Raw genomic sequence first — 57,671 nt, forward strand, 5'->3', positions numbered from 1 at the left:
TCATCAAGCTGCTCCGTGAATTCGAAGCGTCCGGGTCCGGTGGTCTCTGGGAACTCGATGGAGATCTCAGCTTCGTTAAAATGTCCCCGGAACTGCTGGCGCCCAATGGGCTTCGTGAGGAGCAGATCGTAGGCCGCCATTACAGCTGGCTGTTGGACCCAGCAGGCCAGGTTGTCGCCTTCTCATCCGGCATGCGGGATCTGTTCAGTGACCTTGAAAGCGGAACGCCATTCCGTGACCGGGCAATCCCCTCGCCCGATCATCAACGCTGGTGGTCGATATCCGGCAAGCCAATCCTTGATGAAAAGTCCGAGCTTGTGGGGTGGCGCGGTGTTGCCTCCGACATCACCGAGGCCAGGCTTTACGGCAACGATTCCGTGCGGGCCGCCCGAACAGACCCGCTGACGGGCCTCGCCAACCGGCTGCTGGTTCGTGAGCTGCTTGAAGAAGCGGTGATGCGGCAATGGGACAATCAGAATGGCTGCGCGCTGCTCCTGGTCGATCTCGATCGGTTCAAGCTGGTCAACGATACCCTGGGTCATGCCATCGGCGATCAATTGCTGGTCGAAGTCGGACGGCGGCTTCAGGGCTCCGTCGGAGAGGGCGGCCGCGTAGGCCGCATCGGCGGTGACGAGTTCGCGGTAGTTTGGGGGGGTGGAAGCGATCGGCTGCAACTTGCTGCGGTCGCCGACCAGATCGTTGCCGACCTGTCGAAGAGCTTCAACGTCGGCGCTGCAACGCTTCATGTCGGGGCGACCATCGGGATCGCGGTGTGCCCCACGGACGGCACCTTCGAAGAACAGCTCATGCGCAATGCGGACCTTGCTCTCTATCGAGCCAAGGAAGCAGGGCGCGGCGGGCATGCCTTCTTCGAGCGGTACATGTTCGACGAGGCGGAAGATAACCGCCTGTTGGAGCAAGATGTCCGACAGGCGCTCGGCGGCGACGGCCTCGGGCTGGCCTATCAGCCCATCATTGATGCCGACAGCGGCGAGGTGGTGGCGCGCGAAGCATTGCTTCGCTGGCGGCATCCGAAGCGTGGGGAGATTCCGCCGGACCAGTTCATCCCGATCATCGAGGATGCCGGCCTTATCCACCAGATCGGCGACTGGGTGATCAGGGAAGCCTGCGCCGAAGCCGCGACCTGGGGCAGCGACATGAGGGTCGCGGTCAATATCTCCGCGGCGCAGCTGTCGGGAGCCGGGCTTGCCCGGACGGTGTTGGGCGCGCTTGCGGCAACGCGGCTTGAGCCTAGCCGCCTTGAACTCGAAGTGACCGAGAATGTGTTCCTGGGCGATGATGCGGCAACCCTGGCTTCGCTCGAGCGGCTCCGCGGATTGGGTGTTCGCCTGGTTCTCGACGATTTCGGCAAGGGATACAGCAGCTTCGGCTATCTAAGCCGTGCGCAGTTCGCCAAGATCAAGATCGACCAAAGCTTCGTTCGAGGCGCGGCTGAAGGGGCGAAGGATTGTGTCGCGATCGTCCATGCCATCCTGGCCTTGGCCCGTGGACTGGGTGTCGAAACGACCGCCGAAGGCGTCGAAACCGAGGCCCAGGCGGAGGTGATGCGGCTACTTGGATGCGATCAGCTTCAAGGCTTCCACTTTGGCCGTCCGGTTCGGGCCAACGAACTTCCGCGGACACAGCGGCAAGATAGCCGCCGAAGCGCCTGATTTCGGCTTTTCAAGCCGCGCTTGGCCGCTATAAGCCGCCCCGCGCGCATCGCTCCAATCCGGAGCAGCCCATGCTGGGGCGTCGCCAAGCGGTAAGGCACCGGTTTTTGGTACCGGCATTCGCAGGTTCGAATCCTGCCGCCCCAGCCATTTTCACGTCGTGTGGACAGCGCCTGCAATTTTACGCGTCAACAGGGCGCCGCAAGCCTGCCGGCCGCCAGTGTTGAACCTTCCAACCGCGTCTTGATAGCCAATCGATAATTGACGCCAGCCACTCAGCGCGGCGAATTGCGATCGGACGCCAGGATAGGGGATCCAAGCCGGTCCATGGGATATATGGAGTGCGCCGGGCGTAGGCCCAAAGCTCCACGCGCACCGTCACGCGGTTGGAATTGGCGCGAGCATGGAACCCGCAAGTGTCCGCTGCAATCAGGGTGTTCGCTGGAACGGCGAAATGCGTCGGATTCGGCAAGTTTAACTCGCCAAGCTCTTCCGGCGTAATTCGGAATGAGCCGCGCTGGGATAAACGATCGCCGTGCTCCGCGACGTCAATGCTCTTGCGATACTCCCATTCGGCGCGCTCGGGCGTAAGCCGATGAGATCCGGCGACATATGTCAGCGGCCGGTCGTCCGGCCCAACGTCCGTCAGGAACAGCCATGCCTTCATCGAGGGATGGAATGTATCGGCATGGAGCTGGATCTGTGGATCTGGCGGCGCCTCGACGCAGCCGCCAATGATCGTTTGAATATAATAGAGAGGTGCGGTCCGACTGCTCGCCACATACGCCATGATCCCCTTCCACAGCGGACTATCGAGCATTCGATCAAGATCGGGCATCGCCGCAAGGAACTCTGGCCCTACCGGCACGCGCCTAGTTACGGTGTCGCCTTGCTGATGTATCCGGCTTTCCAATTTACATTCCAGCAACTCAGCCTGCAGCCGACGAAAGACATCCTCGGGTAGGAAATTTGGGACCTCGACAAAGCCGTCTCGATCGAACTGTTGCCTGAAGTCAGCTGGAATCAGACGGGCGAGCTTCGCCCGGCGATAAGCGGCAAGCCGGTGAGCTGCTTTAATTCGCCAAAGGTGGAGTCCAACCCTGTTCAATCGCTTTGAGCCAATGATCGGATTGTCGACGAAACTCTTGGCGCCGCTAACGACTGCGAGCACCCAGAACGGCAGTCGCCACCACCGCAGCTTGTTTTGACGGCGCTGTACGCTCACTGGTGTCGCGGCAACGGCGGTATTCCCGCTTTCGCGAAAACTGCTTTGATCCAACTGCAATTTGCCTCGCGCTGACTTTTTCGAAGGCTGCTTCCCGCCCACCAGGATGCGATCCAAGAAGGGCTTCTGCCTTGCTACATAAAAAGGCCCCCCCGATTTGCACGTCATCAGATGGGAGCTAACCAAAATTAAGCGGCAATGATGTTGCCGCGAAGACACGTTCCACAATTACTTTCATGACCGAAACAATATTTTGCGGCTGAAAAGCGTCCTTAATGCATCTATGATATTGACCTCAATCGAAATTACATTAGGTGAACGTTTGTGGAGGGCATTTAATTCCAATTAAATGAACCACTTAACAGAAAAAGCGGTTTCGCGTTAGGCGATACCGGAATATGGTCTCCAAATCGCGCGGATGGGGCTCGGGTGTCGCGCTACGTGGTGTGGGGAAGCGTAAGAAATGTCTATTCAAAATGCTGTTCGGTTCGATTTCCCGAGCCATTCGGTTCTCAATCGTGGTGCGGAAGTCATACGAACGGAAGCGGCGGCTCTCCAGCTCCTTGCCTCCTCCCTTGATGAATCGTTCATCATGGCTTGCGAGGCGATTCTGCGCTCGCAAGGTCGTGTTGTTATCACCGGCATGGGTAAGTCGGGACATATCGGAAGAAAATGGGCCGCGACGATGTCCGCGACGGGCACGCCAGCGATCTATGTGCACCCGGCAGAGGCGGCTCATGGCGACCTTGGTATGCTCATTCGGGGCGATGTCCTGATCGTCATTTCCAATTCCGGAAATACCAGTGAGCTTCGCCCGTTTCTCAAATATGCCAAGGAAATTGGCGTGCCGGTGATTGGTGTCGCATCTCGACTGGACTCCATCGTTATGGAAAATGCCGACATCAAGCTCTGCTTGCCCGTGACGCGAGAGGCATGTCATGCCAACATCGCACCGACCACCTCTACCACCATGCAATTGGCGTTGGGCGATGCGCTAGCGATGACCTTGATGGATCTACGCGGCTTCTCGGTCGACGGAATGAAGGCACTGCATCCCGGCGGTTCGCTCGGTCTGAGGCTGACACCCGTGCGGGAGATGATGCATTCGGCTGACCACATTCCGCTGGTCGATCAATCGGCACCGCTGCGCGAAGTCATATTGACGATGACCTCTAAGGGATTCGGCATTGCGGGTGTGGTTGATCCGGCGGGCAGGCTTATCGGTGCAATCACTGACGGCGACCTTCGCCGTCACTTTGAGGATTTGGTCAACCCTGATGCGACGGCAGAAGAGGTAATGACACGGAATCCAATCACAATCAGTGCCAATATGCTGGCGGAAGATGCACTTCAGCTTTTGAACGAGAATGAGATTACGGGCGCTTTCGTGATGGAGCCAATTGCACTTGTGAACACCAACGTGCCGGTGGGTATCGTCCACATTCATGACTTCTTGCGCATCGGCCTTGGCTAATTTGGAATGGCTTCTCCAAGTTTTGCGATCGTCATTCCGGCACGCTACGCGTCCACACGATATCCCGGAAAGCCGCTGGTTCCTCTAAAGGGCGCTGGCGGCACCGCTAAAACCCTGATCCAGCGCAGTTGGGAATGCGCTTCAAGCGTTGCTGGATGCACCGGGGTATGGGTTGCAACGGATGACGCGCGCATTGCGGATGAGGTACATGGATTTGGGGGAAGCGTCGTAATGACGTCCCCAGAATGCGCCAATGGTACCGAGCGCTGCGCGGACGCGATCGCGCAGTTGGGCGACATTGCCGACGTGGTCGTCAATCTGCAAGGTGACGCACCCTTGTCGCCGACGTTCGCCGTTGAGCGGCTCGTTGCGCGCCTGTCGGCAGATCCAAGCGCTGTGATGGCGACGCCGGCCGTTCGCTGCTCGCCATCGGTGCTGAAGCATTTGCTGGATGATGTGGCCGAGGGCAGGGTAGGGGGCACAACCGCGGTGTTCGACCGATCCGACAGGGCATTATATTTCTCCAAGCGCATCCTGCCGTACCTGCCGAATGCCGAGCAGATCGAGGAGCCTGTCCCGGTCCACCTGCATTTAGGCATGTACGCTTATCGGCCGGAAGCATTGTACGCCTACCGCAGCTCTGAGCCTTCGAATCTCGAACTGTTGGAAGGGCTTGAACAGCTAAGGTTTCTGGACATGGGGATGCCTGTATCGGTCGTCCGGCTGGAACCCTTGGAGTGGGATTCCATTGAGCTTAATAATCCCAGCGATGTCGCGGTCATCCAGAGAGTATTGATTCAGCGTGGAATCGACTAATCAGCCTGGTTGGTTGCCGCGAAAGAGCGAGGCTGGTTTGAAGGTGGGCGCATCCGAAAGCCCTTCATTTTTGCGTGGGCAGGCTCAGCTTGCATTGCGGATTTGGCTGACCCTCAGAGTGCATGCGGATGGATTTCGGGCCAATCCCTATGCCTATATCCAGGCTGCGGGATGGCGCTTGCGCGGCCTCAAGGTAAGGTCGCGAAATCGGATTGCACCTCTGGCGGGCAGTTCGCCTCATGCATACGAGTTATGGAAGGCGCGCAAGCAATCGGCACCATCGCCGCAACCGGCGGCGCCTGCCGAGCGAGCGTTGCCTAAAATCCTGCCGATCGTCGATTGCAGGTCCGGCTCGGCAATTGAAGATACGCTTATCTCGATAGCCGGGGCGGGGAACGCCGCCCAGCCAATTCTGATCGGTGGCCCTCCGTTGCCCGGATCTTTCCAGGTGGCATGCCCTGATCAACTCCGCCAGCATCTGCTTCCGCAGGGATCGTGGATATGCCCAATGGCGTCGGGAGATCTTCTGGCTCCAGGAGCCTTCGACGCCTACTCAGCAGCTATCTTATCCTCCCCGGAGGCCGGCGTAATTTATGCCGATGACGATCTGATATTACAGTCCGGAGAGAGTGGGCGCCCCCATTTCAAGCCCCAATGGAACCGGGATCTCTTCGATCACCACGATTATATCACCGGCGCTTCCGTCCTTCGCGTACGTCCTGAGACCTTCGCATCTTGGCCCAGTGACGGCTGGGTGGACGCACTTTTGGGCGAAATCCTGAAATCCGGACCTGCGCCTGTCCATCTACCGTTGATGCTGCATCATCGCTGCTCGCGGCCAGCTCCGATAATTCCTTTGCTGCATGCCGAGCCGCTCGGAGAAGCGCCAGTAGTCAGCGCAATCATTCCGACGAGAAATCATTTCCGCTTGCTTCGTCATTGCATCGAGGGTGTCGAGCGAGCTGATTACCCAACCGTCGAGATTATCGTCATCGACAACGACAGCGACGATCCTGAAACCTTGGCCTACCTCAAGCAATTGGAGTTTGCTGGCTACAAAGTCCTTCGACGACCTGGCCGGTTCAATTTTTCAGTGCTCAACAATGACGCCGTCCGGCAGGCGTCGGGGTCGATGCTGTGCTTTCTTAACAACGACGTCGAAATGATCGATCGGAACTGGCTTACGCCATTGGTTCGGCAGGCTATCCGCCCGCAGATCGGGGCGGTCGGCGCGATGCTGCTCTATCCCGACCACACCATTCAGCACGCGGGCGTCTATCTTGGCATCGGCGGAGGTGCAGGCCATGCGCATCGGTTCCTTCCCGATGAAGATCCTGGCTATTTCAATCGGGCACGATTGCCTCAGTTGGTCAGTGCAGTCACGGCCGCATGCATGACGGTGGATCGCGAAAAATTCCTGCAGGTAGAAGGATTTGACGAGTCGCTTTTCCCGGTGGCGTTCAATGATGTAGACCTCTGCCTCAAGCTGAACCGTCGCGGATGGCAGTCGTTCTATGAGCCGCGGTCAAGACTGATACACCATGAGTCCAAATCTCGAGGAAGCGATAGTGCAAGGCCCAACCGCGCCCGATTTGCCGGGGAACTCCAAGCATTGAAGGCCAAGTGGCATACCGATCAACATCGTGACCCGTTTCACCATCCCGAGCTCAGTCCTTTCAGCGAACAGTTTGTCGTGGCCATTTAAGCAAGATGGCCAAAATCCAACTTCCAACCGTGACGCTATGTGCGGCCGCTTCAGTGAATATGCCGGCAACCGTCGCGGCCCTCCATGCAAGCATGGCACATCTGGAGTTTGCCGAGTGTCTCCTGTTCACAGATGGCGAGCGGGCAACTTGCGAGAGTATTCGCCAAGTGCGCATTCCAAGGTTGCGCAGCTCACTAGATTATTCGGAATTCATGATCCGGAGTTTGCCGGAGCATATCCGGACGGAGCACTGCCTCGTTGTGCAGTGGGACGGATTCGTCATAAATGCAGATCGCTGGGATCCGTCGTTTCTGAATTTTGATTATATTGGTGCGCCCTGGCCACAATTCGATGACGGTCACAACGTTGGCAACGGTGGATTTTCATTGCGCAGCCGCAGGCTTCTCAATGCTTGCCGGGACGATCATTTCCGCCCTGGCGGTGCGGAGGACTTAGCCATCTGCCGCGTTAATCGGCCGATGCTCGAATCGGAGTTCGCAATCCGGTTTGCGGATTTGCCAACCGCTGAACGCTTCTCTTTCGAACGAACCATGCCGGCCGCCCCAACCTTTGGGTTCCATGGCGTATTCAACATGATCGAGGCGATCGGCGAGGATGCATTCTGGAATCACTACCTTGGCCTCGACGACCGCACGAGCGCACATCTGGATTTCTGGCAAATCTTGCGGCAGCTGGGCCGCGGTCCGCACGCGTCCAGGAGGCGGAGGAAGTTCGTCGTGGATCGCCTTGCTGGCCTATTCCGCAGCTAGCTTGTCCGGTCCGCTATTGGCCGCGCTTTTCAGATAGAGGTTGCGTTCCTTCAGCCACAGGTCCGCATAATCGCAATCCTGCCATTCATCGAACCATGGGCCGCCATTGGTGTAATGGATCACCCGAGGCGTCTTGTCCGGCTTGGGATATTCGCCTTCCAGGAAGTTCCAATCGAGCTCCAGAGCGCCAATGGCAGCGTCATCCTTCACCCATTCGAACCGGTGCAGAAACGCAGGCGTTGCATTATTAACGACTTCAGGCGTTAGGCCCTTAACGTCAGGATGGCTGCAGTTGAAGATCATGAACGACGACCAATTCTTCCGAGGATAGGTGGTCTGCAGCTTGCCATCCATCTTAACGGCATGAGTCGGAACATAGTCGTGCTGAACGCAATAAACGGCCTTTTCGGGATCGAGTCCGTCAAATATCTTTCGGATATCCGACGTATAAAGAAAATCGCAGTCCGAAAAGACAACCCACCCATCATTAGCTGCAAGAAACGGTGTTAAGAAGCGGGTGAGTGAAAATTCTGTTGAAGAATTAACATCGAAGGGGCGAGTATATAGTCCGAGCTCACGGAGCACATCTTGCCGAAGAGGGATAACGATCAAGTCATTGTCAGCATGGCGCAGCAAAGAGTGACGGGCAACCTGCCAGGCAATATCCTCGCGGCTATCGTACCCAATAAATATTTTGGTGACCGGGTGGACGCTGTTCATTACTATTGGAGCTCGGTATGAAATGGCCTGTCGGCTGTGGCACATGCCTTTTGAATGAGGCTAGCGCAAGTGTGAAGCTCAATTGGACGGCCGGGGCGCTAAACCTCGAAGAAGATTGAAATTTGGCTTCAGCCGCCGGTATAGGCGGTCGCCTCACATCTCCCGAACTGACACGGAGCAAAGCGCATCTTCGATGAAGTCCCGACCGTTTGACTGCGCTGTCCTCGTGCTTGGGATGCATCGGTCGGGAACGTCCGCGCTCGCCGGGCTTCTCGCACAGTGCGGCTTTGGCGCGCCAGAACATCTCATTCCGGCGAGCAATGCTAATGAGCGCGGATTTTTCGAATCAGAGCAGATCAATGCCTTTAACGATGCGATACTTGCCGACTGCGGCCAGAACTGGCTCAGTTTGGCGCCAATCGCCGAGGATTGGTGGAGCGGCGATGATGCCGCCCGCCGCCAGGCCCAATTGGATGCATTGGTGGCTGGAGAGTTTGCCTCCACCAGGATGCCTGTCATCAAGGATCCCCGGATATGCCGCCTTTTGCCCCTGTGGGAACAAGCCCTGGACCGGCAGGCAAAGGAGACGCGGGTCGCGCTGATCATCCGGTCGCCGGCCGAAGTCGCTCAATCGCTGCACCGGCGCAACCAGCTCGATATCGAGCTCGGGATGCTTTTGTGGGCGCGCTACAATCTTGATGCGGAATACCATTCCCGAAATCTGAGGCGTCGGATTCTCAGCTTCGAGGCGCTTCTGGGTGATTGGAGGCGCTCAGTTGAAAAGCTCGACTTGCCGATTTCGCCGGATTCAATCCGCAGCGAACAAATCGATCAATTCCTGAGCGTCCCGCTTCGTCATAATCATGGCGATCTCGCGTCGACGAGCAGAATCGGCCTCGTCCACGAGTTGCACGAGATACTCTCTCGATGGGCGGCCGATGGCGAACGCGCGGAAGACTATTCCGACCTAGCCCGAATTCGCTCCAACTTCGATGAAATGGGGTTGCTCCTCGGTGACCTGACCGAAAAGGGTCGCCTCGAACGAAAGCGACGGACTTCCCTTGCCGCCAAGGCGGCCGCAACCGAGGCGGAACTTGAAAGCCGCGAGCAACAATTTGCCGGTCTTGTCCAATCAATTGAGCGGTCATTCGACAATCTCGAGCAACGCAATCAGGCCCTGCAAACCCATATGCAGAGGCTTGAGGAGGAATTCGCCAACATCGCCTCGCTGGAAAAATCACTCGAGCAGGCGACAACCTTGGCGGCAACGCAGGCCAGGGAGCTTGAAGCCGCTGCTGAGGATCGTCGCCGGATAGAGCAGCAGCTGGCGGAAATGTCGGAGGGAGCCGTCCGCTCGGCCGCTGAGCTTGCGAAGGCTCGTTCCGGGATCGAACATTTTGAGCGCGAATATCAGTCGGCCAAGAAGAAGTATCGATCAACCCAAGGGCTGCTCGAGCGAGAGCAGAAAGCGCACCAGACGACGGCGCGCAGATTGAAATCCCAGGGCGCCCGATTGGCGGAAATTGAAATAAGTCCCGGTTGGCGAACAGAGCGGCGCATCCGGCACGTCTGCCTGCGGTTGCGGACCGTCTTTACCGCCCCCTTGAGCGGCAAAAGGAAGAATCGCGAGGCGATTGCGCTGTTGAAGTCCTCCGCGATGTTCGATCCGGAGTGGTATCTGCAAAGCTATCCCGACGTGGCTGTGACCGGCCTCGATCCTTACGACCACTTCTTGAGTCACGGCTGGAAGGAAAGCCGGAACCCCAGCGCGGCATTCAGCATCTCCCGCTACCTGCGCGCTAACCCCGACATTGCAGCAGCAGGGGTCAATCCGCTGCTCCACTATCTCGAGCATGGACAATTCGAGGGTCGCGAAGCCCTTGCGGGTGGTGCTCAGGCAAGGCCGAGCTTGCCGCTCACCGAAAAGCTGGACCCGGCCGCGCCGGTTTACAGCTCAGGCTCGGCGGAACCGGAGATAGCCTGGCGCCGGGCGGCGCACGAGGCGCTGGCCGGGACTGCACTGTTCGACGACTTCGGAGCTGCGATCGGTGTCAGCTCCGCCGAAGACGCATTCGCTGCAATACGGCAATCGCTATGCACTCATCCGAGGGACTACGGATCGATCTTCAAATCGGGAGAGGAAGCGCAAGATCAAGAAACCGACAGGTTCCTGGAAGACGCCTTTTTCGTGAACTGCAATCGCCTCAAGGTCCGGCTTCGTCCCGCCAGCGCCCCGGTGGTCGTCCGAATGATCCAGGCGGACTCTTCGCTGGAAAGGATCCGGTTGGTAGGTGAAGGAGTTATCGCTAACGCCGCCGACAGCGTCGACGCGGACCTGGCAAACCCCTATTTTCCGGTCGCCATCGTGCGTTGTAGCGCAGACGGCGAACTCATTGACTGGCGAGTGCTGAGATTCCCGTCACTTTGCCGTGGCGGCTGTCACTATTTCGAATTGGTAGATCTGGCGTCGGGGTCTGATGTCGACTTGCTCGCCGTGGCCAATGGCCTATGGCGCCAGCTTTGCGAAGCCCAGGAAGATCGCTCAGGCCCCTTGCTGCGCGAAATCGAAGTGGAAGTTGCAGGAAATGACGGTCAGGGCAGGCTCTTCCAATCCCACTTCCGGGACTGGCTCGACCGGCTGTTCGGCATCTCGATCAAGGCGTCTTCCCTGCCGGACCCGGACGCTGGAGAGAGCTTCCTGGCCCGCACCGCGACGCTTTCTCCGGCCAGCGCACGGCAGCATGGAGGAAGCCTGATCCTGACGGGTGACATGGCGCCGACCATTTCCATTCTGTGCGCGCCAGCGACCTCAAAAGGAATGTCAGAGTCTCCCTTACCGGTGGTAATGATTTCCCCTGAACCAGAGGAGCCGGCGTTCCGGTACGATCTGCCGACAGCAAAGATTGTCGCCGCGCGCATCGCCAAGCGGGGCGAGGTGTCGATATTTCCTCGATTGAAGAGCGGGACGCCGCCAACGGCAGTCGCTGGCGCAATTCGCTTCCTGACCCGCTCGCCTTCGGATGTTGAGCTGTTGATGCCGAATAGCTCGGGCGATGCGTTGCCAGATGGAGAGGCCCTATCCTGGCTCGTGGCATCACGGCACGATCGCGACCAAATGCTGTTCGACACATTGGCAAGCGTTGCCGTGCAGGCGGGATCGACGCCCCCCCGGCTTGCCTTGGTCGGCCCGGTTTCGACGCACTTGAGAGAAAGGTGCGACCTCCTGTTCTCCGATCGCTGGCGTGACTTTGAAACTGTCGACGAGGCGCTGCAGTCGGACATCGGCGACGTGGTTGCATCGATCGTTCCCGGCGTCGTCCTTCATAACGTGACGACCGGATCTTTGCTGCGACAGGTCCTGGCCCTTCGAGGAGTAGTGTCTGCAAGCTGTCCGCTGGTGGCGCAGGCCCCCGGCGGCAAGTCACGCCGGACTCTTATCGTCGACGGCGGCCAAATATTCATTGGCGAAGGTGCCGCTCAGCAGCTGGCCCCGTTCGCGCGCGCCAACCTGCTGTGGCGATCGACCTTCGCAGTTGCGGCACCTCCTTCGGGCCTGTTCGTCGCACGCCGCGATGCGCTCGCAACTTGGCACAAAGGGGAGCGGCACGAGAAGGGCATTCACCTCCTGACCTCCCTTACAACCGCCAGCCTGTCAGTCGAAGAAGATGTGGCCAACATACAGCCCATGGTTATCCCTACGCCATCCGCCTCCAGCCGGTCGGTCTGCGAAAGAATTCTGGTCGGATGAACGTCGCAGTTTTGATTCCGTCCGATTCCTATCGGCACAATGCCGGTGCTCGGATCCGCTACGGGCGAGTGGCGAAGCCGCTTCGGAAGCTCGGAATTTCGCTGGTCCTTGAGGATATTGCGACATTCGACGCGGCCACCAGCGAGTGCAATGTACTGCTGCTCAGCAAATGTTATGACGCTCGTGCACTGGTCGTCGCGGCGCAGGCGAGGGCACTCGGCAAGCTGGTCGGGGTCGACCTGTTCGACGATTATTTCAGCCAGCAGTCCGACGCGCGCTTGGCGCGTTTCCGCCAGTGGCTGACCAGCTTGGCGAGCCTCCTCGATTTCGCCCTATGTTCGACGCCCGCGATGGCCGACATTGCTCGGCGCTACCATCCTGACCTCCGGGTTCATGTTATGAACGACCCATCGGGATTAAAGCCCGACATAGGTCCCGTCCTAGATCGCAAGATGGATGCCCTTAAACAGACCGGCCTACTGACGGTCGGCTGGTTCGGGATGGGCGATAACCCGCATTTCGAAGTGGGCGTCAGCGATCTGTTGGCCTATTCAGATATGCTAACGGCATTGGCCCAGCGCAGCGGTCTGGCGGTCCAACTCCGGCTGTTGACCAACGCGCGGGCGCTGGACGCGGGCCGACTGAAACTCATTTCTCAATTGCCAGTCGAAACGACCGTTGGGGAATGGAGCCTTGAGGCGGAAGCCGCGCTGCTGCGCGAAAGTTTTGCAATATTTCTGCCGGTCAACGCCCAGCCGTTCAGCATTGCCAAGTCGCTCAACCGGGCCGTTACCGCCATTAGCGCGGGTTGCCAGATCCTTTCCGCCGGCTATCCGCTTTACGAGGCTTTCGAACCGCTCATCTATCGCGATGCATGTAGCTTCTCAGACGACGTGTCGACGCCTGGTGGCCGCATGCGCCTGAACACCCGAAACCTCACAAGGCTCGAAACGCTTTTTGAGGAATATGCCGACGCCGATACCGAGGCCTCGCGGCTAACTGGCTTCCTGGAAGCACTGCCGCAACAATCGGTCGGGCCGCAACGCTTGGCGGTGCTTCACGGCATCGGCGCTGCGCCAGCGGTCCACACGCTGGTCCAGGCGGGAGGAGGCTTGTCCGTCGCTTCGCCATTTACTCCGACTAGCTTGAACTTCGACATCATTCTCGGGGTCGGCGAGCAGGCTGGCGCGGTTGAGGTGTTGGTCGCCAACCGACATGATGCTCTAATGAATCCCGAAGTGGGTCCCTGGGTGGACTGCAGTCGCAATCCCGGTTTTCGGAAGGCCAGCATCGGAATTGACGGCGTCTTGGCTATTGGGCCCGATTGGTACCGAAGCGCCGAGACTCCGCTGCAACTGGCAACGTATGGTTCGACGATGGAGGCCGCGGAGCGTGCACTGTCCGCAATGCTGGGTCCGACCATCATTCTGAAAAGCGAGGCCTCCCGGCTGCCATTGCCGCTTCTCCCAGCGACTGCCCGATGAGCCAACGCCCAAGCGCCTATTTCATCATTAACCTGGTGCAGGACATAAACATCCTGCGCCCCCTGATTGTCATGGCTGCTCGAGATTTCGGGCTGCGGACTCATCTGCTGGTCAGTCCGCAATTTGCCGGCCGTGACCTGTTCGGCATTTGGGAGCGAGAACTGCGGCTGCTTGAGGAAGAGCACGGCATTGGTCGCACTGATTTCTCCGACGCGTGGCAGGCAAGTCAGGCGTTGATCGGACCGGGCGTCCTGTTCGCGGGGAGTGAATCCAACCTGGCGGGTCACCGAACCTCTCACGACATCCTGCGCATGTCGCCGGCGGATATAGTCTGCGTGACACTTCAGCACGGTTTCGAATGTGTCGGTTTCCGCCACAACGCAGCCCATGACCGTGCCCACGGTCGATCTGTTTCCTTTGCGGCCGATTTGGTCTGTGCCTGGCAGCCGCTCGACCTACTGACCTCAATGGCCCCATCTCAACGGGCCAAAGTGATCGTGACCGGTCCAACCTCCGTGCTGCAATCCTTTCCGGAAACCGGCGCCACGTCATCGGCCGCGCCCGGCATCGTTTGCGAGAATCTGCATTCGGTCCGGATGAGTTCCGGTAACCTCAAGGCCGATTTCGTCTCGTCTTTCGAGCAGTTCTGCGGGCTGATGAAGCAGGAGACTCGCCAGGTCGTCCTCCGTCCCCACCCAGGCGGGCAATATGCACTGAAGAACAGCTTGCCGCTCCCCGCGAACGCCACGATCAACAACCAGCCAATGTTCAGGGTCGACCTGGGCCGGTATGCCTATGGCATCTCGGCCCCGTCCTCGGTGATCATCGACATGGTCCTTGCCGGCATTCCCACGGCGGTATGGCGCGATGCGGGGCAACAAGTGTCCGCCGACAATTACGACGGGCTCGCAACCGTGACGACCGTTTCGGACTGGGCCGATTTCGCCAGGTCGGCCATGGAGGATCCCGAACCCATCCTTGAAAGGCAGCGCCGCTTTCTGGCGGAAACCCAGATGCCTACCGACCCGCAGCGGGTCTACGGCCGATATGCCGAGCTGTTCGCCGCCGCCCTCCGGCTGGAATCGCGGCCCTATCGCGTGTCGGTCGAGCGGGAGCGGATTCTGTTGGTGGCCAACGCCCACCTGCCGACTGTCCAGGTTTGCCTGGAAAGGCCGCTAGAGGGCTTAGTCCGAAACGGAGCTGTGGCAACGCAGCTGATCACCGAATTCGAGCTTGCTGCGGCCCATAAGCGGGGCGGGGCGGACGGAGCCCGGGAATGGCTGGACGATGAATTCAAGCGGTTCGGTCCGACCGCCCTCATGTTCAGCCGCTATAGTGGGCCGATGGCCGAAACCATCCTTGAACTGGCCGACGGAATCCCCGTCATCTATCACATCGACGACGATCTGCTGGGGGTCCCGGAGACCATCGGGGCGCGGAAATTCACCTATCACAACAATCCGGCGCGGCTGGAAACTGTGCGGCTGCTGCTAGAGAGGTCCGATCTCGTCTATACCTCCACCGAGCGGCTGAAGCGCCGGCTGCAGGAATATTATCCGCAAGCAAATATGGTGGCAGGTGCGATCAACAGTTCGTGCGAACCCCTGCGCGGAGCGAGGACCGGCAAGGCCCGAACTGTCGGCTATATGGCAAGTGCCGATCACCTGCCCAATCTGATGGAAGTCCTGCCCGCCATCGTCAGGCTGCTCGACCGCCACGGCGATCTTCGGTTCGAGTTGTTCGGTTCGATCCAGATTCCCGCCGAGCTGGAGCGCTTTGGTGATCGCATCAGGAAGGTCTCGCCGATCGCGAACTACGAGGAGTTCCTGAAGCGCTTCGGGGATGAGGAGTGGGACATCGGAATTTGCCCGCTTGTCAAATCCGAGTTCAACCTGACCAAATCAATCAACAAGTGGATAGAATATTCCGCGCTCGGCATTTCGGTCATTGCCACGCGCGGCATGATTTATGACGAATGCTGTGCCGACGGCGCTGGCATACTTGCCGACGGCGTGGACGAATGGTTCGACGCCCTCGATCGACTCGTAACGGACGACCGGGAACGAGCGAGGCAGGTCGAAAGGGCGCAGCAGAAGCTGCTTGACGATTATTCTCCCCGCCGCCATCGGGACCAGATCCTGGACATTATCTCGCAGGCGCGTGCGGTATCCCGCGCGACTCCTGGATTTCAGCCCATTGAAGGGACAGCATGAACAGCTCTGTGGTTTCGCTCGACGGAGGAATTCGCTTCTCGAACGACGACGCATTCGTCCTCATCGGAGGAATGAATGTCATCGAGGACGAGGCGACGTTGATGGAAGTTGCCGGAGAGTTCGTGCAGCTGACCGCGGATCTCGGCATCCCTTATGTTTTTAAGGCCAGCTTCGACAAGGCCAACCGCTCTTCCATCAATTCATTTCGCGGCCCAGGACTGGAAAAAGGCTTGGCAATGCTCGACGCAGTCAAGCGGCGCTTTGGCGTTCCGGTGCTGACGGACGTTCACGAACCCCACCAGGCCGCCCCGGCTGCCGAAGTTGCCGATATCATCCAGCTCCCCGCTTTCCTCGCCCGCCAGACGGACCTGGTGACCGCCATGGCTCGCACGGGAGCGGTGATCAACGTCAAGAAGCCGCAATTCCTGGCGCCCCAGGAAATGAAGCATATCATCAGCAAATGCCGCGAAGCGGGCAACGACCGGATCATCCTGTGCGAGCGCGGGACCAGCTTCGGTTACAACAACCTTGTCGTCGACATGCTTGGCATGGACCAGATGAAGTCGCTGGCGCCCGTGGTGTTCGACGCGACGCACGCCCTGCAAATGCCGGGCGGTCGAGCCGACAGCGCCGGCGGCCGGCGGCAGCAGGCGGCAGCCCTAGCCCGTTCAGGAATGGCCATTGGAATTGCCGGCCTCTTTCTCGAAGCTCACCCCGATCCTGAACAAGCTAAGTGCGACGGACCCTGCGCCTTGCCGCTTCATGCGCTGAAAAGCTATTTGCAACAAATACAAGCGGTTGACAGCATGGTTAAGTCGTTCAAACCGCTCGAAATAGCTTGAGATTGTTGCAGATGCAGCGTCTTGCGGGCCTGAATCTTATTGGGAAAAGGCAGTTTGTGGCGGATTACCAAATGTTACTTTACGGGGACAGCCATAGCGAAGCAGTCTTCCAGGCGGCCGAGCTGCGCGAGCGCAGGCGCTACCCCACCTCGATAGCTATCCACCGAGCTCGCAGGCAAAAGGGCGAGAAGGTGATCGGCGACACAAGCCTCGAAGAGTTCGTTGAGATTGCGCGCGGGCTCAGCAGCTCGGACATGGTCATATCCATGATCGGCGGAAACCAGCACGCGGTGCTGGCGACGATCCAGCATCCGATCCCGTTCGACGTCCTGGAGCCGGGCGCCGATTTCAGCTCGCTTCGACCCGGCACCGAACTCATCCCTTACCGCGCGATAGCGTCGATCATTCATGGCGGCATTCGCGGGCGGGACGGCCGCGCGCTCAGCAAGATCCGTGATGCGACCCCGGCAAGAATGTTCCATATTATTCCGCCGCCTCCCAAGAGGGACAGCGATTTCATTCGCAGCTATCACGAAAGCCGTTTCTCGGAAGATATTGCCAAGCTCGGAGTGTCTTCGCCGGAATTGCGTATGAAGATTTGGCGGATGCAGCGCAATCTGCTCCACGAATATTGCGATGAGCTGGGGATCGAGGCGTTTGATCCGCCACAGGCGGCGCTTGACCAGGACGGGTTTCTCCTTCCCGAATATTACGCGAAGGATGCCACCCACGCGAACCGCAACTACGGGCTGCTGCTGCTGCAAGAACTTGAGCAGCGGATTGTGCGCAGCAACGAAAGCGTCCAATGACCAGCAATCCATATAAGGCATTGCCTGACAAGGCTTTTTGGCGGCGGACCGTCGCATCACCGGCTCCTGGCGAAGTCGATCCGGTGGGCGAATTCGGTCTCACCATCAGGCCCGAAACAAAAGTTGCGACCGCGGGCAGCTGCTTTGCCCAGCATATCGCACGCTATCTCAAGAATAGCGGCTATAATTATTACATTGCCGAAACCGGCCATCCACATTTATCGGAACCGGCGCTTCAGGCGAACAATTACGGCCTGTACTCGGCTCGCTACGGTAACATCTATACGGCCCGGCAGCTAAGGCAGTTGATCGAACGGGCCTACGGCCGTTTTTCACCCAGCGAATCCTGCTGGCAGGAGGCCGAAGACAAATATCTCGATCCATTCCGGCCAACCGCGCAGCCCGGCGGATTTGTCTCCAGAGCCGAACTTGAGGCGGACCGCGCGCAACATCTTGCTGCCGTTCGGTCGATGTTCGAAACTCTAGACGTGTTCGTCTTCACGTTGGGCCTGACCGAGTGCTGGCGTTCCAAGGTCGACGGGGCCGTCTTTCCTTTGTGCCCGGGAGTCGAAGGAGGGAAGTTCGATCCGGAGACGCATGAATTCTACAATCAGGACGTCGATGATGTCCTCGAAGACTTGACCGTCGTCCGTGGGGCGATCTGCGAGGTCAATCCCGATGCCGAGATCATCTTGACGGTTTCCCCTGTGCCGCTGATGGCCACGGCGGAGCCGGGCGCCAATGTGCTGTCTGCCACGACCTATTCAAAGTCGGTTTTGCGCGTTGCCGCGGAAACGATGCGCAAGCGACACTCCAACGTCCATTATTTTCCCTCGTACGAGATCATTTCCGGAGCCTTCAACCGCGGCGGCTATTACGCCGATGATCTGCGCAATGTGGTCGAGACGGGCGTCAGCCATGTGATGGGACTGTTCATGAAGCATGTGACGGCCGGCGTCGCAGCGTCCCAGCCACCTGCTAAATGCTCAGATGCGAAGGCGGAACTTATGCGCAAGGCGCAGGAGATGGTCGAGGTCGAGTGCGACGAGGTCGCGCTGGATCGCGAATAGTTCGAGTGACGCGTTGGAGGGCCTCATTCCCGATGGTGGACGATTAATGAGTAGGGGCATGAGGAACTGGCTCGCTAACCTTTTTATGCCGCAACGGCCTTCGCGAGATCCGCGATCCGCAGACGAGGAATCCGCCGTCGAGCGGCATGTGCTTAGGACCAAATGGCTGGAGCAGACATTTGACGAGGTCGAGCATGGCGGCCGGACCATGCGCTTCGCCACAACCGGCTCCTCAAGCGTCAAGCGGCTTCGCTCCCTATTCTCGAAAGAGCCGATCACATTGGCGTGGATCGACAGCTTTGTAGAAGGCGAAACGCTGTTCGACATCGGCGCTAATGTCGGCATGTACACCATTTATGCAGCGATCATGCGGAAGGCCGGGGTCTACGCGTTTGAGCCCGAAGCGTTGAACTTCGCCGAGCTCAACAAGAATATTTTCCTCAATGGCCTGCATCACCAAGTGCTGGCCTACGGCCTGGCGCTGAGCGACGTCGACAAGACGGATCGCCTTCTGCTTAGCGATTTCGGGCTCGGTATATCCCATCACGATTTTGAGGAAAACAGCTGGACCGAGGACAAGCAGTTCGCGCCGGACTGGAAGGTCAGCAAGGACGACCGTCGGCCGCAAGGTTGCATCGGCCGGAAACTGGATACGCTGATCGCCGACGGCCTTCCGTTCCCCGATCATATCAAGATTGATGTCGACGGGCTTGAGCATAGGGTGGTTGCTGGGATGCTGGAGACCCTGGCCGACCCTCGGCTGCAAACGGTGCTGATCGAAATCAATTTCGACAATCCAAAGAATCTCGAAATCATCGATCGGATCGTGGAGCTAGGCTGGCGCTACTCATGGGACCAGCTGCGCACCCACCGGACCGTGAAGTTTAGCGTCGAACAGATTCGATCCTACCAGCAGCGGGGAGTTGGCGGGCTCAACTACATTTTCTTCCGCGACGACTGGTACGACGAATATTTTTCCGAGGTCTTCGCCAACTACACGCCCGGCGAGCGGATATTGAGCAGGTCGAGGCAGGCCGAAACCTTCGTCGAGACGCAGTCGTGAACTGGCCAGAATTAGCCGAGCTGCGTGATATCAGGGTCGGGCCCTTGACGGTCGGGAACAGCAAGACCCGGCTGTCGTTGGCCGCCGATCCTCCACATCCGGCCCTGGGCCACATGCGCAGCGGCGCGCCGGATAGCGTGGTCAAGATTCTCCCGCTTTCCGACCATGACGAGAATTCAATGCCGGTGATCGAGGAGCCGATCATTTATGGCGGGTTGCTGTTCCGGCATTTCGGCCACGCGATTTCGGAAAGCATCCATCGACTTTGGCCGCGGTTCGCGATGAAGGAGCTGGCATCGGCAAGGATCGCGTTCCACCTGGTGAACAACACCAAGGTGATGCCTTACGTCACTGAGGCGTTCAATCTCCACGGCATTCCAAGGCGCCACATATTGGGCATCGACCAGCCGATGCTATTCCGTCACCTGTTCGTCGGTCCCCAGGCCAGGCAGATGGCTGGGCCCACGATCATTCCCAATTATCGCTCCATGCTGGATCATTCGCTTGGCCGTCGGCTTCCGCCCCCCGGCGGGACGCGGCGGCTTTATGTTTCCCGCATGTATCACCACCACACGGGCTCCTTTTACGGCGAAAGTTTCGTCGAGAAGCAGCTCGCAGCTTGCGGTTTCGAGATCATCTATCCCGAGCAGCACCGGCTGACCGCACTGGTCGAAATTCTACGGGACAGCGAACTCGCCGTCTTTGCCGAGGGCAGTGCGATCCACGCGCTGGAACTTTGCGGCTCCGTGACTCCGGCGGCGTTCGTCATCGGCCGCCGGGGCATGTCGACCGAGCGATTCACGCCGCTCTTGTCCAATATTTGCCAGAAATGGAAGATTTCCGACCATTTGTTGGCCAACCTCGGAATGTCGGCGGACAAAAAGAAGCACTCCGGGCTTATTCGCCTATCCGCGGTCATGAGGGATTTGCAGGAATTTTCTGGGATCGCTGCTATTGGCAGCTTCACTCCAGACCAGCTGTCTGACGCGATCAGGATGGACCTGGAGCATCACATCGGCGACGAGCGAAACGAACGGGACGCCGATTATGCGCGACGGGCGTCCGAGATGGCCGACATCGCCCTGACTCGGGAACCCTTCTGAGGCCGGAAGCACAAAGATGGTCAAAGCGAGTGAAAACAGACCCTTCAACTATTGCCGCTGCTGCGCCTCACTTCTATCGCGTCAATAGATCCCAATAGATTGAACGAGGAGCGTCCCCGTGGGCCTGTGGCAAGATTTCCTGATTAATGACGACAAAGTGATCCATAAATGGGCGCACTATTTTCCGGTCTATGAGCGTCATTTCGGGCCTTGGCAGAACCGTTCGCTCGTCTTCTGGGAAGTCGGCGTCTACGGCGGCGGATCGCTGCAGATGTGGCAGCGATATTTCGGGCCTAATGCGGTCATCGTTGGCCTCGACATCAACAAGGACTGCATGGCTCACGAGGGCCCCGGCATCAACGTTAGGATTGGCGACCAGGCGGATCCCGTCTTTCTCCAGTCGGTGATTGACGAGTTCGGCGTCCCCGATGTCGTCCTTGACGACGCTAGCCATCACATGAAGCCGACCTGGGACATGTTCCAGTTCCTATATCCCAAGGTTCCCAAGAACGGGGTCTACATGGTCGAAGACATGCACACGAGCTATTGGCCGCATTGGGGCGGGGGCCTTAACGTGGAAGAATCCTTCATCAACCGCTCCAAAAAACTGATCGACGAACTCAACGCAGACCATGCCAAGGGCGAAATCGAACCTACCGAGTTCACCAGGACAACCGGCAGCATCTCCTTCTACGACAGCATCGTCGTGTTCGAGAAAGGCAACATCTGGTGGAAGAATGGTTTCCGAACCGGCGCCGGCCACGGATCGCATGCAGCAAAGCAGGATCTGGCGGATCAGTCCGCCGGGTGATGAACGTTTAGGTCAGGGCCGTCTGCATCTCCCGGTGGACCTCTTCGACCTGGGCGTTGAAGCGGTTGCCGGGATCGGACATGGAATTGACTTTGACGAACCACATGTAAACCAGCGCAGCTTCGCCATAATAGATCTGATGGGCCACCAGCCGGCTCTCGCCTAGCCACACCTCGCCTGGTTCGAACGCGATCCGGTGGCGCGGAAGTTGGTCGAGCCACATCCGATCGGTCCCGCCGAGCAAGTCGCGCGTGATGAAGTCGATCATTTCGTTGGGGTCCTGCCCGGCAAAACGGGCGAGGTTATGCTTCTCGTACAGCAGCCGCATCATGTCGGGAAAACGATGGCCCAAGTGCCAGATTCTGGGACGGATATCGAGGTTAGCGAATACGCGAGCCTGATGAAAATCGTCGTCGATCGAATGATTGTCCCAGTGGAGATTCTCAAACAGCGTCCGCGTTAGCCGAAGGCTGGCGATCAGCTGGAACGGATCATATTCGGGAAAGGCGGTATCGAAGATCCCCAACACCGTTTCGTGGGACGCTTTCAGCGCGGTCGAAGCCTGGGCGAACAGCTTCCGGTCGCCCTTGCATATCACGTCGAACATCGCCTGCCGCACAGCGCTTTTGAAGCGAAGCGATCGAAAGCCAACTTTAGCCGGCGGCTCGCCTTCGAAAAAATGAGTGGCTTCGAGTTTCTTAAGCTTGCGGCGGATCGGCACGGCCTGGATCGCGTCGATCGACTTTTCCAGCCTGGTCAGTACCTCGAAATCGAAGTCCAGCCTGAAGTCCTTGATGAGGACGATATTACCCTGCTCGACGAGGTCGGCGACCCCGCCGCGTTCGCGGATTTCAGGCAGGGACATTTCAAGGATGAAATCCTTAACGTCTGGGTGACGTTCGATTACCGCCATCGGCCGATCCCAGCCATCAGTTCATTTCCCTGACCATTTCTTCCTTGGACTGGAATCCTTCGCCGATCTGCTGCTTGTACTGGAAATAGACTTCCTCGAAGTCGCTATGCTCCTCGATAGTCCCATCCTTGAACAGCAAGAAGCGGTCGCAGTTGCCCTTCAGGTAGCGATGGCTGTGGGAAACGATCAGCATCGCCTTGTCTTTGCGCCTCTCGAACAATTCCACACGGCAACGGTCTCGGAAACGCTGGTCGCCGACCGCGAGTACCTCGTCGATCAAGTAACAGTCGAAATCCACCGTCATCGAAATTGCGAACGCAAGCCGGGCCCGCATGCCCGACGAATAGGTGGAAACTGGCTCGTGCAGATAGCTGCCCAGCTCCGAGAATTCTTCAACGAACTTGAATCGAGGATGATAGTCGACGCCGTAGATGCGACAGATAAAGCGGACGTTGTCGGCGCCGGTCAGCCCTCCCTGGAATCCGCCCGAGAATGCCAAGGGCCACGACACCGACATGTTGCGCTCGATGCTGCCCGAGGTCGGAGGCTCGGCACCGCTGATCAGACGTATCAGCGTTGATTTGCCGGCGCCGTTCTTCCCTAGGATGCCGATCCGCTCGCCAGGATAGATGGTAAGGTTGATACCCTTGAGGATGTGGCGCACCCCGTGATTGGATGGGTAATCCTTGGTTACATCGGTAAGACGGATCATTCTTCTCTCGCGTCCAGTCCGATCTGACGAATGAGGCTTAGGCCTGAAAAGGTCAGCAACAGGTTGCAGATGCACAGATATCCCAGATCGTAGTGGGCGCGCATCAAGGATCCGAACCAGCCTTCGCGCATGATCTCCAGCGCATTGAGCTGGGGCAGCCACAGCACAATTTCGCGAAAATTGGGGGGCAATGCGTCGGCAATAAACGCGACGCCAGATAGTGGGAACATGATGTAGGAGAAGGGGGGCCAGAGCCGGCCGAACACATCGAACTTTTCCGAAAGGCCGCCGACGGTCATCGCCAAGCCGGTGCCGAACCAAGCCAGCAGCGTCCAGCCGAATATCACTTCCAGCACGTCTTCGGGCGCCGGCATCCACCCCATCAGAGTGAAAACCATTGAAAGCACCACCAGGCTGGTGGTCGCACCGACCATTTCCAGGAAAATTCGCGCAATATAGACGTCGAGGATGCTGACCTGCCGGTGGAACAGCAGAGCGATGTTCGCCTTGAGCGCGCCGATGCAGCGGCTCGGGAGATTCCGCCATAGCAACAGCGAGGAATAGCCAGTGACTGCAAAGGCCACGATTGGAATATTCGATCCGTGGATCTGTCGCGTCGCGGTCCAGAACGCCGTGATGACTAGCGTGAACAGCATTGGCTCAACAAAGAGCCACAGGAAACCGATGTTGTTGCGGCCGTAGCGGGTCAGCAACTCACGCAATAGAAGCGCGCCAAGCACCCGGCGCTGAATCGTCCAGGACCTGCCATCGACGCGGACGCCGGGGTCTGCCGTCTGTTCGTTATTGGGCATGTTCGCGGATGCCCGCCAGCAACATGCGGAGGATCCCATATGCGATGAGGCCGATGATCAAAGTTGCAAAAATTCCGCGGAGGCGCCGCGGTTCAAGCGCTTCGTCAGGCAAGCTAGGATCGACGATGCGCTCGACATATGCCTGCTTGCGCCGTGCTTCATTCTGCGCCTCCTCGAAAGAGGCCAGCGCCCCAGCCAACTGCTTGCCTGCGAATTCATTTTCTAGCTCGAGCTGTTGGTAACGGACCGCGTTTCCAGCAAGTGACCGGGTGCTTCCGACGGCCTTCGCCTGTTCACGGCCCATCTCCCGCTGCAGCGTCGCAATCTGGCTTAGTACGGACGGGATCTGCGGGTTCTGCGGTGCAGCCTGGCGCAACTGGGCCAGCAGGGATCGCGCAGCGATCAATTCGTCCTGCAGCTTCGACACCATCTGTAGCTGGATTTCGCCTTCCTTTTCCGGGTTGAGCACGCCGGACCGATTGCGGAAGCTTGCCATAGCGCCGGCCGCACGCCGCGCCTCGCCCTGGGCCCGGATCACCTCGGCGCGGGCGTAGCCGACCAGGTCCTCCCGGCCGCGCTCGTTGAGACGGTTGACCATCTCTTCGGACATCTCAAGCAGCTGTTCGTTAAACTTATGCGCCGACTTCGGATCATAGGCGTGGACGGTCAGCGTCGTGATGGACGTAGTCGCATCGCTCGTCACCTTAACCTTGCCGGTGTAATATTGGTACAAATGCTCGAAAGAGCCGAACATGCCGGTTGGGTCGAACCGATCAATCAGGCTTATCCCAGGTTGAGTATAGGATTTGCGGAACGCCTCGCCCTTATTGATGGCGCGCAGCGCGTCGCGGGATGTTACGAACGACTGGACGGCAAACACCTCGTCGCTGGCATTGGCGAAGCCGGCGCTCTTCAGAAGGACTCCGATTCCGGAAGCGGCTGGCTTGTCCGGGCTTTTGACGACGAAACGGGACTCCGACACATAGACATCCGAAGCAAGGACCCCGAAGTAAATGACGGAAAGGGCAAATGGAATGACCACTGTGACGGCGAACAGCCAGTTCGGCGTTTTGATCTTTTTGGACAAATTGGCGAGCATCTCGGTTCAGGAATCCTGTAAACGTCCGAAGATTCGGGGGAATTTGCGGCAAGCCAATGGGCGAACGTCGGCTAATATGCAACTATGTCATCGACCGGCAACCCCTTCTGGGCCACATGCCGATGTTCATGGTTGAGTAATGGCCGCGTTGCTCCTAGGGCCGGGCAACGATTCTCAGGGATGTTGGCGAGAAAATGTACGAGTTTCATAGTGTTATTCAGGATAAAGTCCGCCAAAACCTAGCCAGATTGATGGTCTTAGCCTCGGCGGCGGCGCTAGCGGGTTGCACAAGTTTTGGCGCCTCCGGCCCATCCTCTCGAGATATCCACGCCGCGTCGGATAAGTCCGTCGAAGGCGCGGCCGTTCGCATTGTCGACCTGGACCAGGCGGTTGGGGCACGGCTGGACGCAGCGAACCGGCACACGCCCTTCTCGACCCTGTTCGGTGACCTCCCGGCCTCCGGTACAGTCATCGGCCGGGGAGATCAGTTGTCGGTGCAAATTTGGGAAGCACCACCGGCGGTGCTTTTCGGAACGTCGGCGCGCGTCGCGCCATCGAGCGCGACTTCAATGCCTAACGCAAGTTCCAATACGCAATCGATCGAAAGCCTGCTGGTCGACGCTGACGGTTCTGTCCCGATCCCCTTTGCCGGCAACGTGCGCGCAGCCGGCCGGACGCCTCAGCAGATTGCCGAAGACATCCGCAACCGGCTTGCCGGGAAGGCGCATGATCCTCAAGTCGTTGTCACTCTAGCCCAGAACAGCACGGCCACGGTATCCGTCGTGGGAGACGTCAAGAATAACTCACGGGTGCCGCTCTCACCTCACGGCGAACGCATCCTCGAGGTGCTGGCCGGCGCGGGCGGGGTGGACGACCGCGTAGACAAGGCAATGATCCAGATTACCCGCGACGGACGGGTGGCGTCGCTGCCCCTCACTCGTATCATCAACGAACCTTCGGAGAATATCCGGTTGCAGCCGAACGATGTCGTTACCGCGCTGACGAAGACACTCAGTTTCACGGTTCTGGGAGCAAGCGGGAAGAACGACGAAATCGAATTCGAGGCGACCGGAATTACGCTTGCCCAGGCGATGGGCCGCATGGGTGGCCTCAAGGATGATCGCGCCAATATTCGCGGCGTGTTCATTTTCCGGCTGGAAAGGCCCGAGGTGGTGGGCGTTACGCCGGGCGACGGGACCCCGCTGACCCGCGAGGGACTTGTCCCGGTGATTTACCGCATCGACACGGCGCGCCCTGAAACGCTGTTTCTGGCGCAGAAGTTCGCGGTTCGGGACAGTGACGTCCTTTACGTCTCCACCGCACCCATCACCGATATCCAGCGTTTCATGCAGCTTCTTTCCTCGCTGGTCTTCCCGATCATCGGACTTACTCAAACGGTCCTCTGACCGGCTGCTCGATGGCGGTCACTACCATGGAGATCCCTGCGCCGTTCCATGCTGCCGTCGAGGAAATCATGGCTCGTGCGGCCGATAGGGCGATCATGCCGCGGCTCGGCAAGCTTCTAGCCGAAGACAAGCATGAGAAGGCAATTGGCGAGCTGGTCACAATCGCCGATCGCGAGAGCGAGCAGATTCTGGCCGAAGGGCTCCTACGTCTGCTGCCGGAAGCAAGCATTGTAGGAGAGGAAGCCGCGGATGCAGATCCGGCCATCATGGCAAAGATCGGCGGACGGCTGTGCTGGATCATTGACCCGCTGGACGGGACGTCGAACTTCGCCAGGGGGGAGGGGCCTTTCGGAATTCTCGTTGCCTTGGCGGAGAGGGGCCAGCCCATTGGCGGGTGGATCTACGATCCCCGCTCAAGGCGTTTTTGTGCCGCAGCTCGGAATTCGGGGGCGTTCATCAATGGCGAGCGGACTTGGGTTCCTCCAGCAACGCGCGCTTCGCCGCTGGTTGCAATCTCGAGCCTCGTGAGCCGGATGCCGGACGGTGATCAGATGATCGAAAGGTTCTCGGGCAGCTTCGCCACCATTCCGATTCCGCGTTGCGCGGCCGCGCAATATCCTTCGATGGTGCTGGGAGAAAACGACATCGCGCTGTTCGGCCGGACCCTCCCCTGGGATCATGCCGCCGGGGTGTTGTTCCTAGCTGAGGCCGGTGGCATCGCGACGCGGTTGGACGGGTCACCTTATCGAGTGGACGACGGGCGCCCGGGCCTGGTTGCGGCCGGGTCCGAAAGGCTTTGGGCAAAGGCGATGGCCATACTGGAAGACGTAGGCACATGACGCAGGCGGCTGGCGCCGGGGAACCCGGTCGGGACATCCTGCTAGACGTTTCCCGCATGATCTGGAGGTTGTGGGCAGGCAAGCTAGCGACCGGGATCGACCGCGTTAGCCTCGCCTATGTTGAGCATTTCAAGCACCGGGCCAGGGCCGTCGTCCAGCGCAAGAGTTTGCGCATCACCCTTTCGGCTAGAGACTCCGACCGGCTCTTCGAGCAAATCCTGCACGCGGGGCACGTGACCCGCGTCGATTGGATCATTCGCGGGCTCAGCCTGTTGCCTTCGGCAATCCAGAGCTCGCCGGAACGGGGGGCCATTTACCTCAACGTCGGACATACCGGCCTCAACGAACCATCGTTGCCCGAATGGGTCTCCGCCAACCAACTTCGGGCGGTCTATATGATTCACGACATCATTCCGGTGACCCATCCGCAGTTCTGCCGGCCTGGTGAGGCTTCGAAGCATGAACAGCGGCTCGACCATATGCTTGCGAGCGCCAGCGGAATCATCGCCAATTCCGAGTCAACTCTCGCAGCGCTCGAGCAATATGCTCAATCACACGGCCGGCCGATGCCTCCGTCAATCGCCGCATTAATTGCCGGGCAGCAAGCAGCGAAGGACCGTCCTCCCGCTTCACCCGGACGGCCTTATTTCCTGGTCGTCGGCACGATTGAGGCGCGCAAGAACCACATTCTGCTGCTGCGGCTGTGGCAACGCCTTGTCGACCAGCTCGGCGATGCCGCTCCGATGCTGGTGATCATCGGGCAACGGGGATGGGAGGCCGAAGCAACTTTCGGCATTCTCGACGATTTGGGCGGGCTCGCAAAGCATGTCGTCGAGTTCGGCCGGTGCGGCGACGAGCAGCTGGCCGGGTGGATTTCCGGCGCTCGGGCTCTCCTCATGCCGTCTTTCATCGAGGGCTTCGGATTGCCGGTGATCGAGGCATTGCAGCTTGGCTGCCCCGTGATCGCCAGCGACCTGCCGGTTTACAGGGAAATCGCGGGGTCGATTCCGACCTATGTCGACCCCCGTGACGAGACCGGCTGGTTGGAGCTGATCCGGGCGTTCGTTACCGACAGTCCCGAACGGCAACGGCAGATGGCAGCGATGCCGGACTATCGGGCGCCCTCGTGGTCGGAGCATTTCGGCAAGGTCGAGCCTTGGCTGGATCGTGTTATTTAGGGCGGCCCATCTATAAGATTTTCAAGGCTTAACTGGTGGTTTGATTCATTTGGAAATTGCCCTAAGCGCCGGCACCACAGCCATTTAGTCAATTCAGGGTAAGGTATGGAATTCCGTTCGTTCGACATTCAAGGTCCAGTTGAGATCGTACCAAGGAAGATCGAAGACAGCCGGGGGTATTTTTCGGAAATCTTTCGGGTGGAGCCTTTTGCTGTCCATGCCGGAAAGGTCGAATTTGTTCAGGACAACCAATCGCTGAGCGTGCGGCCGGGCACAATTCGGGGCATTCACTTCCAAACCGAGCCCGCAGCACAGGGAAAACTTGTTCGATGCCTGTCCGGCAGCGTGCTGGACGTGGCGGTGGATTTGCGCAAGGATTCGCCGAGCTACGGGCGCTGGATAGCCGTGACCCTTAACCCCGACACCAATAACCAGCTGTGGATCCCGGTCGGATTCGGCCATGCCTTCTGCACGCTGGAGCCAAATTCAGTGATCAGCTACCGGGTCACGAACTACTATAGCCCGGATCATGACAAGGGCGTGGCCTGGGACGATTCCGACATCGGGATCGACTGGCCCGCGATAGCCGATCCAGAAACCCTATCCGCGAAGGATCGAGTCCAACCCAAACTGGCCGATCTAGAAGCCTATTTTCCGGTGGAAGGCCATTGATGCGAATTATTGTAACCGGCGGCGCGGGCTTCATCGGCTCGGCGCTCGTCAGACATTTGGTGCTCGAAAAGGGCTATGACGTCCTCAATATCGACGCACTTACTTACGCTGGAAACCTGGCGTCGCTGCGCCAGGTGGAGGGCCGCGAGAATTACAGTTTCCTGCATGCAAACATCTGTGACCGGGAAGCGATTGAGAGCGCCGTTTCCGGTTTCCGGCCGGATCGGATCATGCACCTGGCCGCCGAAAGCCATGTCGACCGCTCGATCACTGGCGCGGCCGATTTCATCCAGACGAACGTCGTGGGAACTTTCACCCTGCTGGAGGCCGCCCGCCGCTACTGGGGGGCACTCGAGCCGTCAGGCCGGGATGCGTTCCGGTTCCTCCATGTATCAACTGACGAGGTCTATGGCTCGCTTGGCGATGAAGGTCTGTTCCACGAGGACACGCCATACGATCCAAGCTCGCCCTATTCGGCGTCGAAGGCCTCGTCCGACCATCTCGCCAAGGCGTGGCACCGCACGTACGGCCTGCCGATCGTCGTTTCGAACTGCTCCAACAATTACGGGCCTTATCATTTCCCCGAAAAGCTGATCCCGCTGACGATCCTCAACGCGCTCGAGGGCAAGCAGCTGCCGGTCTATGGCAAGGGCGAGAATGTTCGCGATTGGCTATACGTCGAAGACCATGCGCGAGCACTCGACCTGATCATCGAACGCGGGCGCCCTGGAGAGACTTACAATGTCGGCGGCCGCAACGAGCGGCGCAACATCGACGTTGTTCGGAGCATCTGCGCAGTTCTCGATCGTGCCGTGCCGGTCGAGCTACCGCGCGAGAGCCTGATAGAGTTCGTCACCGACCGGCCAGGGCACGACGCGCGCTACGCGATCGACGCCACTAAGCTCGAGGATGAGCTGGGCTGGCGGGCCAAAGAGGACTTCGACAGCGGGATCGAGAAGACCGTCCAATGGTATCTCGATAATGAATGGTGGTGGCAGCCGCTCCGTTCCGGCTATGGCGGCGAACGCCTCGGCCTGATCAAAGCAACGGCTTAGTGAGCTCAGCCATGCGGATTGTCGCCACCGGACGCGATGGGCAAGTCGTAACATCGCTTAGGGAACGCGCAGAGGCCGCGGGCCACGAACTCATCGCCTTGGGCCGTCCGGAACTCGACCTGGCCGGCAATTCGGCCGCAATCATTCGGGCGATCGTCGAAGCGCGGCCGGATGTGGTCATATCTGCTGCGGCTTATACCGCCGTTGACAAGGCGGAAAGCGAGCCAGCTCTTGCCCGCGCCGTCAACGTCCAGGGTCCTACGGCCGTGGCTGAGGCGGCGCGACTGCTCGATGTGCCACTTCTCCACCTTTCGACCGACTATGTGTTCGACGGAACCAAGCCTTCACCATATTGCGAGTCCGATCCAACAAATCCGGCCGGGGTCTATGGGCAGACGAAGCGCGATGGCGAGGAAGCGGTTCTATCCGCGCACGACAATGTCGCGATCCTGAGAACCGCCTGGGTCTACAGCCCGTTTGGCAGCAATTTCGTCAGGACGATGCTGCGACTGGCCGCGGACCGAGAAGAGGTTGGGGTGGTGGCTGACCAGTTCGGCAATCCGACCAGCGCGCTGGATATTGCCGACGGGCTGCTTGCGGTCGCGCACAACCTGCGCGCTTCTGCCAATCCAGCCATGCGGGGCATTTTTCACATGGCCGGTTGCGGGTCGGCCAGTTGGGCAGACTTCGCTACAGCCATCTTCGAAGCATCGGCCTCCGCTCGAGGCCCGACCGCTCGCGTCCGCCCGATCGAGACGAAGGATTATCCTACGCCTGCTCGCAGACCCTCCAATTCCCAGCTGGACTGCACCAAGCTCGATCGGCTCCATGGAGTGCGGCTTCCAGATTGGCGTGGCTCGACAGAAGGCGTTGTCATTCGGCTGGTTGCACCTGCCGGCCAAACACAAGGATCGTTGATCAGATGAAGGGTATCATTCTTGCCGGCGGCAGTGGCACTCGCCTGTTTCCGATGACGATCGCTGTCTCGAAGCAGCTCATGCCGGTCTACGACAAGCCGATGATTTATTATCCGCTGTCGACGCTGATGCTGGCGGAGATTCGCGACGTCCTGGTCATTACTACGCCTCATGACGCGGCCGGGTTCAGCCATCTACTCGGCGATGGATCGCAATGGGGAATGAACATCAGCTATGCCGTCCAGCCCGAGCCAAAGGGGCTCGCACAGGCCTTCACCATTGGTGCAGATTTCGTTGCCGGTGGTCCATCGTGTCTCGTGCTCGGCGACAATATCTTCTTTGGGCACGGCATGCCGGAACTGATGCAACGCGCGCGTCAGCGGGATCTCGGGGCAACCGTGTTCGCATATCATGTGGCCGATCCCGAACGATATGGCGTGGTCGCATTCGATTCCGACATGCGCGCATCGAGCATCGAGGAGAAGCCGAAACAGCCGCAGTCCAATTGGGCGGTAACCGGGCTTTATTTCTACGACGAGCAGGTGGTCGACATTGCCGCCAATATCGAGCCGTCAGATCGCGGCGAGTATGAGATCACCGACGTCAACCGGGCTTATCTTGAGCGGGGTCAAATGCACGTAGAATTGATGGGCCGGGGTTTCGCTTGGCTCGACACTGGAACTCCGGATAGCCTGCTGGACGCTGCAGAGTTCGTCGGTACTCTCGAAAAGCGGCAGGGGATGAAGATCGCTTGTCCTGAGGAGATTGCGTGGCGGCAAGGCTTCATCGACGACCGCGGACTTGAACGCGCCGTCGAGCGGCTGGGCAAGGGCGAATATGCGTCCTACCTGCGCAATCTTCCCAAGATGGGCTAGTACGGCGCTCGGGTGGGGACATGAACAATGCCGTTGCTGCGTATCCCGCCATTCCCTGGTTCCTCGCCGCGACCCTTTGCGGTTCCATCGGGCTCGCCCTCAACAATTGACGATGCGGCGCTGGAGCGGCTCATCGAGCTACTAAGGCTTTCGCGTTCAGCTGGCGATTTTTGGGGCCACCAGCCACCGCTGACTGACCAGCCCTATATCTTGGTGCGAACAAGGACTGCCTTAACAAATGCGGATCTGGCCGCTTACTTGCCGGACGTTCCAATCGTTGCTTGGGATTCGCCGATCATTGGCGATAGCAGGCAATCTCACTCTGTTTCCGGTAGCTGTGACCCTTGGCACCTCGTTGAAGGAGCCGTTGAGGTAATCGCCGAGGCTGATGATGAGCTCGTGCTGATCGCTGCGATCCTGGGCAAAAAAGTTCGATGCGTGGGTGATGGACCATTCGCAGCCGTTGCTCAGGGTCGCGCGGGCTTGCTTAAGAATCTGCGAGGATCCTGTTTGGCGGGCTGCACCTACCTGGACCCTTTCACCGGGGAGCCAATCGAGCTTACGGCAGCGATCGAAATTTCCTCATTCTGGCGACGCCTGATCGACAGCAATCGACCGATCAAGGCAGCCGTTGGTTTTGCCAACTGGAAAAAGTCGACAGTGGCGCCATTGCTGTGGGCGGGTCTGGGGCCGGTACCATTTTCGTCGAGGCCGGTTCGGATTCAAGAAGGTGCCGAAGTTGCCGCCTGGAAATCGCGAGTATCGCAACGCCAACTCGACGACCTCGCCGAGCAAGGTGTCAAGTTGGTCGAGGTGGAGGACGGCTTCATTCGATCGATCGGTCTCGGCGCCGATTGCGTCCCGCCGCTGTCCATCGTCGTGGATCGGGTCGGCATCTATTTCGATCCGCAACAGCCCAGTGAGCTGGAGGAACTGCTCGAAAAAGGAATTTTGACGGAAGGGATGCTGGATCGCGCGCGTAGCCTCCGGCAAATCGTCGTCACATCCGGCATCAGCAAGTACCAGACCGGAATGAGTGTCCGTGCAGCTCAACAGCGGGACCGCAGTCACCTGCTGGTTATCGGGCAGGTTGAGGATGATCGCTCGGTCCGCTGCGGCGGTGGTCCAGTCCAGTCCAATCTCGAACTGCTTCGCCGAGTGCGGAAGGAAGCCCCGGACGCGATCATCCGCTACCGGCCCCACCCCGACGTCCAGGCCGGTCATCGGGTTGGTGCGATTGCCGAAGAGCAATTGGCCGGGCTTGCCGACGAAGTCGTAGCTTCAGGCACGATTTCGGAAGCGATTTACGCGGCCGACGAGGTCCATGTGAACACTTCACTTGCCGGTTTCGAGGCGCTGCTTCGAGGAAAGCCGGTGACGACCTACGGCGTTCCCTTTTACGCCGGATGGGGTTTGACGCGCGACCTTGGGGATGTGCCTTCCCGTCGTACGGCCAAGCGCAGTCTCGACGAATTGGTCGCAGCGACACTTCTGCTCTATCCGCGATATCTGGATCCCGTGACTGGCTTGCCCTGTCCCGCGGAAATATTGGCTCTGAGGTTGGCGGAAAACCGGGGGGAGCAAGCCAAGGGAGTGCTCGTCCGGCTCCGTCAAATGCAAGGTCGTTGGAAGCGCAGGCTGTCGGAGTTTCTGTTGCGAGTATTAAAATGACGGGGCAGCGCACTTTCCTCTTTCTGCAGGGTCCCCCGGGTCCATTATTCTATCGCCTCGGCAAGGCGCTTGCCGAGAAGGGACTGTCTGTTCATCGCATAAATTTGTGCGGCGGAGACCAACGGGATTGGCCATCAGGTGCCACTGAATTTCGCGGGCGATTTTCGGACTGGCCGGCCTTTCTGGATGAGTTTCTGAGACGGCATCGGATCACGGACCTCATCCTGTTCGGCGACTGCCGCCCGTTCCATGTTTCGGCCCATGGCATTGCGGCGCTTCGCAATGTGCGCATCCATGTGATGGAAGAAGGCTATCTTCGGCCGGACTGGATGACGCTGGAACTTGACGGCGTGAACGCGCGATCGACGCTTAGCCGCGACAAGGACTGGTTCGTTCGTGAGGCGAGCAAGCTGCCTCCGGAGCCGACACTTCCTCACATCACGGCCAGTTTCGGTCGGCGGGCGAGAGACTCCTACTGGCATTACCACCGCGTCGTCACCGGGCGGTTCCATTTCCCGCACTACAGGTCGCATCGCCAGGGTTCGATCATCAAGGAAGGTCTTGGATGGCTGTGGAAATTCCTATGGGAAGATTCTCGCCGGCGTTCCGCTGAAAGAGTCCTCGAGCGTCTCCAGGACCAGCCCAAGTTCCTGCTGCCGCTGCAGCTGTCCGGTGATTACCAGATCCGCACTCACTCGTCCTTTCCGGACATGCAGAGCGCCGCCGCCTATACGATCGCCAGCTTCGCTGCCAACGCGCCGGCGGATGTCCATCTTTTGCTCAAGGCCCACCCGCTGGATTGCAGCTTCTTCAATTGGTCGGCTTTCGTTCGGCGTCATGCTCGCCGTCATGGATTGGAGAAGCGGTTGCACTTCATTGACGGAGGAGACCTTGATAGCCTGGCCAAGGAGGCTCGCGGCCTGGTGTGCGTCAACAGTACGTCGGCGACACTCGCGCTTGCCAATAGCACGCCGGTCTGCACGATCGGCGAGGCCATCTACGATATGCCGGGCCTGACCCATCAACGTCATCTCGACCAGTTCTGGTCCGACCCGACGCCTCCCGAACCCGGCGTCTATGAGGCGTTCCGGCGTGTCCTGGTCGACCGCTGCCTCGTTCGAGGAGGGCTCGCCAGTGAGTCCGCCGTCACGGAATTGATCGGGTCGATCCTCAAGCGGCTCGAAGCCGACCCGGCGTAGCCGTCAATCCGAAGCCCAAGGCTCGCTGAACCGTCCGTGGCGGGCATTCTGGGTCAGGCGTGAGAACTCGGACCCTTGCATGTGTACGAGCGATTTGTGATCGCCGGCTTCGAAGTAGACGTCGGGCTGCTGCTCCAGCGCGTCGTCGACGATCGTCGTGACGCCGTAACCAACCGGCGGGACAGAACCCAGCTCACAGTCGCGGAACAGCTTGCCTACCTCGGCCTCGTCCGACAGGCGCGGCTTGCGGCCTAACTCGGCGCGCAGTTCGCTGAGCTCAACCCTGCGATCGGAGGGGAGCACCGCGAGAAGGCGGTCATCGTCGGCGGTATCCAGCAGGACTGCCTTGGCCAGCCGCTCGGCGGGGATGTCGCAGCTTTTGGCGGTTTCCATCGCTGAACTGGTGGGGCGATGTTCGACGATGTCATATTCCGCTTCGGTTTCGTCGAGGAACTGGCGGAGCTGGGGTGCGATGGACATTTGTGCCTCCTTCGAAGCGCTTTTTCGTCCCCCCGTTGAGTCGCCCTATACGCCTCAGCCGATCGACCTTCCAATCAGTTCGCGCATGATCTCGCTCGTCCCGCCGTAGATTCTGGCCACCCGGGCGTCGCGCCAGAGGCGGGCGATCGGATATTCGTTCATATAGCCGGCACCGCCGTGGAGCTGCAGCGCGGTGTCGCAGGCCTCCCACTGCATCTCACTGTGCCACAGCTTGGCGGCGCTGGCCTCGGCGGGTGTCAGCTTGCCCGCGACGTGGCGCGCGATCGCCCAGTCGAGATGGGCCCAGCCGACCTGCAGCCGCGCCTTCAAATCGGCCAAGGTGAAGCGGGTATTCTGGAATTCGACGACGCGTTTGCCGAACGCTTTCCGGTCCGAAGTGAATTTGACGGCCTCGTCGAATGCGCGCTGGGCGCTGGCCTGGCTCTGCACCGCGATCGACAGACGTTCCTGCGGCAATTGCTGCATCAGCATCGGGAAGCCGCCGTTTTCCGCACCGAGCAGACGATCGGCGGGGAGTTTCACCTCGTCGAAGAAGAGTTCCGACGTGTCGTTGCCGTGGAGGCCGATCTTGTCGAGGTTGCGGCCGCGGCTGAAGCCTTCGTCGCCTTCCTCGACCAGGAACAGCGAAAGGCCCTTGGCGCCGCCTTCCTCGGTCGTACGGGCGGCGACGATGACGAGGTCCGCGGCCTGGCCGTTGGTGATGTAGGTCTTGGAGCCTGACAGCTTCCAGCCATTGCCGTCCGGCCTGGCGATGGTGCGAATGCCTTGAAGATCACTGCCGGCGCCTGGCTCCGTCATGGCGATGGCGCTGATTGTGGTGCCCGCGATCATGCCCGGTAGGTAGCGCTTCTTCTGCTCCTCGCTGCCGTAGTGGACGATGTAGTCGGCGACGATGTCGGACTGGAGCGTGAAGCCGGCGGCAGATCCCATGTAGCTCAGCTCCTCGCCGACGATGGCGTTGAAGCTGAAGTCGAGACCGGGGCCGCCATAGGCCTCGGGTACCTGCGGGCAGAGCAGACCGGCAGCGCCGACCGCTTGCCATGCCTCGCGCTCGACGATGCCGTCGCGCTCATGGTCGTCGAGGCGAGGTTCGATCACATCGGCAAGGACGCGACGAACCGTATCGCGGAAGGCGTGATGGTCGTCGGTGAACAGTGGGCGGTCGGCGGCGTCGATCATCGAACCTGCTTTCTTAACTTCACTAAAGTCGCAAAAGTCTCAAGGTGAGGCGCCATTTCGTGTGACTTTAGTGACTTTAAGGATGTCGCGGAATTGCACGGAGGGCAGGGGCGCTCATCGGGGAAAGCTAACCGCAGCAAGGCGTGTAGGACAGCAATTTCGCGTAGAGACTTGCGGGCTTGGCGCTGGCCGCTAGCCTAGTTCAATGGCGGGCCCGCTTTCCGGATTGAAGATCGTCGAGATGGCGGGTCTCGGGCCCGGACCGTTCGCCGCGATGATGCTGGCGGACCATGGAGCCGAAGTGATCCGGGTCGAACGCGCCGGGATGATCGGCGTTCGAAACGATCCGCTGCTCCGCAATCGCCGCTCCATCTCCCTCGATTTGAAGCGTGATGAATGCCGCGAAGTGGTTCGCCGCCTGGCCGAGCGGGCTGATGGATTGATCGAGGGCTATCGACCGGGTGTCATGGAACGGCTGGGCCTGGGACCGGACGAGCTGCTGAAAATCAATCCCAAGCTTGTCTATGGCAGGATCACAGGCTGGGGTCAGTCGGGCCCGCTGGCGAATGAAGCTGGGCACGACATCAATTATGTTGCGATCACCGGCCTTCTGAACGGCATTGGCCCCAAGGAACGCCCGGTGGTGCCGATCAATTATCTTGGCGACTATGCCGGCGGCGGCATGATGCTGGCATTCGGGATGGTCTCTGCGCTGCTCAGCGTCCAGCGGGGCGGCGAGGGGCAGGTCATCGACTCAGCGATGAGCGACGGCGCTGCTCTGATCGGGGCGCTGACCTATGGCCTGAAGGCGGCCGGGCTCTGGCGCGAGGAGCGGGAGGCAAACCTGCTCGACGGCGGAGAGCCTGCCTACGGCATCTATCGCTGCCTCGACGGCAAATTCCTCAGCATTGGAGCGATCGAGCCTCAGTTCCGGGAGGCGCTGTTCAAGGGATTGGCGCTCGGCCAAGGCGCCAGCCACGAGGAAATTGCGACTGTGATCGCCAGCCGGTCCCGGGATGCCTGGGTAACGCATTTTGCAGGAACGGATGCCTGCGTTGCGCCGGTCCTCGACCTCGAAGAGGCACCGGTGCATCCGCATAACGTCGCTCGGCGCACTTTCCTCGATCTGGATGGCGTGTTCCAGCCGGCGCCGGCACCGCGCTACTCCGAAACCAACACCGAGCGTCCGGAGCCGCCGAGGCGGGAAGGCCAGGATGGACCCGCAATCCTCGCCAAGCTCGGCTTTGGTGCCGACGAGATCCAAGCAATCCTCAACCGCGAAGAGGCCTGATGAACCCGCTTTACCAGCAGATGGAAACCAGCGTGTTCGAGCGCATGTCGCTTGCGGCCGCGAAACATGGCGCGGTGAATTTGGGGCAGGGGTTTCCGGACTTCGGCTGGTCGCCCGAAATATTGGAGGCGGCAGCAAAGGCGGTAGTCGAAGGCTCCAACCAATATGCCCCGTCGCGCGGGCTTCCGGCGCTCCGTGAAGCGGTCGCGGCACATTATGGGCGGCATCAAGGCCTCGATCTGAGTGCGGAGAATATCTGCGTGACATCGGGCGCGACCGAGGCGCTGGCGGCGGCGATCCTGGCGACGGTCGAGCCCGGCGACGAGGTGATCATCTTCACTCCGGCCTATGACGCCTATGCGCCGCTGATCCGGAGGGCAGGGGGGTTGCCGGTCGAGGTTGCGTTGCAGCCGCCCGGCTGGAGGATCGAGCGGTCGGCGCTGGAGGCAGCCATTTCTCCCAGTACCAAGGCGATCGTCTTCAACAATCCGCATAATCCGACTGGCCGGCTGTTCGACCGGGACGAGCTGGGCGTGATTGCCGAATTTGCGGTGATCAATGAGCTGGTCGTCATCTCGGACGAGGTTTGGGAGCATATCTTGCTGGACGGGCAAGCGTTCACGCCGATTGCCGCACTCCCCGGAATGGCGAGCCGAACGCTTAAATGCGGTTCGGCCGGCAAGATATTCTCGCTGACTGGCTGGAAAATCGGCTGGCTCGCGGCGTCGACCGAGCTGGCGACCTTGGCGGCGCGCGCGCACCAGTTCCTGACCTTTGCATCCGCGCCCAACCTGCAGGCGGCCGTCGCCTATGGCCTCAACGAGGGCGATGGCTGGCTCCAGCCGATGCGCGACCATTTCGCACGGGCACGCGACCGGATGACGGCGGGCCTGGAGGCGGCGGGCTTTGCAGTGCTGCCTAGCGCCTCGACCTATTTCATGTGCGTCGACCTGGCGGCGTCGGGAATATCGCTTGACGATGAGGCCTTCGCTACCCAAGCGGTCGCCAAGGCGGGGGTTGCGGTGGTTCCGCTATCGCCCTTCGCCGAGCAAGAGGCCCCGCGCCACTTGATCCGGCTATGTTTCGCCAAGCGCGACGAGACAATCGACGCCGGAGTGGAAGCCATGGCCAGAGCCAGGAATTTGATCAGATGAGCCCAGCCGAAGAAGCCCGCGACCTGCTTTCCCAATTGGGCGTGGAGAGCGGGGGCAACCTCGAAAGCCGTTCGCCCATCGACGGCCAGGTCATCGGCAGCGTCGCGGAATCGACGTCGACCGAGGTCTCCAAGGCTTGCGAGCGAGCCCAGGCGGCCTTTTTGAAATGGCGCAATGTTCCGGCGCCCCGTCGCGGCGAACTGGTCCGCCTGATCGGGGAGGAATTGCGCGCGGCGAAGGAACCGCTGGCGCGGCTGGTTACCTTGGAAGCCGGCAAGATCGTCCAGGAGGGCCTTGGCGAGGTCCAGGAGATGGTCGACATTTGCGATTATGCCGTCGGCCTGTCCCGGCAGCTTTACGGTCTCAGCATCGCCAGCGAGCGGCCGAACCACCGGATGATCGAGCAGTGGCACCCGCTGGGCGTTGTCGGCGTGATCACGGCGTTCAATTTCCCGGTCGCGGTCTGGGCGTGGAATGCGGCGCTCGCCATCGTTTGCGGCGACCCCGTCATCTGGAAGCCGAGCGAGAAGACGCCGCTGACCGCGGCGGCGGTCATGGCCTTGGCGGAGCGGGCGCTGGAGAAATTCGGCGATGCGCCCGACGGCCTGCTGCAATGCGTGCAAGGCGGGCGCGAGGTTGGCGAAGCGCTGGTCGACAATCATCGCATTGCCTTGCTGTCGGCGACGGGATCGACGGCGATGGGGAGGGCAGTCGGCCCCCGTGTCGCGGAGCGTTTCGGCAGGTCGCTGCTGGAGCTTGGCGGCAACAATGCGATGATCGTGGCGCCGAGCGCTGACCTCAAGCTTGCCGAGCGGGCCATATTATTCTCGGCGGCGGGCACGGCGGGACAGCGATGCACCACATTGCGGCGCCTGATCGTCCATGAATCGATTGCCGACGGATTGGTGGCGCGGCTTCGCGAGCTGTTCGCGCGGGTGAAGGTTGGCGATCCGCGCGAGAAGGGGACGCTGGTGGGCCCACTGATCGACGAGGCGGCCTACGAAGGCATGCGGCGCGCTTTCCCGGAAGCGGAGCAGGTCGAAGTGGGCGAGGGAGGCCTCTATGTCCGGCCCGCGATTGTCGAGATCGATCGGCAGCAAGGGATGGTGAGGCAGGAAACCTTTGCGCCGATCCTCTATGTTCTTCGCTATCGCGAATTCGAGGAAGCGATCGAACTTAATAATGATGTTGTTCAAGGCCTTAGTTCGTCGATTTTCACAAATGACATGAAGGAAGCGGAGCGCTTCGTCACGGCAGCGGGATCGGATTGCGGCATCGCCAACGTCAATATCGGCACCTCGGGCGCCGAGATCGGCGGGGCATTCGGTGGCGAGAAGGAGACGGGCGGCGGGCGCGAGAGCGGTTCCGACAGCTGGCGCGCCTATATGCGGCGGTCGACCAATACCATCAATTACGGTGACGATTTGCCGCTGGCGCAGGGCATCGAATTCGGCGTCTGAGTGGCGTCGCCATTCTTGCTGCCCGTTCGTCCTGAGGAGCCGGTGAGCCTGTCGAACCGGCGTCTCGAAGGACACCCGATCCTTCGAGACGGCCCTTCGATGCGCTTCGCTTACTCAGGGCCTCCTCAGGACGAACGGTTGATAACCAATCAGCCCATGTAGCGGCGCGGAATCCTTAGAGGCAGTTGCGGCTGTTCGCCGATAATCATGTGCCAGCGCTCCTCGAAGCGGTCGAGCCACGGAATGAGGTCTTCGGGCTTGAGCGGCTGGGCCACGAAATAGCCCTGCGCGACGTCGCAGCCGAGGTCGCGCAGCAGTTTCAGCTGATCCTCGGTCTCGACCCCTTCGGCAGTGACGGTGAGGCCGAGGCCGTGGGCAAGTTCGATGATGCTTTTGACGATCAGGGCGCTGTCGGCCGAGGTCGGCGCATCCTCGACGAAGAAGCGGTCGATCTTGAGTTCCGTGAACGGAAGTTGCCGGAGCTGCATCAGGGTCGAATAGCCGACCCCGAAATCGTCGATGGCAAGGCCAATGCCCTTGATGCGGAAGCGGGTTAGCGTGTCCATCAGCTTGATGAGCGGCTGGGTCGCGCCCTCCGTCAGTTCCAGCACCAGGCGATCGGTCGGTACGTCCAGGGCCGTGCACATCCGCTCGACAAGGTCGGGAAAGTCCAGCTGATCGAGGCTGAGCGCGGAAATATTGAAGGCGAGACAGGTATCGATGCCCTGTTCGACCCAGCTGAGCCACTGGCGGAGGGTGGTTCTCAACCCCCACTGCGTCATCTGGTCGATGAGGCCATGCTTCTCGGCCAATGGAACGAAGCGGGAGGGCGGGATCGTGCCCAATTCGGGGTCGTCCCACCGAACCAGCGCCTCGACGCGGCGGAGGCGGCCGTCGGACAGCGATATCTTCGGCTGATAGACCATGTGCAACCGGCCGTTGATCAGCGCCCGCTCGAGCCCATCGAGCATTCCGATATCCGCCTGGGCAATCATGGCACCAGCGATGGCCTGACCTTCGTCAAAATTTCCTCGAGCTCCTCAAGTCGGGCGGGCTTTTCCAACGGGCCGACCATCTGCAATCCCATGGCTTCGCCGAGCCGAAACGCGCTTTCGAGTACCCTGCGATCGAAACCGGAAATGATCAGGACCGGATCCTTGAACCCTTCGTCGGCAATGAAGCGGAGGAGCTGGACGCCGTCCATTCCAGGCATTCCAAGGTCGAGGACAACCATCTGGGGACGGGATTCGAGGAAGGAGTCGCGAAACTGCTGGTCATGTTCGGCGATGATCGGCTCAAAGCCGCACATGTCGGCGGCCTTGGCGACGAATGCGGCCAGCGCCGGTTCGTCATCGATCAACAACAGCCTCGGCAACGGCATTTTTGGCCAGCTCTCCCACTTTGCCCCTTACCGGAACCTATCATTCAAGGATACGGGCCGGTCAAACGCGCGAAACCTGATTTTAACCCAAATACATATATTGTCTCACTTTGGCGCGAAATTCATTCGCTTTGGGAGAGCCCAGGCATGTTCGGATCACTCATCCGGCGTAAACAGACGAAGCTTCCGCTCGGTGAGGATGGGGTCGTGTTCGAGTCGACCACCTTTTCGCTGAGCACGGCCGTGCCGCGGCCGACGGAACGGCGCACCGACGAACGTCTGATCGCCATGCTGCGGGTGGCAAAGCTGACGGATGCGCGGGGCCAGAACCAGTTGATCCGAGTCCGCAATGTTTCCGCCGGTGGTTTGATGGCGGAAGTCGGCCATCCCGTGGAGGTTGGCGACGTCGTCGAGATCGAGCTTTCTTCCCAGCAGGTTCCGTCGACCGTGGTGTGGATCCGCGAAGGCACCGCAGGGTTCAAGTTCGACCAGAATATCGACCTTGGCGAGCTTCTGGCCGGTCGCAAGCCCCGCCACGGCTTCCGCCCGCGCCCGCCGCGGCTGGAGGTCAATTGCAAGGCCAATGTGAAGGTCGAGAGCAATTACTACACGGTAGAGGTCCACGACATTTCGCTGGGCGGAATGAAGGTCGAGCCGATCGAGGAATATTGCCTGGGCAAAAAGGTCGTGGTGGTCGTCGAAAGCCTGCGCCCGATCCGTGGCGAGGTGCGCTGGTTCTCCGACCGCAAGGCGGGCATCGTGTTCGAACAACCGCTGAAGTTCGAGGAACTTGCCGAATGGATCGCGACGCGGCTCGAGGTTGCGACCTTGAAAGCCAGCACGAAGGGCTGAGGCCCTTCAATAGTATCGCGGCCGTTCTTATTTATCCGTCCAATACAATGGAAGGATAAGGAAATGGCCGATCAAGTCGCGGTTCTGGCGGGCGGATGCTTCTGGTGCACGGAGGCCGTGTTCCTCGACGTCGTCGGCGTGAAATCGGTCGAAAGCGGCTATACGGGCGGGCAGACCGTCAATCCGACCTACAAGCAGGTTTGCGGCGGCGACACCGGGCATGCCGAGGCGATCCGCATCACCTATGACGCCGACGTGTTGAGCTATGGCGACCTGCTCGACATCTTCTTCGCAATCCACGACCCGACCCAGCTCAATCGGCAGGGAGGCGACATCGGAACCCAATATCGCTCCGCTATCTTCCCGCAGGACGAAGTGCAGCGGGAGGAGGCCATCGCGGCGATCGAGCGCGCCAACCAGCAGAATGACGGCAAGGTGGTGACCACGATCGAGCCCAAGGCCGAATGGTATCCGGCGGAGGATTATCACCAGGATTATTGGGCCGGCGAAGGGCAGAGCAACGCCTATTGCGTCGCCGTCATCCCGCCGAAGCTGGCGAAGCTCCGGAAGAGCTTCCAGAACCGGGTGAAGAGCGAGGGGGCGAACGCCTGACCGGCATTCGCCCCGCTAACTCAAAACTTTAGCGTTGCGGGGACCCGGCTGCACTTGCGGGAGCCTCGGTGGTGGTCGGAGTATCCGCCGCGACAGGAGCTGCGACCGGCATAGTTGCCGGAGCCGGAGCAGCCGCCGCGCGCCGGTCGACCTCGGCCTTCAGCGCCGTGAAGAATGTGTCGTAGGGCTCGGCGACCGTCACCAGCTTGCCGTCGCTAAAGGCCGTGCCGAACAGGCCGCGCTGCTTCGATTCCGTGACGTGCAGGTTGAGCCGCACCAGCGACTGGCCAGCGCCATATTCCTCGATGAGGAGCGACGCCTTCTGCGTCAGCTTCTTTTTCCCGAATCCCCAGAGGATATTATAGAAAATCTTGCCCTTGGCTTCGGTCTGGCCGCTGATCGTGCCGGCGTCCTTGCTGGCGGTGATGTCGACATAACCCAGCGATTGTAGGGCGGCGATCGATGCGGAAAAGGCCGTGTTCACCGGCACCGCATAGCTTTCCGATTGCGCCTCGGACAGCTGGGCCGGCGTCAGCTCAGGCGGTTTCTGCTCGGCCATTGCCGGTGCGGCAAAGCTGGTGGTGCCGACGGCAAGCGCTGCCGCCATCAAGATATTGCGATTCAATTTATTCCCCCATGTACGAACAGGCGAAACTAGCCTGTTGTGATGAGCCTAGGTTGGGCGTTCGTCAGCCGCAATATTAAATCACCAGGGATTTTATCGTGACGTCAGCCGCTTAGGGCCGGGGCGCCGCAGCCCTTTTCAGCCGGTCGCGGATGGCGGCGGCGATGCCGTCGCCGGGGACGGGGGCGATGGCAATGCGCTGGGCCGGTGAAGCGTCGGCTTTATGGAGCAGGTCGAACAGCCGTGCCGCGGCCTCGACCGGGTCTCCCGTTTCGCTGAGCGACACGTCGCCGGAAACGGGGCCGAAGCCGATCAGATATTCGCCGTCCTCCGCGCCTGTCGCATCGAGGCGGAGCGGTTTCTTCGGTGCGTAGTGGCTGGCGAGCTGGCCCGGTGCCTCGATCGCCGAGGCGCGCTTCACTTCGATCGCATCGATTTCGATCGGACCTCTTCGAAGGAGGCGAAGCCGCCCGTCCGTCGCGGCGATGATGGTCGATTCAATACCCCGCTGCGTCGCGCCGCCGTCGATCACCAGCGGGATCCGGCCTTTCAGGGAAGCGAGTACGTGGCTGGCCCTGGTCGGGCTGATAAGGCCGCTGGCATTGGCGGACGGCGCGGCCAGCGGCCGGTCGCAGGCCTTGAGCAGCGCCTGCATCGCCGGGTGGGCGGGGATGCGCAGGGCGATTGTCTCGAGCCCGGCGGTAACGATGCCCGGGATCGCTGCGCCCTTCACCAGGGGGACGACCAGGGTCAGTGGGCCCGGCCAATATTTGTTCGCGAGCTTGCGGGCTTCGCCGTCGAAACGCCCAATGCGCTCGGCCGCTTCAAGATCGGGGACATGGACGATCAGGGGATTGAACCGCGGACGGCCCTTGGCGGCGTAGATGCGCGCAACGGCGTCCGCATTGGTCGCGTCGGCGGCGAGGCCGTACACCGTCTCCGTGGGAACGGCCACAAGCTCGCCGGCCAGTACCAGGCGCGCGGCTTCGGCGATGGCTTCATCGCTCAGCGGCATGACGCGCGTGTCGGCTGGCCCACTCATTGTCTGCCCGCTATAGGCCCTTCGCACCATCTTCAAGGACCTCGAAATGAGTTTTATTGCCCCGGTTTCGGATCAACGCCTGACGCTTAACGCAGTCGTCGGGATCGGCGAACTCGAAGGCGGGCCAGATGCAGAGATGGTGGATGCGGTGCTCGAGGGCGCCGCTGCACTCGCGGAAGGCGAATTCGCACCGCTTGCAAGCATCGGCGATACGGTCGGCGCTCGGTGGGACAATGGCAGGGTTACAATGCCGGCCGGCTTCAAGGCTGCGTGGCAATCCTTCGTCGAGGGCGGCTGGATGACGCTTGCGGCGCATGAGGAGCATGGCGGGCAGGGCCTGCCGCATTCCATGTCCGCTGCCCTCATGGACAATCTCAACGCCGCGAACCTGGGGTTTGCGCTCTGCCCGATGCTGTCGATGGGCGCCATCGAAGCGATCGCGCAGCACGGTTCGGACGAGCTGAAGCGCGATTATCTGCCGAAGATCGTCAGCGGCGAATGGCCGGCGACGATGAACCTGACCGAGCCCGCGGCAGGGAGCGATGTCGGCGCGCTCAAGACCAAGGCCGAGGCGGTCGGCGATGGCAGCTGGCGTATCAAGGGCACGAAGATATTCATCACCTATGGCGAACATGATCTGAGCGACCAGATCATCCACCTGGTGCTGGCCCGTACTGCTGGAGCCCCGGAAGGGACACGCGGCATTTCGCTGTTCCTGGTTCCCAAACTGATGCCGGACGGTTCGGCGAACGATGTTCGCTGCGTCTCGATCGAACATAAGCTTGGCATCCACGCCTCGCCGACCTGCGTCATGAGCTATGGCGACCATGAGGGCGCGATCGGCTGGCTGGTCGGGCCGGAGTTGGGCGGAATGGCGGCGATGTTCACGATGATGAACAATGCGCGGCTGAATGTCGGTCTGCAGGGCGTCGGCATTGCCGAACGCGCGACGCAGCGCGCTGTTGCCTATGCGCTGGAGCGCAAGCAGGGGCTGCGCAACCGCCTGCCGGTTCCGATCGCCGAGCATCCCGACGTCCGGCGAATGCTGCTTCGCATGCGGGCGCTCACCATGGGAGCGCGGGCGCTGCTTTATTATGCATTCGGGCAGGTCGACCGGGCGGCACGGGGCGATGGTGCCGCGGCGCTTCGTGCAGAGGTCCTGACCCCGCTGGCCAAGGCCTGGGGAACCGATGTCGGCTGCGAAGTAGCCAGCCTCGGCATCCAGGTACATGGCGGCATGGGCTATATCGAGGAGACCGGCGCGGCCCAGCATCTGCGCGATGCCCGGATCGCACCGATTTACGAGGGCACCAACGGCATCCAGGCGGCCGACCTCGTGGGCCGGAAGCTGGGTCTGGACGGCGGCCTGGCGTTCGACGGGCTGATTGCCGACGTTCGCGACGAAACCCGGGACGCGCGGCTGGTTGCGCTGGCCGATGCGGTCGAAGTTGCAGCCACCACCCTGCGCGAATCCGCGCCGGACGACCGGCTGGCGGGAAGCTATCCCTTCCTTACCATGACGTCGGTGATGGTGGCCGGATGGCTGGTCGAACGAATGGCGCGGTCGGAGGGTGCGGATGCCCGCACCAAGGCCGCCACCGATTTCTTCGTGGCGACGATCGTTCCGGAAGCGCTTGGACTAGGCGCGGCTGCCGAGGCAGGCGCGGCGTTGCTTTACGAGGTTCCGGCGGAAGCCCTGGCCTAGGCGCTTTGCATCAGTTCGGCCGGGTCGATTCCCAGCCGGGCCATGCGATCGCGGATCAAGGGCCATTCACTGGTGATGAATGCCTGACGCTCGCTGGTGCGAAGGCGCGCGGCCGCGCCTGATGCCACGAACATGCCGACCCCGCGCTTCACCACAATCAGTCCTTCGTCCTGGAAGCCCTGATAGGCCTTAGCGACGGTGAGCGGATTGGCGCCCTGTTCGGCGGCTAGCGCACGGACAGAGGGAAGCGGGTCTCCATCGCCGTACCTGCCGGCCAGAATGGCATCGGCAATCACCTCGCGAAGGCGGACGTACACGGGTTTTTCGTGGGAGCTTCTGAGCGTCATGCTGTTACAATACAGCAAAGCGCAAGGAGTTCAAGGATTTCCATCGTCATTGCGAGAAGCAAAAGCGACGAAGCAATCCAAATGCGGGCGGTTGGATTGCTTCGCTAACGCTCGCAATGACGGCTAGACTTCCGGCGGTTGCCACTCGCTGACATGCTTGGCGAGCGCGGGCCGTGGGCGTTCCTCGAGCGGGTTGCCGGGCGTGCCGAGAAAGATGAAGCCGGCGATCCGCTCGCCCTCCCTGCAGAATGCCATGGTGACCCTTGGCGAATAGGCCTGCCAGCCGGTGATCCACCCGCCGACAAAGCCCAGGGCATGGGCGGCATGGAGCAGGTTCATCGCGACCGCGCCGCAGCTCAATTCCTGTTCCCAGACCGGAATCTTGTGACCCTGGATCGGGGAGGAAACCAGGGTGATCATTACGGGCGCCTGGTGGGCGAATTCCAGCGCCTTGGCATAATGGGCCGAGGTCGGATCGTCGTTACATTCCGGAAGCGCGCGGGCGAGGAGGTCGGCTAGTTGCTGCCGCTGTTGTGAGCCAACGATGACGAATCGCCACGGGGAGATCTTGCCATGATCGGGCGTTCGCATGGCGATGGTCAGGATGCGTTCTAGGTCGGCAGCGGATGGTCCGGGTGCAACCATTTCCCGCGGCCTACCGGAACGGCGGGTTTCGAGGAGCGATTGTGCGGATGAGATATCGTTCAGGGTCATGCAGTGCATCTAGTGGCGCAAGCCGTTGGCAACAATCGGCTTCACAAGCGCGTTTTCCCCGTTAGGGTGCCGCCCAATTCAACTAAAGGCACGCCCGCGCGAGGCGAGCCAGCACTTCGAGAGGAATGCCCGACATGGGTCTAAAGCCATTTTCCGCATGGGCCGAAGGCGACTGGATTACCGCAATTGCGGTCTTCGTCCTGGCTGTCTTCCTGACGGTCGGCGCCAAGGTTGCCGTCCAGAAGGAGCCCGAGTTCGCTGGGCACCCGAAGGGCCTGTACATGCTGTTCTTTGCCGAAATGTGGGAGCGTTTCTCCTACTACGGCATGCGGGCGCTGCTGATTTTCTACCTGACGCAGCATTGGCTGTTCAATGATTCCAAATCGAACCTGATCTACGGCGCCTACACCAGCCTGGTGTACATCACGCCCGTTCTCGGCGGCTATATCGCGGATCGCTACCTCGGGCAGCGCAAGGCTGTGCTGTTCGGCGGCCTTCTGCTGGCAGTCGGCCACAGCCTGATGGCGGTCGAAGGCGTTGGCGGCCAATCGGACCCGACGATCAACGTCTTCTGGGCGGCACTGGCCTTCATCATTGTCGGCTCGGGCTTCCTCAAGGCCAACATTTCGGTGATGGTCGGGCAGCTGTACAATCTGACCGACATCCGCCGCGACGGCGCCTACACCATCTTTTACATGGGCATTAACGTCGGCGCCGCGATCGGCACCATCCTGGTCGGCTATCTGGGCCAGACGATCGGCTGGGGCTATGGCTTCGGTCTCGCTGGCATCGGCATGCTCGCCGGCCTCGTCGTCTTCGTGCTGGGCAAGAAAGCGCTCCTTGGTGCAGGCGAAGCACCGGCGCCGCTCTCCAAGTCGAAGGAGTTCACCCTTTACGGCGTCGGCATCGGCGCGGTCGCGGTGATCTGGGCGCTGGTCCAGTATCAGGATGTCATCCAGACGCTGCTGATCATCTCGGGCCTCGCACTGCTTGGCTATGTTCTCTACGAGAGCTTCAAGCTGGAGAAGGAACCGCGCGAGCGCATGTTCGCCATCCTGTTCCTGATTGCCCTCAACCCGCTGTTCTGGGGCCTGTTCGAACAGGCCGGCGGCTCGATGAACCTCTTCACGGACCGCTTCGTCGACCGTGGCGGCGTGCCGGCGGCGATCTTCCAGTCGATCAATCCAATTTACATCATCCTTCTGGCACCGATATTCGCGGGCCTGTGGGTGGCCCTTGGCCGACGCGGAATGGAGCCTTCCGCTCCGGCCAAGTTCGGCCTGGCGCTTGCCCAGATGGGCCTTGCGAACCTCGTCCTCGTCTGGGGCGCTGAGGCTTACGGCCTGGCGGCGATGACCCCGGTCATCTTCGTGTTCCTCTACTATCTGCTGGCAACGACCGGTGAGCTCTGCCTCAGCCCGGTTGGCCTCAGCGCGATGAACCGGCTTGCGCCGTCGTACCTCGCATCGCTGATCATGGGCGCCTGGTTCTACATGACTGCGGTCGGCAACTTCGTCGCCGGCAAGATCGGCGAGGCGACCGGCGGCCATGGCGGCGAGATGAGCAAGGAAAAGCTGCTCCAGATTTACGAGCTGTTCGGCTGGGTCTCGATCGGTGCGGCGGTGGTCGTGCTGGCGCTTTCGCCGCTGGTGAAGCGCTGGATGCACCTCGACACGCTCCGCGACACCCGCGACCTCGCCGGTGATCGTGAACTTGGCGAGCCGCAGGCTGCGGGCGCCAACCTCAGCGGAGAGGTAAAGGCCTAATGCGTCTAACGGGGGGAGTAAGGTTCGCGGCGGCAATTATTGCGGTCGCGGGCCTGGGGGCTTGCGCCGCGCAGCCGAAGTCGAAGCCGGGCGAGATCAGGATCAACCTGAATCCCTATCCGTCCACTTACTACCCCTATGGCAGCGTCCCGACCTTGATCCGCGGGGCGACGATCCTCGACGGAGAGGGCGGACGGATCGACAATGGTTCGGTCCTGCTGGTCGATGGGAAGGTGAGCGCGGTTGGAGGCGCGGACCTTGGCGCTCCCGAAGGCGCCACCGTGATCGATGCCGGCGGACGATATGTGACGCCCGGGATCATCGACGTGCACAGCCATCTCGGCGACTATCCGTCGCCCGGCGTCCAGTCGACGAGCGACGGCAATGAGGCGACCTCACCCGCGCGGCCGGAGGTTTGGGCCGAACATAGCGTGTGGCCGCAGGATCCCGGCTTCTCGCGGGCGCTGGCCAATGGCGGGGTGACCTCGCTGCAGATCCTCCCCGGCTCGGCAAACCTGTTCGGCGGCCGCTCCGTAACCCTGAAGAATGTGCCTGCGCGGACGATGCAGGGAATGAAGTTCCCCGGCGCGCCCTATGGCCTCAAGATGGCCTGCGGCGAGAACCCCAAGCGCGTGTACGGGTCCAAGAGCCAGATGCCGCAGACCCGGATGGGCAACGTCGCCTATGTCCGGCAGACCTGGGCCAAGGCCAAGGAATATGACCGCAAGTGGACCAAATATGAAAAGACCGGCGGGGAAATTCCCGCGCAGGACCTGGCGATGGATACGCTTCGCGGCGTGCTCCACGGCGATATCCTGGTCCACAACCACTGCTACCGCGCTGACGAAATGGCGATCATGATCGATGTCGCCAAGGAGTTCGGCTACAAGATCGCCAGCTTCCAGCATGGCGTCGAGGCGTACAAGATCGCCGACCTGCTCAAGGAAAACGGCATCTGTGGCGCACTTTGGGCCGACTGGTACGGCTTCAAGATGGAAAGCTATGACGCGATCAACGAGAATATCGCGTTCGTCCAGAATGCGGGCGCTTGCACGATCGTCCATAGCGACGATGCGAACGGCATCCAGCGCTTGAACCAGGAGGCCGCCAAGGCGATCGCCTCGGGCAAGCGCGCCGGCATCAACATCAGCGAAGAAACGGCCTGGACCTGGCTGTCGAGTAACCCCGCGAAATCGCTGGGCATCTTCGAGCAGACGGGGAGCCTGAAGGCCGGTAAGATGGCCGACGTCGTGCTGTGGAACGGCAATCCGTTCAGCGCCTACACCCGGCCCGACAAGGTGTGGATCGACGGAGCTTTGCTTTACGATGCGGCCAATCCGAAGCTTCGGCCGGTCAGCGACTTCGAGCTGGGACAGCCGGGCGAAGGAGATGTGAAGTGAAGCGGCTTTCCCTGATCGCCACGGCACTGGCCGCAACCGCTTCGCCGCTCGCCGCGCAAACCTTTGCGATCTCCGGCGGCACCGTCGTGCTTGGCGATGGATCGGAGCCGATCCAGAACGGAATGGTCGTAGTGCGCGACGGACGGATCGTCGCCGCGGGCGACATTCGAATGAAATTGCCGGCGGGCACGGAGGTAATCGACGCCACCAACAAATGGGTGACGCCAGGCATCGTCGCGGGTTTCTCGCGACTTGGGCTGGCGGAAGTCGACCTTGGCGCTTCCGGGTCGGACGATACCGAGACTGGAGGGAGCCCGTTCAGCGCTGCGATCGACGTGACGCCGGGCGTGAACCCCAAGGCATCAACCATCGCCGTCAGCCGGACCGATGGCGTGACGCGGGCGGTTGTCGCGCCGGTTGCTGCCAAGAGCATTTTCGCAGGGCAGGGCGCGATCATCGACACCGGCGACGACATGGACCCGATCGTCCGTGCGCGCGCCTTCCAGTTCGTCGAGCTGGGCGAGGGCGGTGCGGGCATCGCCGGCGGGTCCCGTACGGCCAGCTTCGCAATGTTCCGCAACGCGCTCCGGGAGGCGCGAGACCTTCGGGGCCGCGTCGACAGCAATCGTCAGGACGATGTGCTTCTGACCCGTTTCGATGCCGCCGCGCTCGTGCCGGTAGTGCAGGGCAAGCAGCTGCTGCTGGTGCATGTCGAACGCTCCAAGGACATTTTGAATGTGCTGGACCTGCGGCAGGAGTTTCCCGGCCTCAAGATCGCTCTGGTGGGTGTGACCGAGGGCTGGCTGGTCGCCGACAAGCTTGCCTCGTCGGGGGTGTGGGTGATCGCTTCGGCGCTCAACGACCTTCCGTCGAGCTTCGAGCAGCTGGCGGCGACCCAGTCCAATGTCGGACGGATGCGGGCGGCTGGTGTCAATGTCGCGATCGGGATGATCGACGACAATGACACGCGCTATGCCCGCAATCAGCGGCAGTACGCCGGAAATCTGGTTGCGCTCGGCAAGGTGCCGGGCGCGGCGGGTGTTTCCTGGAGCGACGCATTCGCGATGATTTCCTCACGGCCTGCAGAAGCGGTGGGCCTTGGTGGAGAATTTGGGAGCCTGGCCGCCGGGCGCCGCGGCGACGTCGTCGTGTGGGACGGCGATCCGCTGGAGCTGAATAGCGCGCCCGAGGCGGTGTGGATCGATGGCGTGCGCCAGCCGCTCGACAACCACCAGACCAAGCTTCGCGACCGCTACCGCTCGCTCGAGCGCCAGGCGCTTCCGGAGGCATATCGCAAGTGAGCGGACTGGGCATGCTGGCGCTGGCTTCCGTGGCCTTCGTCGGCACCCACTTCCTTATGTCGCACCCGCTTCGCTCGCCGATGGTTTCTGCGCTGGGCGAGCGCGGCTTCGCAGGCGTCTATTCGCTAATCTCCCTGGTGCTATTCGGCTGGATGATCTGGGCCTATCCGGCGGCGACCGCCGAGGCGCCGCAGCCCTATTGGGACGCAGGGCGATGGGGCTATTCGATCGCGACCTTGCTGATGTGGCTCGGATCGGTGCTGTTCGTCGGCTCGCTGCGCCGCAATCCCGCACTGCCGAGGCCCGGCAAGGTGATCGAGCGGATCGACGAGCCCAACGGCGTCTTTTCGATCACGCGCCATCCGATGATGTGGGGCTTCGCGCTCTGGGCCGCGACCCACGCAATCGTCAATCCGACCGCGGCCAGCCTGATCCTCTGCTTCGCGATCGCATTCCTCGCACTGGTCGGCGCCGCCCTGCAGGACGGCAAGAAGGACTGGCTGATGGGCGACGTCTGGCGCGACTATCGCTCGAAGACCAGTTTCGTCCCTTATGGCCGGGGATTGAAGTCGGCGGACGGGTTTGCGCTCGTCTTCGGGACGGTCGTCTGGCTCGCGGCTACCTGGGCGCACGGTGCGCTGGGCGGAAGGCCCGCCGGCGTATGGGCCTTCCTCGGCTGAGCCTTTTGGGACTAAGAGCCGGCTGATGGGACGGAAATTCTTCGGTACTGACGGGATTCGCGGGCGCACCAACCAGGCGCCGATGACGGCCGATGTTGCGATGCAGGTCGGGCAGGCGGCGGGTACCTATTTCCTGCGCGGGGTCCATCGCCACCGGGTGGTGATCGGCAAGGATACGCGGCTTAGCGGCTATATGATGGAATCGGCGATGGTCGCGGGCTTTACGTCTGTGGGCATGGACGTCGTGTTGCTGGGCCCGATGCCGACGCCGGCCGTCGCGATGTTGACTCGCGACCTGCGCGCTGACCTGGGCGTGATGATCTCGGCCAGCCACAATCCCTTTGCCGACAATGGCATCAAGCTGTTCGGTCCCGACGGCTACAAGCTCAGCGACAAGACGGAGATGGAGATCGAGCGGCTGATGGAAGAGCCGGCGACCTTGATCGACGCCCCGAAGATCGGCCGGGCAAAGCGCATCGACGATGCACGCGGCCGCTATGTCCAGTTCGCCAAGTCGACCTTTCCGCATCACCTGCGCCTGGATGGGCTGAAGGTGGTGATCGATTGCGCCAATGGCGCTGCCTATCACGTTGCCCCGGACGCAATCTGGGAACTGGGCGCGGACGTTATTCCGCTGGGCACCAAGCCCGATGGCCTCAACATCAACGACAAATGCGGCTCGACCGCGCCGGAATTGTTGCGCGAAACCGTCGTCGCGTCGGGTGCCGATCTCGGCCTTGCGCTGGACGGCGACGCGGATCGCCTGATCGTGGTCGACGAGAAGGGGCAGGTGGTGGACGGCGATCAGCTGATGGGCCTGATCGCGCTGTCGCAGCACCAGCATGGAACGCTCCGCGGCGGCGGCATCGTCTCGACTGTCATGTCCAACCTCGGCCTGGAGCGGAAGCTTGGCGAAGCGGGTCTCGACATGCACCGGTCTGCTGTCGGCGATCGCTATGTGCTGGAAGCGATGCGGGAAATGCGCCGGAATGTCGGCGGGGAACAATCCGGTCACATCATCCTGTCCGATCACGCAACCACCGGCGATGGCCTGATCGCCGGCCTGCAGATCCTCGCCGCATTGGTCGATAGCGGAAAGCCGGCCAGCGAGCTGCTGCATGTGTTCGAACCAGTCCCGCAATTGCTCAAGAATGTGCGGTTCAACGGCGGCGCGCCGCTTGAGCAGGACAAGGTCAAGGCGATCATCGCCGGTGCGGAAAGCGAACTTGGTGACCGTGGGCGCCTGGTCATCCGGAAATCCGGCACGGAACCGCTGATCCGGGTGATGGCCGAGGGCGACGATGCCGAAATGGTCGAACGGCTGGTCGACCGCATTTGCGAGGCGGTTGCGGCTGCTTAACGATTTGGGTCTATTGGCCGACACATGACTTCGAAGCCTCCGCGAATCCTCATCATCGCCGGATCCGATTCCGGTGGCGGAGCGGGTATTCAGGCCGACATCAAAACGGTGACGATGCTGGGTGGGCACGCCATGACCGCCATCACGGCAGTCACCGCGCAGAATACGCAAGGCGTCACCGCCGTGCATGCCGTTCCGACCGAGATCGTGCTCGCCCAGATCGATGCGGTGATCGAGGACATTGGCGTCGATGCGGTCAAGATCGGGATGATCGGATCATCCTTTACCGCGATGCACATCGCCGAGCGCCTCCAGAAGCTGGAAGGCATTCCGGTGGTGTTCGACCCGGTCATGGTTGCGACTAGCGGTGCGACATTGGCGGACGACGCGACGGTGGCGGCGTTCGGCAGGTTGATGGACGTCGCGATGATCGCAACGCCGAACCTGCCGGAGCTCAAGCGGCTGACCGGCGAAGAAGATGAGGTGGCCGGTGCGCTGAAGCTGGTTTCCGACCACCGCTGCGCGGTCCTCATCAAGGGCGGCCATGAGGAGGGCGATGCCCTGGCCGACGCCCTCATCGAAGAAGATAATATGACGAGCTGGCAGGGCCAGCGGATCGACACCAACTCGACGCACGGCACGGGCTGCACGCTGGCTAGCGGAATCGCCTTCTATCTGGGGGCGGGACTTGGCCTGGCCCAGGCGGTCGAGCGGGCGCGTCTGTTCGTGCGCATGGCGCTCCACGAAGCGCCGGGCCTGGGGCAGGGCCATGGGCCGCTCGGCCAGCAGAATGTGCGGATGGATACGGGGCTCGGCCTCCGCCTCAACCAGGTGACCGTCACCGGCAAAGACTATGCCAAGATGGTCGACTTCTACCGCAAGCTCGGCCTCAAGCAGATCGTCGGCAGCCCGGAAAATCAATATGCGCGGTTCGAAGTGGGCGGGACGACATTCTCGATCCAGTGCGATCCCGAAGCGGAGATTGGCGAAACGGTCGCGGTCTATTTCGAGTGCGATGATCTCGACGAACGGGTCGAACGGCTGGCCCGCCAGGGCATTCCGTTTGAGCATGGCCCGCGCAATCAGCCATGGATGTGGCGAGAAGCGCGGCTTCGCGATCCGTCGGGCAATACTGTCTTCTTCTATCGCGCTGGCGAGGCGCGGCGGTTCCCGCCGTGGCGGATGGAGGAGTAAGTCTCGTCATTGCGAGCGAAGCGAAGCAATCCAGTCTGGATTGCCGCGTCGCCTTCGGCTCCTCGCAATGACGGGATATTGATCCACAGAAATTTCGTTTCGTGGCTTCCACTTAGATCATCCCGCCAATATCGTCGGCGACCGTGGCACGGCCCTGTTTCAAGCTTGAACTTCCCTATCCGCAGCCCCTGGCCGGGGTCGATGAGGCGGGTTGTGCGCCGCTGGCAGGTCCGGTGGTCGCCGCCGCGGTCGTGCTGGATCGGGAGAAGTTTCCGCGCGGCATCGACGATTCCAAGAAGCTGGATCTCGACACGCGCGAAGCAATCTACGGCCGACTGCAGAAGGTCGCGCGGATCGGCGTGGGAATGGCTTCGGTCGAGGAGATCGACCAGATCAACATCTATTGGGCGCGCATGCTGGCGATGACGCGGGCGGTCGAGGCGCTAGGTATCGAGCCGGCCTGGATCCTGGTTGACGGCAATGCCACGCCCCGCTGGGAGCGCCCATCCAAGGCGGTCATTGCCGGGGACGCCAAGTGCCGGTCGATCGCGGCCGCCTCCATCGTCGCCAAGGTGACGCGCGACCGGATCATGGCCGAACATGCCGAAACCTATCCCGGCTATGGCTGGGAGACCAACCGCGGTTATCCGACCCCGGAGCATATCCGTGCGCTGGATACTCTGGGCCTGACGCCGCTTCACCGGCGCAGCTTCGCTCCGGTTCGGGAGCGGATGGCGCAAGTCATGGTGCTTCCCGCCGAATAATTTCGTGCCCGAGTCTTTCGAGTCACACCACTAGGGATTGAGTCCCGCGTTTCCGCGCAGACTCAACATCTTGTGTTTGGTCGTTGGGCGGATTCCTTTTGTTCTCATCGGACCTGTTCGAGGCTCTCGGCCGGCCTCCTTGACCGCGAGTCCGGCGTGACTCATCGAGGGTGTCCATCAAATGGGGACCGCCAGAAATGATCATGCACCTGCCGCTTATGGAGAGCCCGGGCCGTTCGCGCCCGCGTACTCAATCGCGCAGCAAGGAACTGCCGATCGACAGCATTCTTGAGGGTGACTGCATCGCCGAGATGGCGCGCCTCCCGGACAAATCGGTGGACATGATCTTCGCCGATCCGCCCTACAATCTTCAGCTGGGCGGCGACCTGTTCCGGCCTGAAGGCGGCAAGGTCGATGCCTGCGATGACGATTGGGACAAGTTCGACAGCCTCGCCACCTATGACGACTTCACGCGCGAATGGCTGGCGGAGGCCCGGCGCATCCTGAAGGATGACGGCACCATCTGGGTGATCGGCAGCTACCACAATATCTACCGCGTCGGTGCGCTGCTCCAGGACGCGGAATTCTGGATCCTCAACGACATCGTCTGGCGCAAGGCCAACCCCATGCCCAATTTCCGGGGCACGCGCTTCACCAATGCGCATGAGACATTGCTGTGGTGCGCGAAGGACGAGAAGGCGCGCTACACCTTCAACTATCGCGCGATGAAGGCGCTGAACGACGATTTGCAGATGCGGTCGGACTGGGTGCTTCCGATCTGCTCCGGCTCGGAGAGGGTGAAGGACGATGCCGGTGACAAGGCGCATCCGACGCAAAAGCCGGAATCCCTTCTTTATCGCATCCTGCTCGCTTGCACGAAGCCGGGCGATGTAGTGCTCGACCCATTTTTCGGGACCGGAACGACCGGCGCGGTGGCCCGCCGGTTGGGCCGCAAATGGATCGGGATCGAGCGCGAGCGCAGCTATGTGAAGGTCGCGCGCCAGCGGATCGATGCGACGTTGCCGCTCGACGAGAGTGCCATGACCGTGATGGCCGACAAGCGCAGCCAGCCGCGCGTCGCCTTCGGCCTGCTGGTCGAAAGTGGAATGGTGCCGGCGGGCTCGCTGCTCATGGACTCGAAGCGGCGCTGGTCGGCCAGCGTCAATGCGGACGGGTCGATAGCTTGCGAGGGGAATTCGGGGTCCATCCACAAGGTCGGAGCGACATTGCAGGGCGCGCCTTCGTGCAACGGCTGGACTTTCTGGCATGTCGAGCTTGAAGATAAGCTGCAGCCGATCGATGCGCTTCGGCAGAAGCATCTGGCCGGACTTTAATCGTCATTGCGAGGAGCGTAGCGACGCGGCAATCCAGTCTGGATTGCTTCGCTGCGCTCGCAATGACGGAAGGACTTGAATGACCCGCACGCTCATCCGGCCCACGGGCTTCGTCGATTCTCCTTTCGGCCATGA

At 60.9% G+C, this 57,671-nt stretch carries 52 protein-coding genes and 1 tRNA gene (2 of these 53 cut by a window edge); 39 read left to right on the top strand and 14 right to left on the bottom strand.

The window, feature by feature from the left end; genetic code table 11:
• Together LZ496_RS14025 and LZ496_RS00605 are read left to right on the top strand one after the other, a co-directional pair.
• Positions 1–1,673, top strand: the 3' portion of a protein-coding gene (locus LZ496_RS14025) for a putative bifunctional diguanylate cyclase/phosphodiesterase (RefSeq protein ID WP_249902668.1). The gene continues 682 nt to the left of window position 1, outside the view; 1,673 of the gene's 2,355 nt are visible here — the last part of the coding sequence; the start codon falls outside the window, past its left edge; its stop codon occupies positions 1,671–1,673.
• Between the two features lie 75 nt (positions 1,674–1,748).
• Positions 1,749–1,823 (top strand) — tRNA-Gln (locus tag LZ496_RS00605).
• Positions 1,824–1,854: 31 nt separating this feature from the next.
• On the opposite strand, the gene LZ496_RS00610 is transcribed toward LZ496_RS00605, so the two are convergent.
• Entirely contained in the window at positions 1,855–3,015 is a 1,161-nt protein-coding gene (locus LZ496_RS00610; RefSeq protein WP_249902669.1) for a phytanoyl-CoA dioxygenase family protein, read from the bottom strand.
• A 346-nt stretch (positions 3,016–3,361) separates the two neighbouring features.
• On the opposite strand from LZ496_RS00610, the gene LZ496_RS00615 reads away from it, so the two are divergent.
• Genes LZ496_RS00615 through LZ496_RS00630 form a run of 4 tightly spaced genes read left to right on the top strand, consistent with a single transcriptional unit; the run spans position 3,362 to position 7,663 of the window.
• The gene (locus LZ496_RS00615; protein WP_249902670.1) at positions 3,362–4,372 is read left to right on the top strand and encodes a KpsF/GutQ family sugar-phosphate isomerase; all 1,011 of its coding nucleotides are present in this window, start codon (positions 3,362–3,364) and stop codon (positions 4,370–4,372) included.
• 6 nt (positions 4,373–4,378) lie between these two features.
• Positions 4,379–5,188: a 3-deoxy-manno-octulosonate cytidylyltransferase gene (locus LZ496_RS00620; RefSeq protein ID WP_249902671.1), complete on the top strand. Its 810-nt coding sequence runs from the start codon at positions 4,379–4,381 to the stop codon at positions 5,186–5,188.
• Positions 5,189–5,231: 43 nt separating this feature from the next.
• Complete coding sequence (locus tag LZ496_RS00625) at positions 5,232–6,893, top strand: glycosyltransferase family 2 protein (RefSeq protein ID WP_249903821.1); 1,662 nt, start codon at positions 5,232–5,234, stop codon at positions 6,891–6,893.
• A gap of 5 nt (positions 6,894–6,898) precedes the next feature.
• Positions 6,899–7,663 (top strand): DUF5672 family protein, encoded by a 765-nt coding sequence (locus tag LZ496_RS00630; RefSeq protein WP_249902672.1) that lies wholly within the window; start codon positions 6,899–6,901, stop codon positions 7,661–7,663.
• On the opposite strand, the gene LZ496_RS00635 is transcribed toward LZ496_RS00630, so the two are convergent.
• Entirely contained in the window at positions 7,649–8,383 is a 735-nt protein-coding gene (locus LZ496_RS00635; RefSeq protein ID WP_249902673.1) for a hypothetical protein, read from the bottom strand. The genes LZ496_RS00630 and LZ496_RS00635 overlap by 15 nt on opposite strands.
• Positions 8,384–8,609: 226 nt before the next feature.
• On the opposite strand from LZ496_RS00635, the gene LZ496_RS00640 reads away from it, so the two are divergent.
• From LZ496_RS00640 to LZ496_RS00680, 9 genes are all read left to right on the top strand, one after another.
• On the top strand, positions 8,610–12,131 hold the full coding sequence (locus tag LZ496_RS00640) for a sulfotransferase family protein (RefSeq protein WP_249902674.1): 3,522 nt from the start codon (positions 8,610–8,612) through the stop codon (positions 12,129–12,131).
• Positions 12,128–13,615 carry a hypothetical protein gene (locus LZ496_RS00645; RefSeq protein WP_249902675.1) on the top strand — a complete coding sequence of 496 codons (1,488 nt, stop codon included), beginning with the start codon at positions 12,128–12,130 and terminating at the stop codon, positions 13,613–13,615. The genes LZ496_RS00640 and LZ496_RS00645 overlap by 4 nt, the downstream gene beginning before the upstream one ends.
• Positions 13,612–15,828 (top strand): glycosyltransferase family protein, encoded by a 2,217-nt coding sequence (locus tag LZ496_RS00650; RefSeq protein WP_249902676.1) that lies wholly within the window; start codon positions 13,612–13,614, stop codon positions 15,826–15,828. Before LZ496_RS00645 ends, LZ496_RS00650 begins: the two co-directional genes overlap by 4 nt.
• Positions 15,825–16,670, top strand: a complete 846-nt coding sequence (gene kdsA / locus LZ496_RS00655; protein WP_249902677.1) for a 3-deoxy-8-phosphooctulonate synthase — start codon at positions 15,825–15,827, stop codon at positions 16,668–16,670. Before LZ496_RS00650 ends, kdsA begins: the two co-directional genes overlap by 4 nt.
• On the top strand, positions 16,667–17,479 hold the full coding sequence (locus LZ496_RS00660; RefSeq protein WP_249902678.1) for a hypothetical protein: 813 nt from the start codon (positions 16,667–16,669) through the stop codon (positions 17,477–17,479). Before kdsA ends, LZ496_RS00660 begins: the two co-directional genes overlap by 4 nt.
• Positions 17,476–18,549 (top strand): GSCFA domain-containing protein, encoded by a 1,074-nt coding sequence (locus LZ496_RS00665; RefSeq protein ID WP_249902679.1) that lies wholly within the window; start codon positions 17,476–17,478, stop codon positions 18,547–18,549. Before LZ496_RS00660 ends, LZ496_RS00665 begins: the two co-directional genes overlap by 4 nt.
• 85 nt (positions 18,550–18,634) lie before the next feature.
• Complete coding sequence (locus LZ496_RS00670) at positions 18,635–19,612, top strand: FkbM family methyltransferase (protein ID WP_249902680.1); 978 nt, start codon at positions 18,635–18,637, stop codon at positions 19,610–19,612.
• Complete coding sequence (locus LZ496_RS00675; protein ID WP_249902681.1) at positions 19,609–20,715, top strand: glycosyltransferase 61 family protein; 1,107 nt, start codon at positions 19,609–19,611, stop codon at positions 20,713–20,715. The genes LZ496_RS00670 and LZ496_RS00675 overlap by 4 nt, the downstream gene beginning before the upstream one ends.
• A gap of 118 nt (positions 20,716–20,833) precedes the next feature.
• Positions 20,834–21,526 (top strand): hypothetical protein, encoded by a 693-nt coding sequence (locus tag LZ496_RS00680; RefSeq protein ID WP_249902682.1) that lies wholly within the window; start codon positions 20,834–20,836, stop codon positions 21,524–21,526.
• Between the two features lie 7 nt (positions 21,527–21,533).
• Here LZ496_RS00680 and LZ496_RS00685 read toward each other — a convergent pair whose 3' ends face one another.
• From LZ496_RS00685 to LZ496_RS00700, 4 genes are read right to left on the bottom strand one after another with little or no spacing between them, the layout of a single operon-like run.
• A complete protein-coding gene (locus LZ496_RS00685) occupies positions 21,534–22,439 on the bottom strand; it encodes a hypothetical protein (protein ID WP_249902683.1) in 906 nt (301 codons plus the stop codon).
• A gap of 16 nt (positions 22,440–22,455) precedes the next feature.
• The gene (locus LZ496_RS00690; RefSeq protein ID WP_249902684.1) at positions 22,456–23,151 is read right to left on the bottom strand and encodes an ABC transporter ATP-binding protein; all 696 of its coding nucleotides are present in this window, start codon (positions 23,149–23,151) and stop codon (positions 22,456–22,458) included.
• A complete protein-coding gene (locus LZ496_RS00695; protein WP_249902685.1) occupies positions 23,148–23,963 on the bottom strand; it encodes an ABC transporter permease in 816 nt (271 codons plus the stop codon). The genes LZ496_RS00690 and LZ496_RS00695 overlap by 4 nt, the downstream gene beginning before the upstream one ends.
• Positions 23,953–25,050 carry a hypothetical protein gene (locus LZ496_RS00700; protein WP_249902686.1) on the bottom strand — a complete coding sequence of 366 codons (1,098 nt, stop codon included), beginning with the start codon at positions 25,048–25,050 and terminating at the stop codon, positions 23,953–23,955. The genes LZ496_RS00695 and LZ496_RS00700 overlap by 11 nt, the downstream gene beginning before the upstream one ends.
• 263 nt (positions 25,051–25,313) lie before the next feature.
• Between LZ496_RS00700 and LZ496_RS00705 the strand changes: the two genes are divergently transcribed.
• The 9 genes from LZ496_RS00705 (at position 25,314) to LZ496_RS00745 (ending at position 34,874) form a co-directional block, all read left to right on the top strand.
• On the top strand, positions 25,314–26,468 hold the full coding sequence (locus tag LZ496_RS00705) for a polysaccharide biosynthesis/export family protein (protein ID WP_249902687.1): 1,155 nt from the start codon (positions 25,314–25,316) through the stop codon (positions 26,466–26,468).
• Positions 26,469–26,479: 11 nt separating this feature from the next.
• Positions 26,480–27,307 (top strand): inositol monophosphatase family protein, encoded by an 828-nt coding sequence (locus LZ496_RS00710; protein ID WP_249902688.1) that lies wholly within the window; start codon positions 26,480–26,482, stop codon positions 27,305–27,307.
• A gap of 56 nt (positions 27,308–27,363) precedes the next feature.
• Positions 27,364–28,485 carry a glycosyltransferase family 4 protein gene (locus LZ496_RS00715; protein ID WP_249902689.1) on the top strand — a complete coding sequence of 374 codons (1,122 nt, stop codon included), beginning with the start codon at positions 27,364–27,366 and terminating at the stop codon, positions 28,483–28,485.
• A gap of 105 nt (positions 28,486–28,590) precedes the next feature.
• On the top strand, positions 28,591–29,157 hold the full coding sequence (rfbC, locus tag LZ496_RS00720; RefSeq protein WP_249902690.1) for a dTDP-4-dehydrorhamnose 3,5-epimerase: 567 nt from the start codon (positions 28,591–28,593) through the stop codon (positions 29,155–29,157).
• Positions 29,157–30,212, top strand: coding sequence for a dTDP-glucose 4,6-dehydratase (gene rfbB, locus LZ496_RS00725; protein WP_249902691.1), 1,056 nt, complete (start codon positions 29,157–29,159; stop codon positions 30,210–30,212). The genes rfbC and rfbB overlap by 1 nt, the downstream gene beginning before the upstream one ends.
• Positions 30,213–30,223: 11 nt before the next feature.
• On the top strand, positions 30,224–31,138 hold the full coding sequence (gene rfbD / locus LZ496_RS00730; protein WP_249902692.1) for a dTDP-4-dehydrorhamnose reductase: 915 nt from the start codon (positions 30,224–30,226) through the stop codon (positions 31,136–31,138).
• On the top strand, positions 31,135–32,004 hold the full coding sequence (gene rfbA, locus LZ496_RS00735; protein ID WP_249902693.1) for a glucose-1-phosphate thymidylyltransferase RfbA: 870 nt from the start codon (positions 31,135–31,137) through the stop codon (positions 32,002–32,004). The genes rfbD and rfbA overlap by 4 nt, the downstream gene beginning before the upstream one ends.
• 483 nt (positions 32,005–32,487) lie before the next feature.
• Positions 32,488–33,675 carry a capsular polysaccharide export protein, LipB/KpsS family gene (locus LZ496_RS00740; RefSeq protein WP_249902694.1) on the top strand — a complete coding sequence of 396 codons (1,188 nt, stop codon included), beginning with the start codon at positions 32,488–32,490 and terminating at the stop codon, positions 33,673–33,675.
• A gap of 104 nt (positions 33,676–33,779) precedes the next feature.
• Positions 33,780–34,874, top strand: coding sequence for a capsule biosynthesis protein (locus LZ496_RS00745; protein WP_249902695.1), 1,095 nt, complete (start codon positions 33,780–33,782; stop codon positions 34,872–34,874).
• Between the two features lie 3 nt (positions 34,875–34,877).
• On the opposite strand, the gene LZ496_RS00750 is transcribed toward LZ496_RS00745, so the two are convergent.
• Both LZ496_RS00750 and LZ496_RS00755 read right to left on the bottom strand, forming a co-directional pair.
• Positions 34,878–35,354, bottom strand: coding sequence for an aminoacyl-tRNA deacylase (locus LZ496_RS00750; protein ID WP_249902696.1), 477 nt, complete (start codon positions 35,352–35,354; stop codon positions 34,878–34,880).
• 54 nt (positions 35,355–35,408) lie between these two features.
• Positions 35,409–36,554, bottom strand: a complete 1,146-nt coding sequence (locus LZ496_RS00755) for an acyl-CoA dehydrogenase family protein (RefSeq protein ID WP_249902697.1) — start codon at positions 36,552–36,554, stop codon at positions 35,409–35,411.
• 205 nt (positions 36,555–36,759) lie between these two features.
• Between LZ496_RS00755 and LZ496_RS00760 the strand changes: the two genes are divergently transcribed.
• Genes LZ496_RS00760 through amaB form a run of 3 tightly spaced genes read left to right on the top strand, consistent with a single transcriptional unit; the run spans position 36,760 to position 40,459 of the window.
• Positions 36,760–37,845: a CaiB/BaiF CoA transferase family protein gene (locus LZ496_RS00760; protein WP_249902698.1), complete on the top strand. Its 1,086-nt coding sequence runs from the start codon at positions 36,760–36,762 to the stop codon at positions 37,843–37,845.
• Complete coding sequence (locus LZ496_RS00765; RefSeq protein WP_249902699.1) at positions 37,845–38,999, top strand: aminotransferase; 1,155 nt, start codon at positions 37,845–37,847, stop codon at positions 38,997–38,999. The genes LZ496_RS00760 and LZ496_RS00765 overlap by 1 nt, the downstream gene beginning before the upstream one ends.
• Positions 38,996–40,459, top strand: a complete 1,464-nt coding sequence (amaB, locus tag LZ496_RS00770; protein WP_249902700.1) for an L-piperidine-6-carboxylate dehydrogenase — start codon at positions 38,996–38,998, stop codon at positions 40,457–40,459. The genes LZ496_RS00765 and amaB overlap by 4 nt, the downstream gene beginning before the upstream one ends.
• Before the next feature lie 149 nt (positions 40,460–40,608).
• Here amaB and LZ496_RS00775 read toward each other — a convergent pair whose 3' ends face one another.
• A complete protein-coding gene (locus LZ496_RS00775) occupies positions 40,609–41,454 on the bottom strand; it encodes an EAL domain-containing protein (protein ID WP_249902701.1) in 846 nt (281 codons plus the stop codon).
• Positions 41,451–41,840: a response regulator gene (locus tag LZ496_RS00780; protein WP_249902702.1), complete on the bottom strand. Its 390-nt coding sequence runs from the start codon at positions 41,838–41,840 to the stop codon at positions 41,451–41,453. The genes LZ496_RS00775 and LZ496_RS00780 overlap by 4 nt, the downstream gene beginning before the upstream one ends.
• A gap of 147 nt (positions 41,841–41,987) precedes the next feature.
• Between LZ496_RS00780 and LZ496_RS00785 the strand changes: the two genes are divergently transcribed.
• Together LZ496_RS00785 and msrA are read left to right on the top strand one after the other, a co-directional pair.
• A complete protein-coding gene (locus tag LZ496_RS00785) occupies positions 41,988–42,692 on the top strand; it encodes a PilZ domain-containing protein (RefSeq protein ID WP_249902703.1) in 705 nt (234 codons plus the stop codon).
• Between the two features lie 63 nt (positions 42,693–42,755).
• Positions 42,756–43,304 carry a peptide-methionine (S)-S-oxide reductase MsrA gene (gene msrA / locus LZ496_RS00790; protein WP_249902704.1) on the top strand — a complete coding sequence of 183 codons (549 nt, stop codon included), beginning with the start codon at positions 42,756–42,758 and terminating at the stop codon, positions 43,302–43,304.
• 28 nt (positions 43,305–43,332) lie between these two features.
• On the opposite strand, the gene LZ496_RS00795 is transcribed toward msrA, so the two are convergent.
• Both LZ496_RS00795 and LZ496_RS00800 read right to left on the bottom strand, forming a co-directional pair.
• Entirely contained in the window at positions 43,333–43,929 is a 597-nt protein-coding gene (locus tag LZ496_RS00795) for a hypothetical protein (RefSeq protein ID WP_249902705.1), read from the bottom strand.
• Between the two features lie 112 nt (positions 43,930–44,041).
• Positions 44,042–44,971: an L-threonylcarbamoyladenylate synthase gene (locus LZ496_RS00800; protein WP_249902706.1), complete on the bottom strand. Its 930-nt coding sequence runs from the start codon at positions 44,969–44,971 to the stop codon at positions 44,042–44,044.
• Positions 44,972–45,017: 46 nt separating this feature from the next.
• Between LZ496_RS00800 and LZ496_RS00805 the strand changes: the two genes are divergently transcribed.
• Complete coding sequence (locus LZ496_RS00805) at positions 45,018–46,676, top strand: acyl-CoA dehydrogenase family protein (protein WP_249902707.1); 1,659 nt, start codon at positions 45,018–45,020, stop codon at positions 46,674–46,676.
• Here the strand turns inward: LZ496_RS00805 and LZ496_RS00810 are convergent.
• Together LZ496_RS00810 and LZ496_RS00815 are read right to left on the bottom strand one after the other, a co-directional pair.
• A complete protein-coding gene (locus LZ496_RS00810) occupies positions 46,673–47,023 on the bottom strand; it encodes a GntR family transcriptional regulator (RefSeq protein ID WP_249902708.1) in 351 nt (116 codons plus the stop codon). The two genes, LZ496_RS00805 and LZ496_RS00810, sit on opposite strands and share 4 nt — an antisense overlap.
• A 123-nt stretch (positions 47,024–47,146) precedes the next feature.
• Positions 47,147–47,737, bottom strand: coding sequence for a nitroreductase family protein (locus tag LZ496_RS00815; protein WP_249902709.1), 591 nt, complete (start codon positions 47,735–47,737; stop codon positions 47,147–47,149).
• Positions 47,738–47,871: 134 nt separating this feature from the next.
• Here LZ496_RS00815 and LZ496_RS00820 point away from each other — a divergent pair, with 134 nt between their 5' ends.
• The 9 genes from LZ496_RS00820 to folP form a co-directional block, all read left to right on the top strand.
• Positions 47,872–49,503 carry a peptide MFS transporter gene (locus LZ496_RS00820; protein ID WP_249902710.1) on the top strand — a complete coding sequence of 544 codons (1,632 nt, stop codon included), beginning with the start codon at positions 47,872–47,874 and terminating at the stop codon, positions 49,501–49,503.
• Positions 49,503–50,903 (top strand): amidohydrolase, encoded by a 1,401-nt coding sequence (locus LZ496_RS00825; protein WP_249902711.1) that lies wholly within the window; start codon positions 49,503–49,505, stop codon positions 50,901–50,903. The genes LZ496_RS00820 and LZ496_RS00825 overlap by 1 nt, the downstream gene beginning before the upstream one ends.
• On the top strand, positions 50,900–52,204 hold the full coding sequence (locus LZ496_RS00830) for an amidohydrolase family protein (RefSeq protein WP_249902712.1): 1,305 nt from the start codon (positions 50,900–50,902) through the stop codon (positions 52,202–52,204). Before LZ496_RS00825 ends, LZ496_RS00830 begins: the two co-directional genes overlap by 4 nt.
• Positions 52,201–52,884, top strand: a complete 684-nt coding sequence (locus LZ496_RS00835) for an NnrU family protein (RefSeq protein WP_249902713.1) — start codon at positions 52,201–52,203, stop codon at positions 52,882–52,884. Before LZ496_RS00830 ends, LZ496_RS00835 begins: the two co-directional genes overlap by 4 nt.
• A gap of 25 nt (positions 52,885–52,909) precedes the next feature.
• Complete coding sequence (glmM, locus tag LZ496_RS00840) at positions 52,910–54,244, top strand: phosphoglucosamine mutase (protein WP_249902714.1); 1,335 nt, start codon at positions 52,910–52,912, stop codon at positions 54,242–54,244.
• A 24-nt stretch (positions 54,245–54,268) separates the two neighbouring features.
• A complete protein-coding gene (gene thiD / locus LZ496_RS00845) occupies positions 54,269–55,438 on the top strand; it encodes a bifunctional hydroxymethylpyrimidine kinase/phosphomethylpyrimidine kinase (RefSeq protein ID WP_249902715.1) in 1,170 nt (389 codons plus the stop codon).
• Between the two features lie 143 nt (positions 55,439–55,581).
• Positions 55,582–56,202, top strand: coding sequence for a ribonuclease HII (locus LZ496_RS00850; protein WP_249902716.1), 621 nt, complete (start codon positions 55,582–55,584; stop codon positions 56,200–56,202).
• 203 nt (positions 56,203–56,405) lie between these two features.
• A complete protein-coding gene (locus tag LZ496_RS00855; protein WP_436286441.1) occupies positions 56,406–57,536 on the top strand; it encodes a site-specific DNA-methyltransferase in 1,131 nt (376 codons plus the stop codon).
• 79 nt (positions 57,537–57,615) lie between these two features.
• Positions 57,616–57,671: the 5' portion of a dihydropteroate synthase gene (gene folP / locus LZ496_RS00860; RefSeq protein ID WP_249902717.1), read on the top strand. Its footprint extends 1,021 nt past the window's final position; only the first 56 of its 1,077 coding nucleotides appear in the window; its start codon is at positions 57,616–57,618; its stop codon lies off the right edge, out of view.

The sequence above is a fragment of the Sphingomonas caseinilytica genome, assembly GCF_023516455.1.
GTDB classification, from domain to species: Bacteria; Pseudomonadota; Alphaproteobacteria; order Sphingomonadales; family Sphingomonadaceae; genus Sphingomicrobium; species Sphingomicrobium caseinilyticum.

Bases quoted from the DNA above. Each gene is read 5' to 3' on its own strand.
- LZ496_RS00765 (WP_249902699.1), top strand. From the start codon at position 37,845: ATGAACCCGCTTTACCAGCAGATGGAAACCAGCGTGTTCGAGCGCATG.
- msrA (WP_249902704.1), top strand. From the start codon at position 42,756: ATGGCCGATCAAGTCGCGGTTCTGGCGGGCGGATGCTTCTGGTGCACG.
- LZ496_RS00810 (WP_249902708.1), bottom strand. From the start codon at position 47,023: ATGACGCTCAGAAGCTCCCACGAAAAACCCGTGTACGTCCGCCTTCGC.
- LZ496_RS00690 (WP_249902684.1), bottom strand. From the start codon at position 23,151: ATGATCCGTCTTACCGATGTAACCAAGGATTACCCATCCAATCACGGG.
- LZ496_RS00695 (WP_249902685.1), bottom strand. From the start codon at position 23,963: ATGCCCAATAACGAACAGACGGCAGACCCCGGCGTCCGCGTCGATGGC.
- glmM (WP_249902714.1), top strand. From the start codon at position 52,910: ATGGGACGGAAATTCTTCGGTACTGACGGGATTCGCGGGCGCACCAAC.
- rfbD (WP_249902692.1), top strand. From the start codon at position 30,224: ATGCGGATTGTCGCCACCGGACGCGATGGGCAAGTCGTAACATCGCTT.
- LZ496_RS00760 (WP_249902698.1), top strand. From the start codon at position 36,760: ATGGCGGGCCCGCTTTCCGGATTGAAGATCGTCGAGATGGCGGGTCTC.
- LZ496_RS00855 (WP_436286441.1), top strand. From the start codon at position 56,406: ATGCACCTGCCGCTTATGGAGAGCCCGGGCCGTTCGCGCCCGCGTACT.
- thiD (WP_249902715.1), top strand. From the start codon at position 54,269: ATGACTTCGAAGCCTCCGCGAATCCTCATCATCGCCGGATCCGATTCC.
- kdsA (WP_249902677.1), top strand. From the start codon at position 15,825: ATGAACAGCTCTGTGGTTTCGCTCGACGGAGGAATTCGCTTCTCGAAC.
- LZ496_RS00775 (WP_249902701.1), bottom strand. From the start codon at position 41,454: ATGATTGCCCAGGCGGATATCGGAATGCTCGATGGGCTCGAGCGGGCG.
- rfbB (WP_249902691.1), top strand. From the start codon at position 29,157: ATGCGAATTATTGTAACCGGCGGCGCGGGCTTCATCGGCTCGGCGCTC.
- LZ496_RS00615 (WP_249902670.1), top strand. From the start codon at position 3,362: ATGTCTATTCAAAATGCTGTTCGGTTCGATTTCCCGAGCCATTCGGTT.
- LZ496_RS00650 (WP_249902676.1), top strand. From the start codon at position 13,612: ATGAGCCAACGCCCAAGCGCCTATTTCATCATTAACCTGGTGCAGGAC.
- LZ496_RS00750 (WP_249902696.1), bottom strand. From the start codon at position 35,354: ATGTCCATCGCACCCCAGCTCCGCCAGTTCCTCGACGAAACCGAAGCG.
- rfbA (WP_249902693.1), top strand. From the start codon at position 31,135: ATGAAGGGTATCATTCTTGCCGGCGGCAGTGGCACTCGCCTGTTTCCG.
- LZ496_RS00800 (WP_249902706.1), bottom strand. From the start codon at position 44,971: ATGAGTGGGCCAGCCGACACGCGCGTCATGCCGCTGAGCGATGAAGCC.
- LZ496_RS00710 (WP_249902688.1), top strand. From the start codon at position 26,480: ATGGCGGTCACTACCATGGAGATCCCTGCGCCGTTCCATGCTGCCGTC.
- LZ496_RS00665 (WP_249902679.1), top strand. From the start codon at position 17,476: ATGACCAGCAATCCATATAAGGCATTGCCTGACAAGGCTTTTTGGCGG.
- LZ496_RS00715 (WP_249902689.1), top strand. From the start codon at position 27,364: ATGATCTGGAGGTTGTGGGCAGGCAAGCTAGCGACCGGGATCGACCGC.
- LZ496_RS00825 (WP_249902711.1), top strand. From the start codon at position 49,503: ATGCGTCTAACGGGGGGAGTAAGGTTCGCGGCGGCAATTATTGCGGTC.
- LZ496_RS00755 (WP_249902697.1), bottom strand. From the start codon at position 36,554: ATGATCGACGCCGCCGACCGCCCACTGTTCACCGACGACCATCACGCC.
- LZ496_RS00805 (WP_249902707.1), top strand. From the start codon at position 45,018: ATGAGTTTTATTGCCCCGGTTTCGGATCAACGCCTGACGCTTAACGCA.
- LZ496_RS00645 (WP_249902675.1), top strand. From the start codon at position 12,128: ATGAACGTCGCAGTTTTGATTCCGTCCGATTCCTATCGGCACAATGCC.
- LZ496_RS00780 (WP_249902702.1), bottom strand. From the start codon at position 41,840: ATGCCGTTGCCGAGGCTGTTGTTGATCGATGACGAACCGGCGCTGGCC.
- LZ496_RS00630 (WP_249902672.1), top strand. From the start codon at position 6,899: ATGGCCAAAATCCAACTTCCAACCGTGACGCTATGTGCGGCCGCTTCA.
- rfbC (WP_249902690.1), top strand. From the start codon at position 28,591: ATGGAATTCCGTTCGTTCGACATTCAAGGTCCAGTTGAGATCGTACCA.
- LZ496_RS00785 (WP_249902703.1), top strand. From the start codon at position 41,988: ATGTTCGGATCACTCATCCGGCGTAAACAGACGAAGCTTCCGCTCGGT.
- LZ496_RS00685 (WP_249902683.1), bottom strand. From the start codon at position 22,439: ATGGCGGTAATCGAACGTCACCCAGACGTTAAGGATTTCATCCTTGAA.
- LZ496_RS00635 (WP_249902673.1), bottom strand. From the start codon at position 8,383: ATGAACAGCGTCCACCCGGTCACCAAAATATTTATTGGGTACGATAGC.
- LZ496_RS00705 (WP_249902687.1), top strand. From the start codon at position 25,314: ATGGTCTTAGCCTCGGCGGCGGCGCTAGCGGGTTGCACAAGTTTTGGC.
- LZ496_RS00815 (WP_249902709.1), bottom strand. From the start codon at position 47,737: ATGACCCTGAACGATATCTCATCCGCACAATCGCTCCTCGAAACCCGC.
- LZ496_RS00620 (WP_249902671.1), top strand. From the start codon at position 4,379: ATGGCTTCTCCAAGTTTTGCGATCGTCATTCCGGCACGCTACGCGTCC.
- amaB (WP_249902700.1), top strand. From the start codon at position 38,996: ATGAGCCCAGCCGAAGAAGCCCGCGACCTGCTTTCCCAATTGGGCGTG.
- LZ496_RS00670 (WP_249902680.1), top strand. From the start codon at position 18,635: ATGCCGCAACGGCCTTCGCGAGATCCGCGATCCGCAGACGAGGAATCC.
- LZ496_RS00820 (WP_249902710.1), top strand. From the start codon at position 47,872: ATGGGTCTAAAGCCATTTTCCGCATGGGCCGAAGGCGACTGGATTACC.